Raw genomic sequence first — 57,537 nt, 5'->3', positions numbered from 1 at the left:
TGACCAGGAGCATAGGGTCTACGGTCAAAGCTGCATTTGTCCGAAAAGCAGCGATCACCCTTAAGAAATAATTTCATGTTTTCACGTCTGCACATACGACAGACGGAACCGCGGTATCTGGACAAGGTATCCTCCTTCAAACACTCAGCACTACGCTACTATGGATTACCGATGCCCGCCTGTGGACGGACCGGGGCTTCAATTACACCCGGCGACGCTTGGGGGGCCGGCAGCCGTTGTGGGGTACCGGAGTGACATCTTTAATCATGGTCACTGTAAAACCCGTTCCCTGTATGGCACGCAGAGCGGATTCGCGGCCCGATCCGGGGCCTTTTACATAAACTTCCACATTCCGCATGCCGTGTTCCTGGGCTTTTTTGGCAGCATCTTCTGCAGCCATCTGGGCAGCAAAGGGCGTACTTTTTCTTGACCCCTTAAACCCCATAGCTCCGGAAGAAGACCAGGAAACAACGCCACCTGCGGTGTCGGAGATGGTTACAATGGTGTTGTTGAAAGTGGACTGAATATGCACAACACCCGTCGAAATATTCTTTTTAACCTTCTTAGTCTTTTTAGCAGAACGTGCTTTGGCCATAATCTAATCCTGTCTCCTGCTTACTTTTTCTTCTTGATGGCCGCTCTTCTCGGTCCCTTACGCGTCCGCGCATTGGTCCGGGTACGCTGACCATTAACAGGCAGTCCCCTGCGATGCCGCAGGCCCCTGTAACACCCCAGATCCATCAGCCGCTTGACGTTCATGGAAACCTCAGAACGAAGTTCTCCTTCCACCTTGAATTCCCCGTCAATTGCCTTACGGATGCCATTGATTTCATCATCCGTGAGGGCATCAACCCTGGTGGCGCCATCAAGACCCAGACCACCAACAATTCTGGATGCACTGGTTCTGCCGATACCATAAATATACGTTAAAGCGATATCCACACGCTTTTTTCTGGGAAGATCCACACCTGCAATTCGAGCCAAAGTATCCCCCTTTACCCTTGCCGCTGTTTATGCCGCTTGTTTTCACAAATCACACGTACTACGCCCTTGCGCTTCACGACTTTGCATTTTGTGCAAATTTTTTTAACTGAAGCCCTGACTTTCATGGGAAGCTCCTCATTTCTTAAACCGATTCCTACTTGGATCGGTAGGTGATCCGTCCCCGGGTCAAATCATATGGGGACAACTCAACCGTCACCTTATCTCCGGGCAGTATTTTGATAAAATGCATACGCATTTTCCCGGAGATATGCGCCAAAATTTCATGCCCGTTTTCGAGGCGCACGCGAAACATCGCATTCGGCAAGGTTTCAACTACTTCGCCCTGCACCTTGATTGCATCTTCCTTGGCCATTGATCCTCCTGGATACCCAAAAGGGTATCCGTATCATGCAAAGACCCGGAAATATAACACCGCAGGATGCCCGAGTCCATACTTATTTTCCGGCCGCAAAAGGACCGGGAAAAACTGATCATCCGCGTCGTCCCCGAATCCTTCCAGTTTTCTTATTCAAAAACCCTTCGTAGTTCCTCGTCAGCATATGGGATTCCATCTGGGATACCGTATCCAGAGAAACCGCCACAACGATGAGCAAGGCCGTGCCTCCGAAATAAAAAGGCACATTGAACTGGGTAATGAGTATGGAAGGCAGGACGCATACCGCTGACACATAGGTGGCCCCGCTGAGGGTCAGGCGTGTCAGCACCTTATCAATAAAATCCGAAGTCCGTTTGCCGGGTCGTATTCCGGGGATATAACCCCCGTTTTTTCTCATATTCTCTGCAACATCCACGGGATTGAACACAATGGCTGTATAAAAAAAGCAGAAGAAAAAGATAAAAAGAACAAAAATAGCCTCATAAAGGACACCGCCCGGATGCAGGGCATCCATGACTCCCCGCATCATGGGAAGATCAATGAAGCTGGCTATGGTTGCTGGGAACATGATGATGGAAGAAGCAAAAATCGGTGGAATAACCCCTGAAGTATTAACTTTCAAAGGGAGGTGGGATGTCTGACCACCATACATTTTATTACCAACTACACGTTTGGCATAATGTACGGGGATACGGCGTTGCCCCTGTTCCACAAAAACGATAAATGCGACAACTGAAATCATCATGACCACAAGGAACACCACCAGAAAAATACCCATCTCACCGGTTTTAAGAAGGCGGAAGGTATTTCCCATGGCAGAGGGCAGCCCTGCAACAATACCTGCAAAAATTACCAAAGAAATTCCGTTTCCAACACCCCTTTCGGTGACCTGCTCACCCAGCCACATGATAAATGCGGTCCCGGATGTCAGGGTAATCACCGTCATGATACGGAAGCCCCAGCCTGGATCCATGACAACGGCTCCACCACCCGGAGCCATCATGCTTTCAAGGCCGATACTGATACCAAGCCCTTGGATAACACTGAGGACGATCGTACCGTAGCGGGTATACTGGGTAATCTTGCGACGCCCCTGCTCACCTTCTTTCTTAAGACGCTCCAGGTGGGGAACGGCTACAGTAAGAAGCTGAATGATGATGGAAGCACTGATGTAGGGCATGATTCCGAGGGCAAAGACCGACAGTTGTTCCAAGGCCCCACCGGAAAACATGTCAAACATGGCAAAAAGGGTTCCCTGGGTCCGGGCAAAAATAGCCCCCAGAGCCTCCCTGTCAATGCCAGGGGTAGGCACATGAACCCCGATACGGTAAACCACCAGCATCATCAGGGTAAACAATACCCGCCGTTTTAACTCTGGTACCCTGAAAATATTCTGAAAGCCACTACCCACCATAAGTCATTTACCCTTCGACTTTGCCACCGGCTGCTTCAATTTTTGCTTTGGCAGCCTGGCTGATCCGGGATACCTGTACGGTCAGAGGTACGGAGACGTCTCCCTTTGCAAGGAGCTTGACACCATCTTTTACCTGCCTGACCACACCTGCCTGAAGAAGTGTTGCCTCGTCCACAAGGGCGTTGGCTTCAAATCTGGACAGGTCCGAAAGATTGACAACGGCAAACTGCGTTTTAAAAATACTCGTAAAGCCGCGCTTGGGAAGGCGACGGTGCAAGGGCATCTGCCCGCCTTCAAAGCCGGCACGGACTTTACCGCCAGAGCGGGAATTCTGTCCGTTGTAACCACGGCCAGCAGTCGTACCATTCCCGGAAGCAACACCGCGCCCTTTGCGCTTGCGTTTACGGGTCGAGCCCTCTGCCGGAGAAAGTTCATAGAGTTTAACCATCTTACACCTCCTCCACTTTCACCATATGGGCAACTTTGGTAATCATACCCTGTATGGCAGGATTGGCGTCAAGGGTTACCATTTTATGCATCCTGGTCAGCCCCAGCGCCCGCAGCACTTTCCGCTGCTTTTCCGGTTTACCCACCATACTCCTTACCAACTGAATATTGAGCTTGGTTCCCATTACGATTTTCCCCTTTACAGATCTTCGATCCGCAGACCGCGCCGTCTGGCAATCTGGGCCGGGCTTTCCAGTCTGCTCAGCCCCTCAATGGTTGCTTTGACCATGTTGTGGGGGTTGTTGGACCCAAGGCATTTCGTCAGAATATCCTTGACACCGACAGCCTCAAGTACGGCACGCACAGCACCGCCGGCAATCAGCCCGGTACCCTGGGAAGCTGGCTTGAGCAATACCTTGCCAGCACCAAATCTGCCAGTAACTTCAAATGGAAGCGAACCTTCCGCCGTCAGGGGAATTTTTACCATATTCTTCTTGGCCTGCTCCACGCCCTTACGGATGGCTTCAGGAACTTCCCCAGCCTTACCAAGGCCCCAACCCACCTTACCTTCACCGTCACCAACAACGACAATGGCACTGAAACTGAACCGACGACCGCCCTTGACCACCTTGGCAACGCGGTTGATGTACACAACCTTGTCGATGTACTGTTTTTCACCCGTGTCTTTTTTAAACAAGGCACAGCCTCCTTACCTTAAAATTCCAGGCCCGCTTCTCTGGCACCGTCGGCCACGGCTTTAACCCGGCCATGATAAATAAACCCATTGCGGTCAAAAACCACCTGGGTCACGCCACCGGCCACGGCACGCTCTGCCAGCTTCTTACCGATTACCTTGGCCCGGTCCAGCTTGGCCTTGGCTTCGTCGGTATCCAGAATGTCTTTTTCAACACTGGATGCAGAAAACAGAGTACGCCCTTCAATATCATCAATGACCTGAGCATAAATATGCCTGGCACTTCTGAAAACACACAGTCTCGGGCGCGCGGCAGTTCCCCGTATTTTTTTACGGATACGGATCTTTCTTTTCAGCCGCGTCACTTTTTTGGAATTGCAGCTCATTCCCTTAAATCCTCTTTGGTTTCGAAACGTCCCACTATGGCCCCTTTGGGCCTGGGCCCGATCCTTTTTTACTTGGCGGCCTTACCAGCCTTACGAATAATATGTTCATCCGCATACTTGATGCCCTTACCCTTATAGGGTTCAGGAGGACGAACGGACCGGATCTCCGCAGCGACCTGTCCAACTTTCTGCTTGTCAACACCGGATATCGTAATATCATTGTTCTTTGCCACATCCAGGCTGATTCCTTCGGGAACAGGATAGTCCACGGGATTGGAGTAGCCCACATGCAGGGTAAGAACATCCGTTTTAAGCTCGGCTCTGTAACCAATACCATTGATTTGAAGAACCTTTTTAAAGCCTTCACTAACACCGGTAACCATATTGGCCACAAGTGCCCGGGTCATGCCCTGGAAGGCAACGGCCTGCCTGTCTTCCGTCAGCGGTTTTACATGCATGACATTTTCAAGTACCTCAAGATCCACAGACGGATGAATTTCACGCTGCAGCTTACCCAGAGGACCATCAACGCTCAGCACACGATCTGCATAACGAACAGTCACCTTGGCCGGAACCTGGATCGGTTTTTTTCCAATTCTTGACATGATCTCTCCTCGACTCCTACCAGACGTTGCAGAGCACTTCTCCACCGACATTCTCAGTCTTGGCCTGCTTGTCGGTGAGAATTCCCTTGGAGGTGGAAAGAATCGCTATGCCAAGTCCATTAAGAACGGGCTTTATCTCACCAGTCTTTGCATAGGTCCGACAACTGGGCTTGCTCACGCGGTCAATGCCATAAATCACATGCTTCTGGCCATCTGTATATTTCAGATAGACCCGAAGAATGCCCTGTTTGCCATCATCAACTTTTTTAAAATTTTTGACGTAACCCTGCTCCTTGAGAACCCTTGCGAGTTCCAGCTTGATTTTAGAGCTGGGCATATCCACACTGGCGAATTTTGCTTTCCCGCCATTTCTTATACGGGTCAGCATATCCGCGATGGGATCTATGATTGCTGCCATTTATTTCTCTCCATTATCGTCCCTTGATTCCATTCCAGATCCCGCTTTTACCAGCTGGACTTGGTTACCCCGGGCAACAGACCTTCGGATGCCATCTTTCTGAAACAGATACGGCACAGACCAAACTTCCGAAGAAAGGCTCTGGGGCGGCCACAAACAGGACAGCGGTTATACGCGCGCACCTGGAATTTGGGCTTACGATTTGCTTTTGCGATCAAAGATTTCTTGGCCACTTTTTTCCTCCTAAATTCCCTTCCGAAAATTATTTTATCAGTTCCGGAAAGGCATCCCCATGAGCCGGAGCAACTCCTTGGCTTCCGCATTGGTTTTAGCGGATGTCACAATGCAGACATTAAGCCCCTTGACCTTATCAATCTTATCATAGTCAATCTCAGGGAAAATGATCTGCTCCCGAATACCAAGGGTATAGTTGCCGTTACCATCAAAGGCTTTACCCGAAACCCCTTTAAAATCCCGAACACGGGGCAAAGCAGCATTGAGCAGACGTGTCAGAAAATCATACATCCGCTGCTGGCGAAGGGTTACCGTGCAGCCAATGGGCATTCCCTCACGAAGCTTAAAAGCGGCTATGGACTTCTTTGCCCGCGTTATCACAGGCTTCTGACCGGCAATCTTACCCAGTTCATCGGCAGCAGCATCCAGGATTTTGCTGTTATGGATAGCCTCACCAAGACCCATGTTCAGGACGACTTTTTCAATGCGGGGAACCTGCATGGGATTCCTGTACTGAAAAGTTTCCATGAGCTGGGGAACAACTTCCCCCTCATACTTACTCTTTAAATACGACATTCGATCCTCCGGCACGATCCTGAACCACCCGCCCGGTCATTAAGCGTCAATGTTTTCATTGCATTTTCTGCACACACGCACTTTTTTTCCGTTTTCCAGTTCCTGCATCCGGATGCGTGACGCCTTCATGCAGTGATTGCACATCAGCATGACATTGGACAGATGAATCGGGGCCTCCTGTTCGATGATCCCGCCCTGCCGGTTTTTCATATCCGGCTTCACATGGCGTTTCACCTTATTGATGTTCTCAACAATCACCCGGTTATCTTTGCGGATCACCTTGAGAACCTTGCCGATCTTTCCTTCATCCTTACCGGCAATAACCTTGACCTTGTCTTCTTTTTTTATATTCGTTTTTACCGTCATCACGTACTCGATTCTCCTTGTGGCCTGCCGGTTAGAGGACCTCGGGCGCCAGGGAGACAATCTTCATAAAACGCTTTGCACGCAACTCCCGTGCAACAGGTCCGAAGATACGGGTGCCGATGGGTTCTCTGTTGTTGTTAATCAAGACAGCGGAATTGTCATCAAAGCGGATTTTGGAACCATCCGGACGTGCAATCTCCTTGGATGTTCTTACAATCACAGCTTTCTGCACATCCCCTTTTTTCACTTTGGAATTGGGGATCGCTTCTTTGACAGACACCACAATAACGTCACCGATGCCGGCGTAACGCCGCTTAGAGCCTCCCAGAACCTTGATGCAATAAACTTCCTTGGCTCCGGAATTATCTGCCACCGTAAGTCTGCTTTCAGCCTGAATCATGGCGATCTTTCCTTATATCAAGCCGTTTTTTCAACGATTTTACTGACACGCCAGTGTTTGCTTTTGCTTAAGGGACGGCTTTCCGTGATAATTACACGATCCCCTATCTTACAGGCGTTTTCCTCGTCATGGGCCGCATACTTCTTATGCGTTTTCACATACTTTTTGTACAGCTTGTGCTTGATCACCCGCTCTACCCGGACAACAACGGTTTTATCCATTTTATCCGAAACAACGGTTGCAAGCTGCTGTCGTCTCATTCCACGCTCATTCATTACGCATCCTGCCCCTTGGATTTCCGTTGCTGGATCACTGTCATGACACGGGCCACCTTCTTTTTAATCAGTTTAAGGGAGGCTGTGTTATCGAGCTGTGCCGTCGCATGACGGAAACGCAGGTTCATATGCTCCTGCCTGAAATCCTTCAATCTGGCTTCAAGCTCGTTCGTGTCAAGCGATCTCAATTCATTTGCTTTCATTGCCAATCGCCTCTTTCTACGAACCGGGTTTTTACCGGAAGTTTGTAGGAAGCCAGGCGCAAGGCCTCCATGGCCTTCTCCCGGGGTACACCTTCCATCTCATAAAGAATTCGTCCGGGTTTGATCACGGCCACCCAACTGTCATGGGGGCCTTTCCCCTTACCCATACGAACCTCTGCAGGTTTTTTGGTAATGGGTTTGTCCGGAAAAATCCGAATCCACATTTTACCGCCACGCCGGACATGGCGAGTCATGGCAATACGCGCAGACTCAATCTGACGGGAGTTGATATAGCCACACTCAAGGGCCTGAAGACCAAACTCACCAAAACTCAAAGTAGCCCCGCGCTGGGCTGAACCCTTCATTCTGCCACGCTGCTGTTTCCGGAACTTAAATCTCTTGGGACTCAGCATCTCTCATAAACTCCTGAAGCGACCTACCGGGCGGCAGCCGCCTGAACTTTGTCCTTGCTCAGAACTTCGCCTTTAAAGATAAAAACCTTCACACCAATCTGTCCGTAGGTCGTCTTGGCTTCGGCGAAACCGTAGTCAATGTCCGCCCGGAGGGTATGCAGAGGAATACGTCCCTCTTTGTACCACTCTGTCCGGGCCATTTCCGCACCACCAAGACGGCCGGAGCAGATAACCTTCACGCCTTCTGCACCAAAACGCATGGCTGAAGAAACTCCCCTTTTCATGGCACGGCGGAAAGCCACACGACGCTCCAGCTGCTGCGCCACGTTTTCAGCCACCAGCTGAGCATCCAGCTCGGGCTTGCGCACTTCCTGAATATCAATCATTACTTCCTGGGAAACAACCTTGGTCAGCTCCTGTTTCAGCTGGGCAATTTCTGCTCCCTTTTTCCCGATAACAATACCGGGGCGTGCCGTAAAAATCCGAAGACGCACACGCTTATTGGATCGTTCAATTTCAACTTTTGCTACGCCCGCATGACCCAGACGTTTTTTCAGAAACCTGCGGATTTTGAAATCCTCATAGATGAAGTCCGCATAGTTCTTCTTGGCATACCAACGGGAATCCCAGGTTCTAATGATTCCCAATCTCAGTCCTGTCGGATTAACTTTCTGACCCAACCTCTCCTCCTTCCTAGGCCGTCTTCTCGGCAACGATGACCGTGATATGGCTGGTCCGTTTCAGAATCCGGGAACCCCTTCCGCGGGCACGGGGGCGGAATCTTTTGAGGGATGGTCCCTGGTCTACAAAAATATTTTTTATAAAAAGGGAGTCGACGTCGATTTCCTGCTGATCCGCATTGGCAACAGCAGACTTGAGCGTTTTCCCCAAGATCCCAGCAGCTTTCTGGGGCATAAACTGCAGCACATTGATCCCCGCATCCACCGGCTTGCCCTTCACGGCATCGATGATCATGCGTACTTTCTGGGGAGAGATGCGTACATATCGGGTAACTGCCTTAACCTCCATCTCCGTCATCCTTTACTTCTTCATTTTGGATTTTTTATCCGCAGCATGACCATAGTATGTCCGCGTTGGAGAGAATTCACCCAACTTGTGCCCTACCATGTTCTCGGAAACAAAAACCGGGATGAATTTCTTGCCGTTATGGACAGCCAGTGTCAGGCCGACCATTTCGGGAAGAATAGTAGAGCGCCTGGACCAGGTTTTAATTACCTTATTATTTCTGGTTTCCTGCGCAGCAACAATTTTCTTAAAAAGACTCTGGTCCACATATGGACCCTTTTTCAGCGACCGAGGCATGAAAAAAATCTCCCTGTGCACCGGTTCATACCGGTGTTAGACGGTTATTTGGAGCGCCGTCGTACAATGTACTTGTCGGTGGCTTTATTTTTCCTGGTTCTGTAGCCCTTGGTGGGTTTGCCCCAGGGAGTACAGGGATGACGTCCACCGGAAGAACGGCCTTCACCACCACCCATGGGATGATCCACAGGGTTCATGGCCACACCACGCACACTGGGACGAACACCCATCCAGCGCTTACGACCGGCTTTACCCAAAGAAAGGTTGGCATGTTCCTTGTTGCCCAGCTCACCGATGGTGGCTTTGCAGCGGAGGAGAATCATGCGGACCTCACCCGAGGGAAGCTTAACCAGCGCATATCCGTCTTCCTTGGCCATAAGCTGGGCAGAAGCACCGGCAGAGCGGACAATCTGTCCACCTTTACCGATTTTCAGCTCAATATTATGGATCTGGGTACCCAGAGGGATATTGGCCAGAGGCAGGGTGTTGCCGGGACGGATATCTGCCGTTTCTCCGGACTGTACCGTATCTCCGACTTTCAGGTTAAACGGAGCCAGTATATAACGTTTTTCACCATCTGCATAGTGCAGGAGTGCAATACGTGCCGTACGGTTGGGATCATACTCGATGGCCGCTACCTTGGCCGGAATATTTTCCTTGTCCCGCTTGAAATCCACAATACGATAATGACGTCTGTGTCCACCACCCCGGTGCCGGCAGGTTATACGTCCATTGACGTTCCGGCCACCGCTCTTTTTAAGGGGGCGCAGCAGACTTTTTTCAGGCGTGGTTTTTGTAATCTCGTCAAACGCAGAATACTCCTGTGCTCTGCGACCCGCCGATGTAGGCTTTACTTTCTTGATTGCCATTGGATGCCCTCTGCTTATACGCCGTCAAAAAATTCGATTTTCTCCCCAGGCATTAACGTGGCAACCGCTTTTTTCCAATCTTTCCGCTTGCCGATAATTCTGCCCCGCTGCTTCACCTTTCCTTTTACATTCTGGGTGTGTACGGACAGAATTTTAACGTTAAAAACCGCTTCGATAGCTTTTTTCACTTCGATCCGGTTTGCCTTTGGAGCCACCTCGAAGGTAACCTTATTGCCTTCTTCGAGAAGGATATTGGTTTTTTCCGTGTTCAGGGGACGAATAAGAATATCATGGTAGTTCATGATGCAAACCTCCCTTCAATACTCTGAACCGAAGACGGCACAAGCAGGAGATCATCGTAGCGGAGAATATCATAAACATTGAGCCCTTCTGCTTTCAGCACCTTGACACCGGGAATATTCCGGGCGGAAAGCTCAAGATTCCGATTTTCCTCACCGATGACAATGAGCGTTTTCCGGGTATTCAGAACCTGCATGATACCAACGAAATTTTTTGTCTTGATTCCGTCGAGATTCAGGTCTTCAAGCACCTTGATATTCTCATTTTTCAGCTTGCTGCTCAGCGCCATTTTCAACGCCAGCTGCCGAACCTTCTTGGGAAGACTGTACGCATAGGAACGGGGGTGGGGTCCGAACACAACCCCGCCGCCCCTCAAGAGTGGAGACTTGATATCTCCGCGCCGCGCACGGCCGGTTCCTTTCTGACGGAACAGTTTCCGGGTAGAACCCTTGATATCGGACCGGTTTTTTACACACGCAGTCCCTGCCCGCCTTTTAGCCAGCTGCATCTTGACAACCTCATGCAGCACAGCAGGCTTCACTTCCACATTAAAGACGCTGTCTGAAAGCTCCATCTGGGAAACTTTCTCGCCTTCTTTATTCAAAACATCAACGACAGCCATGGTGTTTCCTCATCATATCCAAACGCCGCAGTCCCGGCGCACCGGACGGAAGCTATTTCTGGTATTTCCGCTTCTTGATCTCGAGGATTCCGGTTTTATGACCGGGGACTGCGCCCTTGATCAGGAGGAGATTTTCCTCGGGGCGGATATCTACTATCTGAAGGTTTCTGACCGTTTTGCGATCCACACCCATATGGCCGGGCATTTTCTTGCCCTTTACAATACGGGAAGGCCATGCAGAACACCCCACAGAGCCGGGAGCACGAACGTTGTGGGAACCGTGGGTGACTGGCCCGCGGTGATAACCATGACGTTTGATGGTACCGGCAAATCCCTTACCCTGGGTGGTTCCGACCACGTCCACAAGATCTCCGACCTTGAAGAGATCCACGGTCACTTCCTGCCCCAGCGTGAACTGGGAAGGATCTTCCACCGCAAACTCCTTTACCACGGAAAAACACGGCACTCCGGCCTTGGCAAAGTGGCCCTTCATGGGCTTGTTTACACGCTGTTCTTTTTTCGGACCAAAGGCTACCTGCAACGCATTGTAGCCATCGGTTTCAACTGTCTTAATCTGGGTAACAACACAGGGACCGGCCTGGACGACGGTAACGGGAATACTGTTCCCATCCTGGTTAAAGATCCTTGTCATCCCCAGCTTTTTTGCGATCAGTCCTTTGCACATGATCAAAGCTTCCTCTTACAGTTTGATCTCCACGTCTACACCGGGAGACAGGTCCAACTTCATCAAGGCATCGACCGTCTGCTGGGTCGGCTCCAGAATGTCAAGCATACGCTTGTGCGTCCGGATTTCAAACTGCTCCCGGGACTTTTTATTGACATGGGGAGACCGGAGAACACAAAACTTGTTTATGCTCGTCGGAAGCGGAATCGGACCGACTATCTTGGCACCGGTCTTTTTGGCGGTATCCACGATATCCAGCGCAGACTGATCCAGCAGCTTGTGATCGTAGGCCCGCAGCCTGATTCTGATTTTCGCGTTCATCATAGTATCAAATTTTCCATTCGTTTCTCTGTTAGCCTCATACCGACACCTTCACGACAGCTCCACCTGCTTCTTTTCCTGATACAATCTCCGGAGCCTGCCAGGGCGGCTATGCCTGCGGATTGAATTCTTATCTTTCTCGCCGGTCTGTTATGTCCTGATTCTTTCCAGAATCCCGGCTTTTCCGCTTAAGACCGTCGGCTACCAACGATAATGGGCAAATGCCTTGTTGGCTTCAGCCATACGATGGGTATCTTCACGCTTCTTAACGGAAGCCCCCCGCTTGTTGGCAGCATCGAGAAACTCCGCCGCCAGCCTGCTGGCCATGGTCTTTTCACCCCGGGCACGGGCATAAGTGATCAGCCATCGAATGGCAAGGGCCGTGCGTCTTTTGGGCCTTACATCCGTAGGCACCTGATAGGAGGCACCACCCACGCGCCGGGACTTTACCTCCAGCAGGGGCTTGACATTCTCCAGAGCCTTTTCAAAGGTTTCAAGCGGAGCTTCTCCGGTTTTTTCGGCCAGAATATCAAAGGCATCATAGAGGATGGATTCAGCCGTACTTTTCTTTCCATCCCGCATCAGCTTGTTAATGAACTGACTCATAAGGACGCTTCCATACTTTGCGTCCGGGATCATTTTCCGCTCCGGAACTTCTCTTCTTCTGGGCATTCCCTATACTCTCTCTTTTCTCATCACTTGGGTTTCTTAGCACCGTAAAGGGACCGGCTCTTCTTCCGATCCGCAACACCCAGGGTGTCCAGTGCCCCACGAACGATGGAATAGCGCACACCCGGAAGGTCCTTTACACGGCCACCTGCCACAAGCACAACGGAGTGTTCCTGAAGGTTGTGACCAATACCCGGGATATAGGCTGTTACCTCAACCCCTGTGGTCAACCGGACCCTGGCCACCTTACGAAGGGCCGAGTTCGGCTTCTTCGGTGTTGTGGTGTAGACGCGGGTACATACCCCCCGCTTCTGCGGCCCCCCCTTCAGCGCCGGCGTACTGATCTTGCTGACCATACGCTTGCGCCCTTTCCGGACGAGCTGGTTAATGGTTGGCATCTTTTTCTTATCTCCTTTCCAATGGACCCTAATACCATTACGACAAAATGTTTATTTTTATACATACATATCCGACTTGTCAATAACCTATTCTTCTTCTGCCGGGGCAATAATGTCTTCAAGGACCTTGATCTCCAGCCCCCGGTACTCTTCAACCCCCGTACCTGCAGGAATAAGACGACCCATGATCACATTTTCCTTTAAGCCCCGAAGGTCATCAATTTTGGCCCGGATGGCAGCCTCCGTAAGGACTTTCGTGGTTTCCTGGAAGGAAGCGGCAGAAATAAAACTCTCTGTGGCAAGGGAGGCCTTGGTAATCCCCAGAATCAGAGGCTCACCCTGGGCAGGACTCCCACCCTTGGCAACAACGTCCCGGTTTACCCGTTCAAAAATCTTCCGGTCAACACTTTCCTCAAGTATAAAGTCCGTATCTCCGACCTCCACAATCTTGACCATACGCATCATCTGGCGCACGATAACCTCAATGTGCTTGTCATGGATACGCACCCCCTGAAGGCGGTAAACCTCCTGGACCTCATCCACCACATAGGCAGCCAGCGCAATCTCACCCTTAATATTCAGGATGTCCTGGGGGTTGACCGATCCGCCACAAAGCTGCTCACCGGCCCGCACATAATCTCCGTCATATACGTTAAGGTGCTTGCCTCTGGGAATCAGGTATTCACACTTTTCCCCCACATCCACAGGCTTGATGCTTACCTTCTGCTTGCCCTTGGTTCCCTTGGAAATGGACACATATCCGTCGATTTCACTGAGGACGGCGGTTTCCTTGGGCTTTCTTACCTCAAAGAGCTCTGCTACGCGGGGAAGACCCCCTGTGATATCCTTGGTTTTTGTGGTGGCACGGGGGAGCTTGGCCAGAATATCACCGGCGCGGACCTCATCCCCTTCCTCAACCATAAGAACCGCACCAATGGGCAGAAAATAACGTGCCATGCCGGAGCCTGTGGACAGAACTGCCGTTTTCCCGCTCTCATCCCGGATGGAAATGCGGGGACGGATATCCGCAAGCTTGGATTCGATGATCGTCCGGCTGGCCTTACCCGTTACGGGGTCTACCTGCTCCTGCATGGTCTTGCCGGAGTAAATATCCGAATACTTGACCACCCCGTCCACTTCCGTGATGATGGGTGTTGTGAAGGGGTCCCATACGGCCAGCATGTCACCGGATTTTACCCGCTGACCGTCCTCAACCCTTACCGTTGCGCCATAAATCACCCGATGCCGCTCCAGCTCACGGCCCGTATCCCCCATGATGGCAAATTCACCACCACGACGGTTCATGACCACCGTATTGCCCTCGGCATTGGTAACCACCTGAATGCCGTCAAAACGGACAGTCCCTTCCATACGGGCCTTAAGGTCCGCCTGCTCCACGCGCCTGGAGGCGGTGCCACCAATGTGAAAAGTACGCATGGTGAGCTGGGTACCCGGCTCACCGATACTCTGGGCGGCAATAATTCCCACGGCCTGCCCCACTTCCACGGGAAGCCCGTAGGCCAGATCCCGGCCATAGCAGCGGGCGCAGACCCCCCTTTCCGCCCGGCAGGTAAGGACGGAACGGATTTTCACAGCATTAATACCTGCATTCTCAATAATTTCAAGAACCTTCTCATCGATTTCAACGTTGGAAGGAACAAGGGTCTCATCGGTAAAGGGGTCCAGAATATCCTCAAGGGTTACACGACCCAGCACCCTTTCCCCAAGGCGCTGAATAATCTCCCCGCCTTCTGTCAGGGCATGCACTTCAATGCCGCTTACGGAGCCGCAGTCCGTCTCCGTAACGGCACAGTCCTGCGCCACATCGGCAAGGCGGCGGGTAAGGTATCCGGAGTTTGCCGTCTTCAGGGCCGTATCCGCAAGGCCTTTACGGGCGCCATGGGTGGAGATGAAGTACTGGAGCACCGTAAGCCCTTCACGGAAATTGGCCGTAATGGGTGTCTCAATAATTTCACCCGAGGGCTTGGCCATCAGCCCGCGCATCCCTGCCAGCTGCCTCATCTGATCCTTGGAGCCACGGGCACCGGAATCCGCCATCATGAAAATGGCGTTCATGCGGTCTACGGTTCCCTCTTCCGCATGTTCATGACGCTTGGTTTTTTTCATGACTTCCATCATGGAGTTGGCAATATCATCGGTTCCCCTTGCCCAGATATCCACAACCTTGTTGTATTTTTCACCCTGGGTAATCAGACCTTCGGTGTACTGGCGGTTAATCTCGGCAACCTTGTCCTCGGCATCCCTGAGGATATCCCATTTATTCTCGGGAATAATCATGTCATCAATGCCAACGGAAAGTCCACCTTTAGTGGAGATGCTGTAACCCAGATCCTTCAGCCGGTCCGCAAGAATAACCGTTCCCTTGGGCCCAAGGTTTCTGTAGGCATAATCCACAAGTTTCCGGATCGTTCCCTTATCCATGACCTTGTTCACAACGGAAAAGGGAATCTCCATCTGCCTCTCGACCACTTCAAAAAAGTGATACTGCCCCCCCTCTTCCATGACAGAAGACAGGGTGCCGGGTTCCATGGCAAAAAGCTGCTGTACCTCAGGCCCCTTCATACCGAAAATGCGGGTAAACTCCTTGGGATCCAGAAAGCCGATATAAGCATTGTGGTAAACATCGGCACTCTTGGAGTACTGCTGGGCAACCTCCGTAAACCGTGTGCCTGCCGTCAGAGCCTTCTGTACCATATCCCGGTCTTCTTCGCTGGTCACCATGATATGGTTGAAACTGGAAACCATGGCATCGGGAATCAATTCCCAGAGCAGTACCCGCCCCGTGGTCGTCTCCACCCGGCTGCCGTCTTTCATGCGCACCAGAATGGAGGCATGCATGGAAATCTCGCCGGCATCATAAGCCTGCCGAACCTCCGTCACGCTGGCAAAACGGGAGCCTTCCCCCTTCACCCCCTCAATCTTCTGGGTCAGGTAATAAAGGCCAAGAACAATGTCCTGGGTAGGTACAATAATGGGCTCACCATTGGCTGGGCTCAGGATATTGTTACTGGCCAGCATCAGCACCCTGGCCTCAATATGGGCCTCCACAGAAAGGGGCAGATGCACAGCCATCTGGTCACCGTCAAAGTCGGCGTTAAAAGCCGTACACACCAGAGGATGCAGACGGATGGCCTTGCCCTCAATCAGTACGGGCTCAAAGGCCTGCAGGCCCAGCCGATGCAGCGTCGGAGCACGGTTCAGCATCACCGGATACTCCTTGACCACCTCGTCCAGGGTATCCCAGACCTCAGGCGTTTCCCTTTCCACCATCTTTTTGGCGCTCTTGACCGTGGAAACCAGCCCCTTCTGCTCCAGATGGTGATAAATAAAAGGTTTGAAAAGCTCCAGAGCCATTTTTTTAGGTATGCCGCACTGGTGCAGGCGAAGACTGGGACCGACCACAATAACGGAGCGGCCGGAATAGTCCACACGCTTACCCAGAAGGTTCTGACGGAAACGGCCCTGCTTACCCTTGAGGGTATCCGAGAGGGATTTTAATGCCCTCTTGTTGGTACCCGTGACCACCCGGCCATGGCGCCCATTATCAAAGAGAACGTCCACAGACTCCTGAAGCATGCGCTTTTCATTACGGACAATGATATCCGGTGCTTTCAGATCCATAAGACGCTTAAGGCGATTGTTCCGGTTGATAACCCTCCGGTACAGATCGTTCAGATCCGAGGTGGCAAAACGGCCGCCTTCCAAGGGCACAAGGGGACGCAGATCCGGAGGCAGCACAGGCACGGTTTCCATAATCATCCAGACAGGGCTTACGCCTGAATTCCGGAAAGCATCCACAATGCGCAGCCGCTTGGACAGTTTCTGCCGCTTGGCCACGGATGTCGTTGCTGAAATGTCCTCCCTGAGCTGGTGATAAATGGTTTCCATATCCATGGTTTCCAGCAGACGCTGGATGGCCTCAGCACCGATTCCCGCCTCAAAAGCCCCTTCTCCATAAAGATCCAGGGACTCATAATATTTTTCATCGGAAAGAAGCTGAAGCCTTGAAAGCCCAGTATTTTTGGGATCAATCACCACATAGGAATCAAAATAAAGAACCTTTTCCAGGTTCTTCAGGGTGATATCCAGAAGGTTACCGATCTTGCTGGGCAGGCTCTTGAGAAACCAGATATGGGCCACGGGACAGGCCAGCTCAATGTGCGCCATACGGTCCCTGCGCACCTTGGACTGAATGACCTCTACGCCGCATTTTTCACAGACAACACCCCTGTGCTTCATGCGTTTGTACTTACCGCAGTTACACTCGTAGTCTTTGGTAGGTCCAAAGATTTTGGCGCAGAACAGACCATCCCTCTCCGGCTTGAAAGTCCGGTAATTGATGGTTTCCGGCTTGGTTATCTCACCAAAGGACCAGTCACGGATCGTCTGGGAAGAAGCGAGGGAAATCTGAACTCCCGAATATTTCCTCGGGTCCGTCGGCTTGGCAAAAAAATCATACAGAGTTTCCAAGTATCCCTCCTCCTTATTCACCTTCGATCAGGTTGACATCAAGCCCCAGTGCCTGCAATTCCTTAATCAGTACCCGGAAAGATTCCGGCAGGCCGGGTTCCAGAACGTTCTGACCCTTGACAATTTTTTCATACATGCGGGTTCGTCCTGCCATATCGTCGGACTTGACCGTTATAAATTCCTGCAGCGCGTGGGCGGCACCATAAGCTTCCATGGCCCAGACCTCCATCTCCCCAAGACGCTGCCCGCCGAACTGGGCCTTACCGCCCAGGGGCTGCTGGGTCACAAGGGAGTAGGGCCCGATGGAACGGGCATGGAGCTTGTCGTCAACCAGATGATGCAATTTAAGCATGTACATGGTTCCTACGGTAATGGGACCGTCAAAGGCCTCTCCCGTACGACCGTCATAGAGGGTTGCCTGACCTGAGACGCTTACCCCGGCCTCTTCCAGCAGGGCCTTGATCTCCACCTCCTGGGCACCATCAAAAACCGGCGTTGCCATGTGCACACCCCTTCTGTAGCGGCCTGCAAGGCTGATCAGATTTTTGTCATCGGACTCTTTAATGCCTTCTTCCATCTCCGGCTGGGACTTAAAAATACGGCCCAGCTTCTCACGCAGGGCATCGCTGTCCTTTTTGCGAATCATTTCATCCAGCTGCTGGCCCAGACAGCGGGCCGCCCTGCCCAGATGAATCTCCAGAATCTGCCCGACGTTCATACGGGAAGGCACACCCAGTGGATTGAGAACCATATCCACACAGCTCCCGTCTTCAAAATAAGGCAGGTCTTCCACCGGCAGAATACGGGAAACAACCCCTTTATTTCCATGCCGTCCGGCCATCTTGTCCCCCACAGACAGGATGCGCTTGATGGCCACATAGATTTTAATCATCTTAATCACACCGGGGGGCAGATCATCACCCTTTTCATAGCGGCTCACCTGCTCTTCAAAAACCTGACGGGAATTATCTATTTCACTGCGCCAGAGGTCTATCACCCCATGTACACGCTCCGTAACAGCAGCATCTTCCAGAATAAGTCCTTCCAACTGAGAAACGGAAAATCCTTCAAGACTGGCTGAATCCAGAACAGAACCAGCTGACAGCAGGGTCTTTTTCGCCTTGCGCAGATCACTCTGCACGGTCTGCCCCATGAGAAGGGCATGGATTCTCTGCAATGCCGCCTCCTCTATAACGGCAATGCGCTCGTCCCTGTCCTTTTCATACTGATGGATTTCTGCGTCCTCAATGCTTCGGGTTCGCTCGTCCTTGTCCACACCGCGCCGGGAAAAGACCTTGGCATCAATGACAATCCCCTCAACACCCGGAGGAACCCGCAGGGAAGTATCTTTTACATCTCCGGCTTTTTCACCAAAAATGGCCCTGAGAAGCTTCTCCTCGGGAGAAAGCTGGGTTTCCCCCTTGGGGGTAATTTTACCCACAAGGATATCTCCCGGCACCACCTCCGCACCAAGGCGGATAATTCCCGAGTCATCCAGATCCTTCAAGGCCTCTTCACCCACATTGGGAATATCCCGGGTAATTTCTTCCTTGCCAAGCTTGGTATCCCGGGCCACCACCTCAAATTCCTCAATATGAACAGAGGTGAAAACACCATCCTGCACCAGACGCTCACTGAGCAGAATGGAGTCCTCAAAGTTATATCCACCCCATGGCATGAAGGCCACCGTCACATTTTTACCCAGAGCCAGCTCCCCCTGCTCCGTGGACGGGCCATCGGCAAGAACCTGACCCTTCACAACCCTTTCCCCCAATCCGACGATGGGCCGGTGATTGAAACAGGTATTCTGATTGGAACGGGTAAACTTGGACAGGGTATAAATGCTTACCTGATTATCGAGGGATTCCCCTTCTTCCAGCTCATGGCGGATAACAATGCGGGAGGCATCCACATTCACAACCACACCATCCCGCCTGCAGACAATGGCAACACCGGAATCCCTGGCCACAACCCCCTCAATGCCGGTTCCCACAAGGGGGGCTTCCGTCCGGGTCAGGGGAACGGCCTGCCGCTGCATGTTGGACCCCATGAGAGCCCTGTTGGCGTCGTCATTTTCAAGGAAGGGAATCAAAGAGGCAGACACACTCACCAGCTGATTGGGAGAAATATCCATCATTTCCACTTCACCTGCGGGGACCATCTGGAATTCACCGGCAATACGGGCCGTCACAAGGGGATTCACATAGCGGCCATCCTCACCCACAATGGCATTGGCCTGGGCAATGGGGTGATCTTTTTCCTCAAAGGCGGACAGCATGCGCACATCCGTTGAGACCAGTCCTTCACGAACCGTACGATAAGGTGTTTCAATAAATCCGAAATCATTGACCCTCGCATAGGTACACAGAGAAACGATCAGGCCGATGTTGGGACCTTCCGGCGTTTCAATGGGACAAATTCGGCCATAATGTGAAGGATGGACGTCACGGACCTCAAAGCCCGCACGTTCACGGGTCAGACCGCCGGGTCCAAGGGCGGAAAGGCGGCGCTTATGTGTGGTTTCGGAAAGGGGATTGGTCTGGTCCATGAACTGGGAAAGCTGACTGGTTCCGAAAAACTCCTTCACCACCGCAGATACGGGCTTGGGATTCACCAGATCATGGGGCATGAGGGTATCCACCTCCTGCATGCTCATGCGCTCCTTAATGGCCCGCTCCATGCGCACAAGACCAATACGGTACTGATTTTCCAGAAGCTCACCAACGGCCCGCACGCGGCGGTTGCCAAGGTGATCGATGTCATCCACCACCCCCTGGGTATCCCGCAGCTCCACCAGGGTTCTAGCAGTCAGCAGAATATCTTCCTTACGCAGAGTACGCACATCAATGTGGGTATTGATACCCAGACGATGATTCATCTTAAGGCGGCCCACGCCGGAGAAATCATAATAGGCGGCTTTAAAAAAGAGATGGTCAATGAACTCCAAAGCCACTTCGGGCGTGGCCGGATTTCCTGGCCTCAGCCTCCGGTAAATTTCTACAAGGGCTTCTTCCCTGGATGTGGTTTTATCTGCCATGAGGGTTTTGCGGATACAATCGGCACTGTAGTTGGCGTCCACAAAAAGAAGTTCGAATTCCCGGACACCACTCTCCTGCATGCGGCCAAGGATTTCTTCTTCAAGGATGTCACCGGCTTTAACAATCAGCTCACCCGTTTCAGGGTCCAGAATATCTGCGGCCACACCCCGGTCAATCAGCTCTTCCGCGTTGACCTTCAGTTCCGTAACTCCCAGGGTGCGGAGCTGACGTATGGCTCTTTTGGTAAAGAAGCGGCCTTTGCGCACAATCACTTCGCCGGTTTCAGGATCCAGAACATCTTCACTGGCCCGCTGTCCCTTAAGGCTCTGTTCATTAAAGGCCTTAAAATATTCCTCACCACGGACTTCGATGCGCTCTTTCAGGTAGAAATAGGCCAGAAGATCTTCGTTGGTATACCCAAAGGCCTTGAAAAGGATGGTCACAGGGAATTTACGGCGGCGGTCGATGCGGATATACACAATATCCTTTGGATCGATTTCCATATCAATCCAGGAGCCGCGCACGGGTATTACCCTTGCCGTGTAGATAATTTTTCCGCTGGAATGGGTCTTTCCCTTGTCATGGTCAAAGAAAACACCACTGGAACGATGCAGCTGACTGACCACAACACGCTCGGTACCATTCACAATGAAGGTTCCCCGAGGCGTCATCAGGGGCACGGTCCCAAAATAGATTTCCTGCTCTTTGATATCCCTTATGGTTACGGTACCCGCATCTTTATCCACGTCATAGACGACAAGACGAACCCGGATACGTACAGAAATTTCATAGGTCATTCCACGGTGGATGCACTCGCTTACGGAATGCTTCACCTCACCGAAATCATAGGACACAAACTCCAGTGATGCGGTTCCCGTGAAATCCTTGATTGGGAAAACAGATTTAAAGACCGCCTGCAGACCGATGTCCCGACGTTGATCCGGCGTCACATCCATTTGAAGGAATCTCTCATAAGATTCCCGCTGCATCCCGATCAGATCCGGGATATCAATAATGGTGTGCTTTCCGCCGAAACGCTTTCTCACACGCTTGTTGGCCAGAGGGCTTCCGGACATGGCTTCTCCCCGATTGCTTACGCAACAGCGGAACAAGTCCGCGAGCCAAGGCCCACGGACTTAATTCCGCAACAGCGTTTATGTGAACGGATGGTGAAAACGACAGGACAAGACAGGAATCGACTACTTAAGTTCAACCTTTGCACCGGCTTCTTCAAGCTGTGCCTTGAACTTTTCTGCTTCTTCCTTGGCAATACCTTCTTTGACGGGAGCAGGTGTACCTTCAACAAGATCCTTGGCTTCTTTGAGTCCAAGACCTGTAATGGCACGTACCTCCTTGATAACGTTGATCTTCTTGTCTCCTGCAGCCACAAGAACAACGTCAAATTCGGTTTTTTCCTCGACGGGAGCCGCAGCAGCACCGGCAGGCATGGCAGCCATGGCAACGGGGGCAGCAGCAGATACGCCAAATTTCTCTTCAAGTTCCTTAACGAGCTCGGAAAGCTCAAGAACTGTCATGTTTGCAATAAAATCGATTACATCCTGTTTGGTAATTTCAGCCATGGATCAAGCCTCCAAAAAACAAGCGTTTTTATAGTAAATAATGATAATAATAAACGATCTGCCTGCATGCCAAAATATCAGGCAGCTTCTTTCTGATCTTTGATGGCCGTCAGGACATTCACAAGACCATTGGGAACAGCATTGATAACGCGGACAAAGCCGGTAGGCACTGCAATCATCGCTGAGAGTACCTGTGCCAGCAGCTCTTCCCGGCTGGGAAGTTCAGACAGGGCCTTAAGGTCGGCAGCTCCCAAGGGCTTACCTTCCAGAACTCCCGCACGGATTTCCAGCTTGTCATTGGCTTCAGCAAACTTGGTAAGAACCTTTGCAGGAAGAACCGGATCCGTTGCACTGAAACATATGGCACTGGGCCCTTTAAAGTGATCCCGTATGATATCTGCGCTGGTTCCTTCCGAGGCTCGCCTCAGAAGAGTATTTTTCACGACCTGGATATCTGCACCAGCTTCCCGGAGATCCCGTCTGAGACGAGAAAACTGCTCTACGTTCAGCCCTTTATAATCCGCAATAATGGCAATCTGTGCACTGGCGAGACCTTCGTGCAGTTTCTGCACAAGCGCTTCTTTTTCGGACAGCTTCATTTCCTAACACCCCCTTTCTTTTAAATTTGCATGGAGGTGCCGGCCAAACCCAAACATCATCTGTCTCGGTAGGTCGGCAGCGCCGTTTACACACTCCATGTGTACCTACTGTCTCTGACAGCACCGGAAAATTTCCGGTTTATGTGAAAAAGCAGGGAGGACACAGAGCCTCCCCCCCATTTGATTCACCTGAATTCAGACAGTTTTTTTACTTCAAAGTAAGGGTATCCACCTTCACACCCCTGCCCATGGTTGTTGAAACAGCCATGCCCCGAATATAGGCTCCCTTGGCTGCGGAAGGCTTGAGTTTTATGATGCTGTCCAGAAATGCACGGATATTTTCTTCCAGCTTTTCAGGACCAAAGGACTTTTTACCCATGGGAGCATGAACAATGCCCGCCTTTTCTACCCTGAAGTCAATTTTACCCGCTTTCAGTTCATCAACCGCCCGGGCAACATCAAAGGTCACTGTACCGGTTTTGGCGTTGGGCATCAGGCCTCTGGGGCCAAGGAGCTTACCAATTCTGCCCACAACACCCATGGTATCCGGCGTAGCTACGGCTTTATCAAAATCAAACCAGCCGCCCTGAATTTTTTCCACAAGATCTTCAAGACCTACATAATCCGCGCCTGCTTCTTCAGCCTCTTTGGCTTTTTCGCCTCTGGCAAAAACCAGTACCCGGACTTCCTTACCAAGACCATTGGGCAGAATGCAGGTACCACGGACCATCTGATCCGCATGCCGGGGGTCAACCCCAAGGCGCACGGCAACATCCACACTCTCATCAAATTTCACATACGTGGCTTCAAGGGCAAGCTCAATGCCTTCCCGCAAACCTAATTTTGCCGTGAAATCATGTCCTTTGCCCGTTTCCAGATATTTCTTACCGCGCTTCGGCATTTTTTCCGACTCCTTATTTTACTGAACAATCTCGATACCGATGCTTCTGGCAGTACCGGAAATGATCTTCACAGCGGTATCCAGGTCATAGGCGTTGAGATCCGGCATCTTGAGCCTGGCGATTTCTTCAACCTCATTCCGGCTGATTTTTGCCACTTTGTTCAGCTTCGGATTGCTGGAACCCGAAGCAATTTTTGCGGCCTTTTTCAGGAGTACGGACGCAGGAGGCGTCTTGGTGATAAAGGTAAACGTACGATCCTGATATACTGTAATCACAACAGGAATAATCATGCCCGCATCATTCTGCGTACGCGCATTAAAGGCCTTACAGAAATCCATTATATTTACGCCATGCTGCCCCAGAGCCGGACCGATGGGGGGAGAAGGGTTCGCTTTCCCCGCAGAAACCTGGAGCTTGATTTGCGCCATCACTTTTTTTGCCATCTTGGTCTGTACTCCTTACACCTTAAAGCTTGGTAACCTGTACGAACTCCAGCTCAACGGGAGTCGATCGGCCAAAAATACTTACAAAGACCTTGATCTTCCCTTTTTCCGGATTGACTTCTTCAACGGTACCGTTAAAGTTTGTGAAGGGTCCGTCAATCACCCGAATTTCATCGCCGGGTTCAAAATGATATTTTGGCTGAGGCTTCTGTTTGCCTGCTTCCATCCGCCGAAGAATCTGATCCACTTCAGCATCGGTAATGGGTGCCGGCTTATCTCTGCCACCAAGAAACCCCGTTACCTTACCCGTATCCTTCACAAGATGCCAGGTGTGATCGGTCAGGGCCATCTGCACCAAAATATAACCGGGGTAAAACTTCCGGGAAGATTCTTTTCGCTCCCCCTTTACCAACTCCACCACTGTTTCCGTAGGAACGATGATCTCACCAAAGTAATCCTTCAGGGGGGAGCTTGCGATCCGTTCTTCCAGAGAGCGTTTTACCTTACCCTCGAATCCCGAATACACATGTACAACATACCATCTTTTAACCATATCCCCCCCATAATCACCAATTCAAAGCCAGCCGAACCAGACGGGTGAGGACAGCATCGGCAACCCCTAGAAAAAAAGACAATATAAGCACAAGAACAATCACAACTCCGGTAGAAGCCAGAGCCTGCTGCCTGGATGGCCACACAACCTTAGAAAGTTCCGCACGGGCCTCCTGAAAAAATTCAAGCCCCTTGGTTACAGCCGTTTTCTTATCAGGCCTTGCAACCGAGCGGCTTCCGTGAGGTGTTTTGGATGCTTTGTCTGCCTGGGATATGCTGATCTCACCAGATTTGTGGGGTTTTACGCTTTCAGATGGGGACTCAGCATTTTCATCCTGACTAGCCTTTAACTTCAGCTTTTTTTTCTGAACCTGCTTATCTGTTTTCTTTTTTAATAAGCGTCCCATAACACCTTGCCCCGTTTTCAGCTATGATCAAACCAAGCTTCATGTTTTTGATTTGGCAGGCCAGGAGGGACTCGAACCCCCAGCCTACGGATTTGGAGTCCGCCGCTCTACCAATTGGAGCTACTGGCCTGCATAAAAGACCTGCCGACCGACAATGCTGCCGACAGGTCTTTACTATCATCAAAAAAGAGCTACTTGGTTTCTCTGTGCTTGGTGTGATGCTTGCAGAATCTGCAATATTTACTGAACTCCAGCTTATCCGGAGTGGTCCGCTTATTCTTGGTCGTAGTATAGTTGCGCTGTTTGCAATCGGTGCAGCTCAGCGTTACAATGACTCTCACCGGACTCTCCTTGAATTAGGCAACGATTTCAGAAACAACACCCGCACCAACGGTACGGCCACCTTCACGAATAGCAAAACGAAGTTCTTTTTCCATGGCGATGGGAGCAATCAGCTCGGCTGTAATGGTCACATTATCGCCAGGCATAATCATCTCAACACCTTCCGGCAGATTCATAATACCGGTAACGTCTGTGGTACGGAAGAAGAACTGGGGACGATATCCGCTGAAAAACGGCGTATGGCGCCCACCTTCCTCCTTGGAAAGGATGTAAACCTCGGCCTGGAACTTGGTGTGGGGAGTAATGCTGCCGGGCTTGGCAACAACCTGACCACGCTCTACCTCATCACGCTTGGTACCACGAAGAAGGAGACCCACGTTATCACCGGCACGACCCTCATCCAGAAGCTTGCGGAACATCTCAACACCGGTACATACGGTCTTGATGGTCTCACGAAGACCAACAATCTCAACGTTATCACCGGGCTTGATAATGCCACGCTCAATACGACCGGTAACAACGGTACCGCGGCCGGAAATGGAAAACACGTCTTCCACGGGCATCAGGAAAGTCTTGTCCACATCCCGCTCAGGCTCAGGAATATAACTGTCTACTGCATCCAGAAGATTCCAGATAGGCTTGCAGTCCTCAGAATCCGGATCATCGGATTCCAGTGCCTTCAGGGCAGAGCCACGGATAATCGGAGTATCACTTCCGGGGAAATCATACTTGTCCAGAAGCTCCTGAAGCTCCATCTCCACCAGCTCGATCAGCTCTTCGTCATCCACCATGTCGCACTTGTTCAGAAAGACAACGATACGGGGAACACCTACCTGACGTGCAAGAAGGATATGCTCACGGGTCTGAGGCATGGGACCATCGCTGGCGGAAACCACAAGAATGGCACCATCCATCTGGGCTGCACCCGTAATCATGTTTTTGATATAATCCGCATGACCCGGGCAGTCCACATGGGCATAGTGACGGTTAACGGACTCATACTCCACATGGGAGGTTGAAATGGTAATACCGCGCTCGCGCTCTTCGGGAGCCTTGTCGATATTATCATAATCCACTTTCTGACCCAGACCTTTTGCTGCACAGGTCTTGGTGATCGCTGCCGTCAGGGTAGTCTTGCCGTGGTCGATATGCCCAATGGTCCCGACGTTCACATGCGGCTTCGTGCGCTCAAATTTTGCCTTAGCCATTGATTCGCCTCCTAAAAAAACCTGCTTGATCGTTTTCTCCGAAGGATTGCGTCCGCCTCTTCACACGACGTCGGACCCACTCGAAAAACCTCAAATAGAAAATAAGCAATAAATGGAGCCCATGACCAGAATCGAACTGGTGAACCTCATCCTTACCAAGGATGCGCTCTACCGGCTGAGCTACATGGGCACACTTTATTGCCTTCAAAACATCAGACAAAAAAATCTGACGAATTTAACTGGAGCGGGAGACGAGGTTCGAACTCGCGACGTTCAGCTTGGAAGGCTGATGCTCTACCAACTGAGCTACTCCCGCCAGAAGGTTCAAAAAAGAACCACTCTTTTGTTTTGCAGGCAGCCATGTAGTACAATTGCGATTTCATTGCAAGCATTATTTGCAAAAAATCTTCTACAAGACCGTTAAGATGGTGGTGGGGGGAGGATTTGAACCTCCGAAGGCTTGGCCGGCAGATTTACAGTCTGCTCCCTTTGACCACTCGGGAACCCCACCGTCTTTTTTTTTGGAGCCAACGAAGGGATTCGAACCCCCGACCCGCTGATTACAAGTCAGCCGCTCTGGCCAGCTGAGCTACGTTGGCCCTTAAAGACAACTTCTCCTTCTAAACGAATCCCCCTGCATTTGACAAGCTTTTTTTTAAAAAAAGATAAAAAAAGCATCTGCCCGGACTCCCCACCACCATTAATATACACCCTTTTTTTCAAACCCTTTCCCGGACAAAAATACTCCGGCGCACACTGCAGAAATGCGTCATCACATGAGGCACAAAACATTATTTTTCCAAAACCAGAAAGACACCTGTTACAGAAAACATAATTCTTCATTGACACAGACAAGCAGCTTGCGTTAGTTTTTTTATGCTTGCTGAATACTACAGGCAGATGCAAAACAAGCCAGATATTGTGGACACCTTTTTATATTGTGTACATTACTGCCTTATTTCAAAGAATTAACCTCAAACCACATGATTTCCAAAACTATAAACCAACCTGAAATTACTGTGGGACATCAAAAATGAATTTCTGCAGTGAATCAGGACAACCTTTTTCTAGAACTTTAAAAAAGCATAAACATATCAGATATTGAAAACTAACAAACTGATTACTATACACTTTTGTCTTGCATTTTTATAACACCGGCCCTTTTCTGCAAAATCATCCGGTCGGCACTGCCGCAAAAATTCTTATACGAGGTTCTCCCAGCATGAAACGTCTCATCCTTTGCCTATTCTGTTCCAGCCTTTTTTTTTCCGGTTGTGCATCTTTGCATCATGCACAGGACAACAGCAAGGATCCCCTTCAGCAGAACCAGCACAACCATGAAGCCGCCCGGAAACTTGTTGCGCAGGAGAAAAAAGTCACCCTGCCCCCCACCGATCCCACCCGCTCTGCTTCTCCTGAGCTGAAGGGGACAACAACGTCCTTTGATCAGGCTCTGGATTTTTATGACGCTGCCAATGAATTCTGGAAAGCCGGGGAATATGATGCAGCCCTCGAATCCCTGGACCAGGCCTACGCCATCATCATTCGGACAGAAAGCCTGACCGCTGAAGACCTCCAGCAAAGAGATGACATCCGACTGACCATTGCACGCCGCATCCAGGAAATTTATTCTTCCCAGACAATCGGAGTACAAGGCAAACAGAGCGCTATACAGATCCCCGACAATGACTATGTTCAAAAGGAAATCGACCGCTTTACAGGCAGGGAACGGGCTTTTTTTGAACGCTCCTACCGACGTTCCGGGATGTATATGGACATGATCCTTGAAAAAATCCATGCCGCAGGTCTTCCCGAAGAGCTGGCCTGGCTTCCGCTTATTGAATCAGGGTTTCAGGTAAAAGCCCTTTCCAGCGCCCGGGCACTGGGACTATGGCAGTTCATCCCTTCCACAGGTGTTCGCTTTGGACTCAAAAGGGATCTCCTCATTGATGAACGCATGGACCCTGAAAAGGCTACCGACGCCGCCATTGCCTATCTTACGGAACTTCACCGCCTCTTTGGGGACTGGCCAACGGTACTGGCCGCCTACAATTGCGGTGAAGGCCGCGTCCTCCGAACCATCCGAAGCCAGAACGTCAATTACCTTGACAATTTTTGGGATCTTTATACTAGACTTCCCAGAGAAACAGCCCAGTACGTTCCCCGTTTCCTCGCCACAGTACATATTATTCAAAACATGGAAAAATACGGTTTCGATCCCAGCGATCTCTACAGCCCTCCCTCCTTTGAAACCGTCTCCGTTGAACGCCAGGTATCCCTGCAGGCCATTGCATCTGCAACGGGTATATCTCTGGAGAATCTGAGAAACCTGAACCCGGAACTCCGCTATGACCTGCTGCCCAACGCAACCTATGCACTGAAAATACCCCAGGGCTATACAGACCACTTCCTGGCCTCCATAGAATCCATTGATGAAGCAAGCCCCCCCCAGAGAGCCCATCTTTATCACAGAGTCATGCCTGGAGAGGCTCTGTCAACCATTGCTGCGCGTTACAGGGTATCCGTACGGCATCTGATGCAGGAAAATAATATCAGGAGAGCCGACCTCATCCGTGCAGGGGAAGTCATCAAGGTGCCGGCCAGCGCTTCAATGGCGCAGACAGTCTCCCCCAGCAGGAATATCACGCCATCTTCCCAGCAGCGCCAGACCCTGACCTACACGGTACAACGGGGAGACACACTCTGGCACCTGTCCAGAAGATTCAACCTTTCAGAAAATGACATTATAACCGCAAACCAGCTTCCAAACGCCAATCTCCAGATCGGCCAGCGCCTGCGGATCCCCGGAGCGGCGCAACAGGTAAAAACCATCGACTCCCAGCGCCAGGCATACAGGGTGAAGGCCGGAGACACCCCCTCCACCATAGCACTAAGACACAATATGCCCCTGCAACGCTTTCTTCAGATAAACAACCTGAACAGACAAAGCACCATCTACCCGGGACAGCAGCTTTTTATTGAGTAAGACACAAAGAACAGGGCAAGGACTCTCCATTTTCCTTGCAGAATAAAAAAAAATTAGCTATATGCTCCAGGGTTTTAACGTGCCCCCGTAGCTCAGTGGATAGAGCATAGGATTCCTAATCCTTGAGCGCAGGTTCGATTCCTGCCGGGGGCACCACCTTTCCACACAACCCAGCGACACCTCTGAAATCTTCTGGAAACAGGGAGCCATACAGCCCCGGACAATCCATTTTGGCAAAGCCCCTACAGGAAAAACCTGCACCCATGAGCAAGCACACCCATCGATCAAAGCTTCCCGTTGAACTGCTTGCGCCTGCCGGAAACATGGAAAAACTGGAAATTGCACTGGCCTACGGGGCGGATGCCGTTTATCTTGGAGGACAAAATTTCTCCTTAAGAAATTTTTCCGACAATTTTTCCATACCTGAAATCAAAGAAGCGGTTCGTCTGGCCCACCATCTGAATGCAAAGGTTTATGTTACATGCAACATCTTTCCCAGAAGCCATGAACTATCGGAACTGAAAGCCTACCTCAGGGACCTCTCTTCCTGTGGCCCCGATGCCCTGATCGTGGCAGACCCCGGTGTCCTTCTGCTTGCACGGGAAACCGTCCCACACATTCCGCTCCACCTGAGCACCCAGGCCAACACCACCAATGTGGCAGCCCTGAAATTCTGGGCAAAGCAGGGTATCCGCCGAATCAATGGGGCCAGAGAGCTTTCCATGGAAGAAATCAAGGCCCTCTGTCAGGAAAATATTGAGGTGGAATGTTTTATCCATGGTGCCATGTGCATTGCCTATTCAGGCCGCTGTCTTCTGAGTAGTTGCATGGCAGACAGAGACAGCAACCGTGGCCACTGCGCCCACCCCTGCCGCTGGAGTTATTCCGTGGTTGAAGCCAAAAGACCCGGCCATTACTTCCCTCTGCTGGAAGACCAGAGGGGCAGCTATATTTTTAATTCCAAAGACCTGTGCATGATTGCCCACCTGCCGGAAATGATTGCCGCAGGCGTCTCCTCCTTCAAAATAGAAGGACGGATGAAGAGTATCCATTATCTGGCTGTGACCACAGGCGTCTACAGGGAAGCACTGGATCTTTTTTTTAAAAATCCTGCGGCATACAAAGAAGACCCTTCATGGTTCAGGCGCCTGAACAGTCTCCACCACCGGGGATATGGCACGGGCTTCTACCTGAATAAACCCCAGGACATCCAGCCCGATGTCCACAATACGGAAGGGAAAAGTCCCAAAGCCCTTTTTGTGGGCAAAATCCTCTCCGACGGGCAGTCCGGCAGCCATGCCCTTGTCTGCCGTAACCGTTTTGTCACAGGAGATGTTGTTGAGGTTCTCCACCCCGGAGCCCCCCCCTCCACGGACCGCATTGTCTGCATCAAAGAAGCAGACACCCCGGTCTCCGTAGCACGCCCCAATACAAGGCTTCAGGTCACCCTTGAAAATGATCACAGGGCCCTGAGTCTGATCCGAATTCCCGAAGAACCCTTGCCAAATGCCTCTGCATACTGATATACTTTCCTGCAATGAATCAAACAGATGTTCTCCTTGCCTTAAAAATCTGATCCTTATTAGATTTTCTGATTGACTTTAAGAATGGGAAACCGGAATATTTTTAAAGGAATGTAAGGACCGTATCCAAAAGCCTTTACAGATATTTTCTCATCCCTCCCCAGCCCCGTACCCCGAATCCCCGTGCCCACAGGCAGGGGATCAGAAACCTGGATCCGTTATACCCGGAGGCGCACCATGATCTTTGAAGATGACGAAACCTTGCGCATGTATGTGGAAGAATCCCTGGAACACCTTTCAGATATCGAAAATGATCTCCTGGCCATTGAATCCCAGGGGGCCGACATTGATGAAGATCTGGTCAACAACGTCTTCCGGGCGGCACACTCCATCAAAGGAGGTGCTGGATTCATGGGCCTTGGAACCATCAAAGATCTTTCCCACAACCTTGAGAGCATTCTGGGACTGGTTCGCAGCCATGAGATGGTGCCCACACCAGAGATTATTTCCGTTCTTTTGCAGGCCTTTGACCGGCTCAGGGAACTGATACAGGACGTGGAAACCAGCAACAGTGTCAATATTGATACCCTTCTTCAGGCCCTGATAGCCATCACCGAAGGCTCTCTTCCTGAAGCGGAGAAAAAAACCGTGAGTGAAAAAGTATTCATACAGCATCCCGTGGGACAGGCGCGCATGGAAGCCTCCCGTTTTGATCTGGATCAGGCCTTCAAACACGGCAAGTTCCTCTATCTTCTGGAATTTGATATGCTTCAGGATATCCAGAAAAAAAACAAAACCCCTCTGGATGTGATTACTTCCCTCCTGAACAGCGGTATCATCCTGGATTCTAAAATTGACTTTGACGCCGTAGGCACACTGGAGGATGATTTTCCAAGAAGAATTCCCTTCCTCATCCTTTTCGCCTCCATCATAGAGCCGGATATGGCCTCCATTCTGGTGGATCTCGACCCGGAATACGTTCACCATATCCCGCCGGAAGCCACCACGGAAAGTGGCGGAACTGAATCACCGGTTGCCGCAGACCGCCCCGCAGCTCCCACGGCGCCTCCGGAAAAACCCGCAGTCAAGACAGTCGAAAAACCGGCACCCGCCATGCCTGCTCCGGCCCCCCCCCTGCCCGAACCGAAGCCGGAACCAGCAGTCAGCCCCCCTGCTGCTGCCGCGCTGCCGCCACAGGAACCGGCCTACGCTTCCACGGCTGCTTCCTGGTCTTCGGGAAACACAGATGATCCGGATGATGAGATCTCTGACAGCGCCAGTAAAAATGACAAGCAGAAAAGTCAGGCCTCCCTGAGGGTGAATGTCAATCTTCTGGATACCCTCATGACCCTTGCGGGGGAACTGGTGCTCAGCCGCAACCAGCTGACCCAGGGCATTGCCACCAGCAGCTCCCAGGCCATTGAGGCCGCAGGCCAGCGCATCGACATGATCACCTCCGAACTTCAGGAGGCCATCATGCGGACCCGCATGCAGCCCATTGCCAATGTTTTCAATAAATTCACCCGCATTGTAAGGGATCTCTCCAAGTCCCTGCACAAGGAAATCAACCTGAAGATTGAAGGCAAGGAAGTTGAGCTGGATAAAACCATTATCGAGGCCATCAATGATCCTTTGACCCATCTGGTGAGAAATTCCGTTGACCATGGCATAGAAACTCCGGATATCCGCCAGCGCAGTGGCAAGCCCAGAGTCGGCACCATCCGGCTCAAGGCCTTCCATGAAGCCGGTCAGGTCAATATAGAAATTGAAGATGACGGCAAGGGCCTTGACCCTGAAGCCATATCAAAATCCGCCTTTTCCAAGGGCCTGATTTCTGAACAGGACATCCAGACCCTGTCTGCCAAGGAAAAAATCAATCTGATTTTTCTTCCCGGTTTTTCCACGGCCCAGCAGGTTACCGATGTATCGGGCCGCGGGGTGGGCATGGATGTGGTGAAAACCAACCTGGACCGCCTTGGCGGTATTGTGGATATTGATTCCAAAGTAGGTTCGGGCACCATCATCCGCATCAAGCTTCCCCTGACCCTTGCCATCATTCCCAGCCAGATTATTTCCGTGGGCAAAGAGCGCTACGCCATTCCCCAGGTCAACCTCAATGAACTGCTGCGCATACCCGCAGCCCAAGTAAAGGAGCGCATAGAAAAGGTCGGCAAAGCCGCTGTGGTCCGCCTCCGCGGAACCCTGCTGCCCCTTCTGGATCTGTCCGATGTCCTTGGCATTAAAAAAACATACATTGACCCCGAAACCGGGGAAGAAAAAGAAGACAGAAGGGTCAACATTGCCGACCGCAGATCCGCCCAACTGGATGGCGGCAGGGAAAAGGTATTAAAAAAAGAAGATAAAGCCCCCAGAAAACAGGAAGACCGTCGGTTCAGGGCCGACAGTGCCATCAATATCGCCGTGGTTTCCACGGGCACCTTCCGTTACGGTCTTGTGGTGGACCAGCTGAGGGATTCCGAAGAGATTGTTGTAAAACCCCTTGGCCGCCATCTGAAGGACTGCAAAGGGTATGCAGGTGCCACCATCATGGGAGATGGCCGCGTTGCCCTGATCCTCGATGTGGCATCCCTTGCGGAAATGGCAGACCTTTCCTCCAGCGGCGCCTCCAAAACCCTTGCCCATGCAGAAAAAGAACTCATCGAAAGTACCCAGAGACAGGAAGACAAGGCATCCCTGCTTCTTTTCCGCAATGCGGAAACGGAACAGTTCGGCGTTCCCCTCAATCTTGTGGAACGCATTGAACGCATTAAGTCCACGGACATCGAATATGTCGGTGGCAAGCGGGTTGTGCAGTACAGGGGAGGTTCCCTGCCCCTGCACGAGCTGGGCGAAGTGGCCAATATCCAGCCCCTTCCCGAAAGGGAACAGGTGGAAGTCATTGTATTTAAATTTACAGGCAGGGAAATCGGCCTGATGGTCAGCCCGCCCGTGGATGCCGTAGAAGCCACCCTGAATGTGGATGCCAGCACACTGAAACAGCCGGGTATCATGGGTTCCATGATCATCGGCGGACGGACCACCCTGATGGTGGACATCTTTGGCGTTGTAAAAACCCTCAATCCGGAATGGTTTACGGGACTTTCTGCCACGGCACCCGTTCTGGACAGCAATGGTCAGATGCAGGGTGGCGTCAAAATTCTCTTTGCCGAAGATTCCGCATTTTTCAGAAATCAGGTCACAAGCTTCCTGACGGAAGACGGATATGAGGTTCTTGTTGCAGAAGACGGAGTGGAGGCTTTCTCCCTTCTGGAGACCCATGTCGATGAAATTGGACTTGTGCTCACGGACCTTGAAATGCCCAATATGGATGGATTTGAGCTGACCCGTAAAATAAAGGGAGATTCCCGTTTCTCCCATCTTACGGTCATTGCCCTCACCTCCCTTGCCGGTGAAGAGGATATCATCAAAGGACAGGCTGCGGGCATAGACGACTACCAGATCAAACTGGACCGGGAAAAACTGCTCATATCCATACGGGATACCATGGCAAGTATTGTATGAGCCCATTTTCGGGGGGCAGGGAAAATCCTTTGCCCCCGAAAATTCCTGTCCGGTCCCATTGTAAGGAAAACACCCATGCAAAAACAGGCTGAAAAAAACACCCAGGAAAACCGTTTACTTGAGCTGGCAACCTTTTATATCGGAGATGCCCTCTGCGGCATTGACATTCTGAGGATTCAGGAAATCAATAAGCTCACGGAAGTCACCACCGTGCCCCAGGCTGCGGACTATGTGCAGGGTGTGCTGAATCTCAGGGGCCGCATTGTCACCATCATTGATCTGGGCATCAAGCTGGGACTTTCCTCCGTTGAACCCGGAAAAGATAACCGCAATATCATTGTGGATTTCAAGGATGAGCAGGTAGGCCTCCTTGTGGACAGCATCAGTGATGTTCTGCTGGCCGAGTCTTCCCGCATCGAACCTCCACCCTCCAACATCGGCGGCGTGCAGGGACGTTTTTTCCATGGGGTCTTTAAAACAGAAAAAAAACTCATCGGACTTCTGGATATCAATGCCGTACTGGAAGACTAAGCATCTGGCCTTTCTTCAGGAAAGACGGACCAGACAATCCGCCGTACTCCTTCTCACCTCTTATCAGGAAACGTGTATCCGTGAGCCAGCTCCGTGTTCTTGTTGTTGATGATACCATTGTATACCGGAAAATCGTCAGTGATATCCTCTCCACCATCCCCGGCGTACAGGTGGTGGGCAGTGCCAATAATGGAAAGGTTGCCCTTTCCCGTATCGCTGCACTCAAACCGGATCTCATTACTCTGGATGTTGAAATGCCCGAAATGAACGGGCTTGAAGTATTGGAAGAAATGCACAGAATTGCCCCTGAGGTCGGTGTGGTCATGCTCAGTACCCTCACCACCCGGGGAAGTGAAATCACCATCCGTGCCCTGGAACTGGGAGCCTTTGATTTTGTTCCTAAACCCCAGAGCGGTTCCATGACAGAAAATCTGGCAGCGGTGCGCAGCATCCTTGTACCCATCATCCAGACCTTCCAGCGAAGAAAAGACATACGGGAACGCCTCCGGGGAATGCCTTCTCCTCCCGCCCGGAAAACCGTCCCATCGGGACCAGCGCCAGCAGCCCCTGTCCGCAGCAGCACCGTAAGTGATATCGGTCAGCGCATGCAGAAACTGACCGCACGCAGATCCAGATCAGAAATTGTCGCCATCGGTATCTCCACGGGTGGTCCCAATGCACTGGCCCGTATGATGCCCATGCTTCCCGGTGATATGGGGGTACCCATTCTCATTGTTCAGCATATGCCTCCCATTTTTACCGCATCCCTTGCCAAAAGCCTCAACGCCAAATGCACCATACAGGTGAAAGAAGCGGAACAGGGAGAAATCATACAGAACAATACTGCCTATATTGCTCCGGGAGGAAAACAGATGAAGGTGGTGGCTGCCGGAGATGGTAAAAATCGCTTGATCAAAATCACCGATGATCCTCCGGAAAACAGTTGCCGTCCCTCTGCGGATTACCTCTTCCGCTCCGTTGCCAGCCATTATGTGGGGCGGGCAACCGGTGTCATCATGACAGGTATGGGATCCGACGGCTCCGCAGGCTTAAGGGAAATGAAAAACTCCGGAGCCCATATCATTGCCCAGGATGAGGCCAGCTGTACCGTTTTTGGGATGCCCAAAGAGCCCATTGAATCCGGCATCACGGATATTGTGGTTTCCCTGAACGATATTGCTTCAGCCATTCTGAAAACCGTTCGCCCTTAAAATCCGGTGGCCCATGATAAAAATTACCCCCCAGGAATTCGCTCTCTTTTCCAAATATATCCTAGATATTTCAGGTATTGCCCTGGCTGCCGGGAAAGAGTATCTGGTGGAAACCCGACTGCATCCTCTGCTGGAAGAACTCGGAGCGACCTCCTATACGGATCTTTACCAGAAAATTCAAAAGGATTTTAAAAAAGATCTTGAAAAACGGGTCATTGATGCCATTTCCACCAATGAAACCTATTTTTTCCGGGATAAACACCCCTTTGAGCTGCTCCAGCACAAAATTATTCCGGATCTTGTGGACAAGCGGAGTCAGAAAGCGAAAAAAACTGGCGGAAGAATTCCCATACGCATCTGGAGTGCGGCCAGCTCCACGGGTCAGGAAATCTATTCCATTGCCATGACCCTGAAGGAACTCGGCCTCAACCTGAAGGATTATGACATCCGTCTGGTGGGAACGGACATCTCCGATGCTGCCGTTGCCCAGGCCAGCTACGGTCGTTATAACAAGTTTGAAGCCGCCCGTGGCCTCACCCCCCAGAGGCTGCAGCGTTACTTCAACAGGGACGGAGACAACTGGCGTATTAAAGATGAAATCCGGGCCATGGCTTCTTTTAAAAAGATGAACCTCATGAAGCCTTTCACCGGAGTCGGCAAATTCGATATTATCTTTTGCAGAAATGTGGCCATCTATTTCACCCCCCAGGACCGCAAACAGCTTTACCAGAAAATTGCCAGTGTACTGGAACCGGATGGCTACCTGCTCATCGGCTCCACGGAATCCTTAAGCAATGAAACGGCTCTTTTTGAACCAAAAAAATACCTGAACTCCATCTTTTACCAGTTCAGGGGCCAGTCATGAAGAACCCGTCATAAGGAAATGATCCATGACAAAAATTAGTATTTCCGAATTTATCGATGAACTGAAGTTCTGCATATCACAAAAGGACATGGTAAAGGCCAAAGCCCTGCTTCAGTTTCTTCCCAAAATAGATCCAAAAAACCAGATCCGTACCCTTTATGAAATCAGCAAGGCCGAAGACCGGGTGGTCCACCCAGCCCTCTGCTATATGCTGGAGCTGCCCATTTCCGACTCCGGAGTCAAAAACAGGCTCCACGATCTGCTGCTGGACAAATCCTGTGCATGTCAGGATCTGCTTCTGGAAGAACTGAAGGCCGACACTCTGGATAAACGTCTTCCCCTGATCCGCATTGCAGGAGAACTTCAGGTCAAAGAAGCCATACCCCTTCTCTCGGATTACCTTTCCCGTAAATCCGATGCGGACTTTCTCCGTGAAACCATAAAAGCCTTAAGCCTGATGGCCTCCCAGACCTGTATCCGGGCCATTGCGGATTTTATTTTTTACGGAGATGAAGAACTCAAACAGGAAGCCATCTTTGCCCTTGCGGAAATCGGCGGCCCCACAGCCATCCACCTTCTGGCAGAAGCCATACGGGGAGACAACCGCACAGACCAGCTCATTATCGAAGCCCTTGGAGAAATTCAGGATCAGGCGGCTCTCCAGCGTCTCACCCAGCTTTTGAACTCCCATTACGTGGATGTCCGCAACTGGACCATAGACAAACTGATTTCCATTGGAGACAAGGCCGTACCCGTTGTGGTGGAAAATCTCAAGGAAACCGATGATGACGCCCTTGTGCATACCCTCAATGTCCTTGGCAATATCGGTGACAAAAGCGCCATTCCCGCCATTCAGAAAATTCTGTTCAGAAGACCGGACAACGCAAACGTCCGCTTTGCCGCCTATGAAGCCATGGAAAGGTTGCCCGCTGCCAAAGCCGCCATCAGTCTGGCCACGGGCCTTGAAGATCCCGAAGAGCAGGTCCGCCTTGCTGCGGCAAGGGCCGTGGATAAAAATCTTTCTCCCATACTTGCAGCAGGCCTCAAGAACATGATTGCCCCCGGTGATGACAATGCCAGCCAGATTGTGGCCACCCTCATTGATGCGGGAGCGGATAAAACCTTTGAGAATCTCATACAGGAAGAATCTTTCAGCAATATTGCCATTTCCCACCTTGCGGGCAAAGCCCATCCGGATATCAGAAAGCACTATCTGGCCCTTATGCAGAGCCAGGGCCACCATGAACTGGCAGAGAAAATTCTTGCAGCCGTGGCACCGGAAAAGGAAACCAGGGGACTTACGATATTTGTTGTGGACGACTCCAAGATGATGCTGCGTATTTACAAGAGCAAACTCCACGCCATGGGGCATTCGCCTGTTCTTTTCGATTTCCCCTCAAGGGCCATCGAAGCAGCCCTTGAAGAAAAGCCGGACCTTGTTATCACGGATCTCAATATGCCGGACATCAACGGTATCCAGCTCACAAAGGAGCTGCGCCGCAAATACACCCCGGCCAGCCTGCCCATCATCATGATCACCACCCAGAGCGACTTTGTGGGACAGCACTCCGGTCATCCCAACGCCCGCATAGACACGGAAAGCATGAAAGGTATCGGTATTTCCATGGTCATGCATAAGCCCTTTGATGATGCAGACCTTGCAGCCAACATAAAGCAGCTGACCTGATGCTCTTGCTTTTAATAAAACACGGGACCCGACGACCTTCTGTCCGGGTCCCTTTTCATTTTCCGGAACCTGCGACATGAAACGTTTCCTGCTGATCTGGTGTTTTCCGGGACTTATTGGGGGTCTTCTTCTTGGCCTTATCATTGGAACCATGCGGGATCTCCCCCAGATCACTGCCCTTGAAGAATACCGGCCTTCATCCCTGACCCAGGTTTTTTCCAGTGACGGTGTGCTGCTGGCCCGGTTTTATGCGGAAAACCGCATGCCCGTTGTCTCAGACCAGATACCCGATATTTTAAAACAGGCACTCATTGCAACGGAAGACAGAAATTTTTATTCCCACCATGGTATGGACCCAAAGGGCATTTTACGGGCTGTTGTCAGAAACCTGCAATCCGGCGGCTACTCCGAAGGTGCCAGTACCCTGACCCAGCAGCTTGCGAAAACCCTTTTTCTCAGTCCGGATAAAACCCTGATGAGGAAGGTTCGGGAGGCCTTTCTTGCCCTGCAGATAGAACGAAGATATACCAAAGAAGAAATTCTCACCCTTTATCTCAATCAGATTTATCTGGGAAGTGGCAGCTACGGCGTGGAAGCCGCATCCATAAGGTACTTTGGAAAATCCGTGGAGGAAATCTCCCTTGCCGAAGCTGCCCTGATTGCAGGCCTTCCCAAAGCCCCCTCCCGCTTTTCTCCAAGGGCCAGCATGGAAAGGGCCCTTGCCCGCCGCAATACGGTCCTTCGCCAGATGCATGCAACGGGAATTATTTCACAGGATCAACTGGAAGCGGCTTTGGAAGAACCGGTTACCCTTGCTGCTGGCCACTCCCCCTCCTCCAGAAAGGCGCCCTGGTTCATCGAACAGGTGAGAATGGAGCTGGAAGAAGCTTTAGGTCCGGACATCCTGTATCAATCCGGCCTGCGTGTGCACACAAGCCTTGACAGCCGGGTACAGGAAGCTGCTGAAGAGGCCGTGCACACCCATATGGCTGCCCTTGAAACCCGGATGCGGGCTCAGCAAATCACAGCCCTTCCCCAGTCTGCGGTACTGGCACTGGATATCCATACGGGAGCGGTTCTGGCCCAGATCGGGGGCAGAAACTACGCCCAGAGTCCCTTTGACCGGTCAACCCAGGCCAGAAGACAGCCCGGCTCCGCCTTTAAACCCCTGATTTTTGCCATGGCCATTGAAGGGGGAGCAGAGCAGGATCAGATGATCAGCGATACACCCGTCATTTTTCCCCAGAGCCGGGGCCAGAACTGGATGCCCCGGAATTTTTCAAGGAATTTTATGGGCAATATTTCCCTGAGAACCTCCCTGGCCCTGTCAAGGAACATCCCTCCCATCCGCCTTACGGATCAGATGACGCCCGAAAAGGTGGTGGCCTTTGCCGGAAATCTTGGGATCAAAAGCCCCCTTCAAGCCAATCTTTCTCTGGCCCTGGGAACATCGGAAGTCACTCTGGAAGAGCTGACGGCCGCCTATGCGATTTTTCCGGCAGGCGGCATGTATCATCAGCCCTGGCGTATCAGAAAAGTGGAAGATGCCAGCGGCAGGATTCTTTATGCCTCGCCCAGAAAAAGCCGATCCGCCATGCATCCCGAAAGTGCGGCCATCATGACGGACATGCTTCAGGCCGTAGTCACTGAGGGGACTGGCCGCAGGGCAAAGGCCTCAAACCGTGCCCTTGGTGGGAAAACAGGCACCACAGACAATTTCAGGGACGGTCTTTTCATCGGATTTTCACCTGCCATGGCCCTTGGGGTCTGGACAGGCTGTGACAGGAATGAAAGCCTTGGACCTATGGAAACCGGTGCACGCACGGCCCTTCCCATCTGGAAAGACATCATGGTGGAAACCGGTCCTGCTGCAAGACCCGAATACTTTTCCATTCCTGCCGGAACGGAACGCAGGCCAATGGCATCGGGCAATATGGGGCTTTTCCGTAAAGAATACAGGTAAGACAAAAAGACACTTGCTGCAGCCGGGAAAAAGGCGTAAAGGAAATTCTTTTATCTTCAATCTTAAAGCGGAGAAACGCCCATGGTACGGCACGCAACCATTAAAGATATCCAGACCATTTACAGGCTGCTGCAGTTTTTTGGAAACAGGGGAGAAATGATCCCCAGACCCTTAAGCGCCCTTTACGACCATGTCCGTGATTTTGTGGTCTATATTTCCCCTGAAACAGGTATGGTTGCAGGTTGCTGTGCCCTGCAGTTCTGCTGGGAGGATCTTGCGGAAATCCGGTCCCTTGCCGTGGATGTGGCCCATCAGGGCAAGGGGGTAGGAAAAATGATGGTGGAAACACTGGTGGAAGAAGCCAGATCCTTTGGTATCACCCAGCTTTTCACCCTCACCTACCAGCCTGTCTTTTTCGGGAAGCTGAACTTTAACCGCATCGACAGGGCCGATCTCCCCCTGAAAATATGGTCGGACTGTGTCCATTGCGTAAAATTTCCGGACTGCGATGAAATCGCCATGATGCGGGAACTTTCCTACGCATAAATCAGATTCACCGGCATGGGAGGGTACATCCAGGCATCCACCATGGGAAGAATCCTCTGGGAGCCTACGGTCACCCAGTATGGGTCCGGGTTGATTTCCCGAAGCTTGCCATCTTCCGGGGGCTTTGCGTGCTGGGTGCGGGAATAGAGAACCTGCAAAACAAATACCGCATTTTTCCCCTCCCTTGCCACGGCATAGTGCTTGCGGAAAGTGGATACGGACATGTGATTCTCATCGGCAAGGGTCCGGGTTTCCTCATCGGAAAAACGGACCAGCGTTACCTTGCTCACTCCCCGCTCCGAAAGCCGGATCAGGGAACGGGACTCACTGCTGCCCGCATATACGGTGGATATACAGGAAAGACGGCGCAGATACTGGGCCGCAACAATGGCCGCCGTACGCCTTCCCCCTGCCATGACCGGCTGGGCATAGTATTCAAAAAACTTCTTCTGCACGTCTTCGGCATACTTATCCCCCTTTTCATAAAGATCCTTGGAAATATACCTCAGACGCCGGGCCATGTCCTCTGCTGCATCGGATATGGGCCAGTCAATGCGCACATGAAAATGGGAGAGATTGTAGCGGTCTCTGCCACGGCTCATGGGATCCCGCTGAATAAGAAGGGCATAATCCACGGGCAGAAGCTCCCGCAGCACATCATTGAACTGGGCAGACTCCAGATACTTCTGGCTCCGGTCAAATTCATTGGCAAGGGAGAGGGTTCTTGTCCTGAGCAGGTTGGACTTGGTGGTTTTATTGTCATCAAAAAAACGGATATATTTTTTATGGACGGCAGGAATGGTATCTTCCACAAAGATCACGAGAAAAGCATTCTGGGCTTCGTATTCAAGGCTGGGGATTCTTGCTTTGGGTTTCAGCTCCCGACGCTCCACAAAGGGGTAGGGAACCTTCCTTGCCTTGAAGTTGTTATAGGAATCCACCAGAGCATACCGCACCATCTGATAATCCAGATGATCCCGCAGCAGCTCGTAATATGATCTCCGAAGCCGGTTGGCCATACTCAAATGATCCCGATACGTCCAGAAGCTCAAGCCATTCTCCTCCCTGATACACGCCAGAAAAATTATTTATCAAACATATCAGCACTACCTGTTTTCAGGATGCCAGCGCATCCACAGCAGGGAGGGACTCACCCTCCAGCAGCTTCAGAAAAGCACCACCACCCGTGGAAATATATCCCATGGCCGATGCCACCCCGGCCTTATGGATTGCCGTATCCGTATCCCCGCCCCCCACAATGGTCAGGCCGTGGCAGGCGGCCACGTGCCGGGCCAGCCCCATGGTCCCACCACTGAAGGGCTCCATTTCAAAAACCCCCATGGGACCATTCCATACCACAGTTTTAGCATTGGCAAGGGCGGCCGCATAAAGTCTCACCGTCGCAGGACCGCAGTCCGCCACTTTCCAGCCCTCGGGAATTTCCTGTACGGGCACCACCATGCCAACGGCATCCTCTGCAATTTCTTTTGTTACTACGGCATCCACGGGCAGATAGAAGCGGACACCCCTTTTTCTGGCTTCTGCCATGACGGCCTCAGCCGTCTGAAGCATCTCATCTTCAACCAGAGAATCCCCCACAAAAAGACCGGAAGCCTTTAAAAATGTATTGGCCATGGCTCCGCCAATCAGCACCTTGTCCACCCTGTGGAGCAGATTTTCCAGCGCCTTGAGCTTGCTGGAGATTTTTGCTCCCCCAACAATGGCCACAAGGGGGCGGGCAGGCGCGCCCATGGCAGAATCAAAATACCTCAGCTCATCCATCAGGAGATGACCCGCAGCCTTTTCCTTTACAAAGGTGCATATGGCATGGACCGAGGCATGTTTTCTGTGGGATACGGCAAATGCATTGTTAATGTAAACATCACAGAGATCCGCAAGCTGTCTGGCAAAATCTTCATCATTGGCCTGCTCTTCGGGGTAAAAACGCAGATTCTCCAACATGAGAATGTCACCGGCAGCAAGCCCCTCTACCGCTTTTTTGACATCAGGGCCTATGGAATCCCCGATCATTCTCACCGGCCTGTCAAGGAGGGCTGCAAGGTGATCCGCCGCAGGTTTGAGACTCAGGCCCGGCACAATCTGTCCCCTGGGCCTTCCAAGGTGGGATGCCACAATCACCCTTGCTCCGGAATCCGCTGCAAAACGGATACTTTCCATACCCCGCCGGATACGGGTATCTTCAGCAATATTCCCGTTTCTGTCCATGGGCACATTAAAGTCCACGCGTATCAGCACCCGTTTTCCCGCCAGCGGCAGATCCACAATCCCCTTCACAAGCCTTCCCCCTGTTTATAAAATTTGTAATTATTCAGCACAGTTTATTCCGAGCTGCCAATGCTGAAATTGCAGCAGCTTCGTACTTTATGCAAGGCTCCGTGGCTATTTGCAAGTGACATTGCAATCGTTTCGGATCAGAGCTTCGCAGGCCTGTGCGAAAGAAGCGGCAAACTGTCTGAGCCGCCACAAAGGCAGCGTGCTGAAGCCTACCATGGTAATCAAAAAGTTTATCCTGCCTGTGGCGGGGGGTTTTTTCCGCTTCCGCACAGGGCAAGAAGCTCCCGAATAAGATTGCGTCACGGGCAAATAGCCTGGGGCCTGTGCATCTGTCTGGCAGGAATAGTTTTGGAAAACTGTGCTGAACAGTTACTAAATTTTTATAAATGCTCAGTCCGCTTTTCTGCCTTTATTCTGATGCAGTGCCTTGCGTCTGGACCATCTGCCCAAAAAACCCAGATGCCCTGATGCATAGGCCCTGTCAAGTTTTTCTTCTTCGGCCTTCCAGCCCTTTTCCCCCTGCAGGGCCGCCCGAAGACAGGCTGTTTTATTTTCACAGGCCAGACACATCTCAGGACTCTCCCTTAAGCCCTCTTCGCCCATGGGAAAAACCCTGTCCAGCTCTCCAAAACAATGGGGTTTTTGATCTTCACAGCTCATCCTGGTGCCCACTCCTGCATGAATCTGGATTCCGCCTGACGCACCTCTTCATACATGGCCCGTATCACTCCCTGTTCGGCAAAGCTGTAGTGCCTGTTGCTCCCGATGATCAGGTGCTCATGCACCGTTACATTCACAGGGGCAAGGGTATGCACCAGACGCCTTGTGATGGCGTAGTCCTCCCTTGAAGGCTCCGTATCGCCGGAGGGGTGATTATGGACCAGAATCACGGAAGCCGCCTGATGGGCCAGCACCGAACGCAGCACTTCTCTGGGATAGACCGGACTGGCCGAGAGGCTGCCCTGAAAAAGTTTTTCCGTTTCCAGCAGGCGGTTTTTCACATCCAGAAACATCACCATGAAAACTTCTCTGCTGCTTTCCCTCAGCTCAAGGTAAAGATAATCCAGCACCGCCTGAGGTGTCCCAAGAACTTCCCTGCCCTTGATACGCTGCTTCAGAAAACGGTCCGCAGCCGCCTTCACCAGCTTGATGGGAATGGCATTGGTCTCCCCTATCCCTTTAACGGCACAGAGATCTGCAAAGCCCGCCTCAAAAACAGCAGGAAGGGTTTTAAACTGGTTGAGAAGTTCCCAGGCCATCCCCTTACAGTCTTTTCGGGGGGTTGACAGGGTCAGCAGCAGCTCCAGCACTTCATGATCCTGAAAACCGGCCAGACCGGATTCACGGAAACGCTGACGAAGCCGCCTTCGATGCCCCTCCTGGGTGGATTTTTCATCCATACCCCGCCTTTCAAGTCCAGACGTAATTTTTCAGCACAGTTTTCCAGATACCATACCTGCAAGACTAATGCACAGGCCCTAGGCTATTTGCCCGTGACGCAATCTTATTCGGGAGCTTCTTGCCCTGTGCGGAAGCGGCAAAAACTCCCCGCCACAGGCAGGATAAGCTTTTTGATTACCATGGCAGGCTTAAGCACGCTGCCTTTGTGGCGGCTCAGACAGTTTGCCGCTTCTTTCGCACAGGCCTGCAAAGCTCTGATCCGAAACGATTGCAATGTCACTTGCAAATAGCCAAGGTGCCTTGCATGCAACAGTACGAAGCTGCTGCAACTACAGCATTGGCAGTTCGGAATAAACTGTGCTGAACAGCAGCTCACGCCCTGCTAGGGCGTCTTGTCATAGAGTAACTTGTGCAGGATTCAAACTAATTTCGATCAGTGATGGATAATTGGTCATTTTTTAAGCTTTTGTATTAAAAGAACTAAATTCAAGTTACTCAGAAGTTACTCTCAGACAAGATCATGGAATTCCTGTTTCAGGGTCCGGTTCATCAGGCGCTCTCCGGCCTCACGGGGTGTGCTGCCCTCGTAAAGCACCCGGTACACCTCATTGCATATGGGCAGCTCCACACCAAGCTTTGCCGAAAGGTTATACACGGAACGGGCAGATTTCACCCCTTCCGCCACCATGCGCATTTCCTTGAGGATCTCATCCAGGGACTTTCCCTGTCCAAGGAGCTGACCTACGGTGTGGTTCCGGCTCAAGGCACCGGTACAGGTCAGCATGAGATCTCCCACACCGGAAAGACCGGAAAAGGTATGGGGATTGGCTCCCATGGCCACACCCAGCCGCCGGATTTCCGCCAGCCCCCGGGTAATCAGAGCTGCCCTTGTATTCAGGCCCAGTCCCATGCCATCGGCAACACCTGCGGCAATGGCAATGACATTTTTCATGGCCCCGCCCACCTCAACGCCCATGACATCATCGCTCGTATAAACCCGAAAAACCGGACTGGCAAATATTTCCTGAACCTTACGGGCATTGCTGGCCGCTTTGGAAGCCACCGTCACCACCGTGGGCCTTTTTTCCCCCACCTCACGGGCAAAACTGGGACCGGAAAGCACTGCCATCTTTTCTTCGGGAATTTGCAGGATCTCTTCCTTAAGAATCCCCGTCATGGTTTTGTGGGTGACATTTTCAATACCCTTGGATGCCGTCACAAGGATGGATTTTTCTGAAATCATGGCTGCGGCCCTGCGTGCTGTCTCCCGCATCACATGGGAGGGCACCACAAAAAGCACCAGATCCTTACCCTTCAGGGCCTCTTCCATATCCTGTGTGGCCACAAGGTTTTCCGGCAGCATAATCCCCGGAAGATAGGTTCTGTTTTCCCTGTATTCCCTAATTTCCATGGCCACTTCCGGCTCATGGACCCAAAGCCTGACAGGATACCCCTTATCCGCAAGAAGCATGGCCAGAGCCGTTCCCCAGCTACCGCCCCCCAGCACCCCTATCTGAAAATCTGCTTTTTTCCCTTGTGGCATACGTCCACCCTTAGATATTTTTTCTGTAAGTATTCAGAACAGTTTTTTCCGAACTGCCAATACTGTAATTGCAACAGCTTCGTACTATTGCAAGGCACCTTGGCTATTTGCAAGTGACATTGCAATCGTTTCGGATTCCGGCACTCAAGCCAAAAACCTAAAGGCTGCTATAAAAATAATCTGATTACCACTATCTTTCAGCCATACAAACCTTAATCATGGAAATTATATGACCAGATTTTAAGCATGTTCGCGGGCACCCGTAAAGGGTGCCCCTACACAAAACAGGGCCTTAAAAACCTTTCGTAGGGGCAGGCCTTGCGCCTGCCCGTATTAAAAGCCCGCACCATAGGCCTGGCAACAACCTGACCAGCAAGCTGTGTCTGAGTCAGGGTAGTAATCAGAAAAAATAATAAGCTTTTTCACAGCTTGAGTGCCGGATTGCGTCACGGGCAAATAGCCTGGGGCCTGTGCATCTGCCTTGCAGGTATGGTACCTGGAAAACTATGCTGAGCAGTTACTTTTTTCTCAGGTTTAAGGCATTAACAAACATGAGCAGGATATACTCCAACAGACCTTATTCATCCTGATCCAGATCCACAGGCACACATTCACCGCCATCCCCTTCTCCGTTAAGGGTATCCCCATCATCCTGCGCCTCCTCATCCAGCCTTGCGGCATCGATGAGCCGTTCTGCTTCTTCCAGCTGAATCAGCCGGACTCCCTGGGTGGCACGGCCAATGACGGAAATACTGCATGCGGACATGCGGATCAGACGCCCCTTGTCGGAAACCAGCATCACGTCATCGGACTCATCCGTAAGTACCATGGCCACCACCTTGCCATTGCGGCCATCGGTACGGATACCAATCACCCCCTTACCACCCCGGCGCTGCATGGGGAAGGCTTCCACCTCTGTTCTTTTGCCATAACCATTTTCCGTGGCCGTGAACAGGGTGCTTCCATGGCCTGTAACTTCCATGCCAACAATGTAATCATCTTCTGCCATACGCAGGCCCCGGACCCCCCGGGAAACCCTGCCCATGGGACGCACGTCCGACTCGGCAAAACGGATGGTCTGCCCCACGGCGGAAGTCAGCAGAACCTCCTTGCTGCCATCGGTGATCCTTGCGGCAATGAGGGCATCCCCTTCCACAAGATCAATGGCAATGATTCCTCCGGCCCGGGGTCTGGAATAGGCCATGAGATCCGTTTTCTTCACAAGCCCCTGCCGTGTTGCCATGAGGATGTAGCGGCCCTCCTCAAAATCCGGCACAGCCAGAACCGTACTCAGTTTTTCATCCGGAGCCAGATCCAGAAAATTCACAATGGCTTTGCCCCGGCTGGTCCTGCCGCCCTGGGGAAGTTCCCAGACCTTGGACCAGTAAACCTTGCCGAGGTTGGTAAAGAAAAGGAAGGTATGGTGGGTGGAAGCCACAAAGAGCTTTGTGACAAAATCCTCATCCCGGGTGGTCATGGCCGTCTTGCCTCTGCCGCCACGGCGCTGGCTCTGGTACAGGGTAATGGGATTGCGCTTGATGTATCCGGTGCGGGTGAGGGTTACCACCATGTCTTCTTCGGCAATGAGGTCCTCCATGCCGATTTCCCGGGTGGATTCCACAATTTCCGTACGTCGGCTGTCTCCGAACTCCTCTTTAAGGGTGACAAGCTCTTCTTTGATCAGATCCATGACAATGGCTTCGCTGCCTAAAATTTCCTTGAACCAGGCAATGTCTTTCATAATCGCATCATATTCTTCAAGAATACGGTCCCGTTCAAGCCCCGTCAGTCTCTGCAACCGCATGTCAAGAATGGCCTGAGCCTGCAGTGCGGAAAGACCAAAGCGGGCCATCAGGCCGTCCTTGGCCTCCACAGGAGAAGAGGACTTGCGGATCAGGGCCACCACCTCATCAATATTGTCCAGAGCAATTTTGAGGCCTTCAAGAATGTGTGCCCTTGCCTGCGCCCTTTTCAGATCATAGCGGGTACGCCGGATAATCACTTCTTTTCTGTGACGGATAAAGTGGGTGAGAATCTCTTTAAGGGTAAGAACTTCCGGCCGGTTGTTCACCACGGCAAGGAAAATAATGCCAAAACTGTTCTGAAGCTGGGTATGCTTGAAAAGCTGGTTGGAAACCACCTCGTGCATGGCATCTTTTTTAAGGCCTATGGCAATGCGCAGGCCATCCCTGTCCGACTCATCCCGGACATAGCTGATACCCTCCAGCTGTTTGTCCCGGACCATGTCTGAAATGGCTTTCACCAGACGGGCCTTATTTACCTGATAGGGCAGCTCCTTGACCACAAGGATCTCATTGTTTTTTGCATCGGTCTCCAGATCCAGAAGCGCCCGTAGCCGTATGATTCCCCGACCGGTCCGGTAGGCTTCCACGATACCGGATTTTCCGTAAATGATCCCGCCCGTGGGAAAATCCGGCCCCGGCAGTATGGAGATAAGCTCAGTGACATCAATATCCGGATTGTCGATGACCGCAATGATGGCATCCGCCACCTCCCTGAGATTGTGGGGAGGAATATTGGTGGCCATGCCCACGGCAATACCGGAAGAACCATTCACCAGAAGTGCCGGAAGACGGGTGGGCAGCACCAGGGGCTCTTCCAGGGACTCATCATAGTTTGTGATGAACTCGACGGTTTCCTTATCAAGATCCGCCAGCATCTCCTGGGCCAGACGCTGCATGCGGATTTCCGTATAACGCATGGCAGCCGGTGAATCTCCATCAATGGAGCCGAAGTTTCCCTGCCCGTCCACCAAAGGATAACGCATGGAAAAATCCTGGGCCATGCGGACAATGGTGTCATAAACTGCCGTATCACCATGGGGATGGTATTTACCAATCACATCCCCCACGATACGCGCAGACTTTTTGTAGGGGCGGTTCCAGTCGTTTTTAAGTTCCCGCATGGCAAAAAGAACACGACGATGCACAGGTTTCAGACCGTCCCGCACATCCGGCAGGGCCCGGCCAATGATCACGCTCATGGCGTACTCAAGGTAGGACTGCCGCATCTCTGTCTCGATGCTGATCTCCGCACCCAAATCTGTATCGGTCATGGACACATCCTGCTTTCCGTGGAAAAGCACCTGTACAGGGAACAAACCCAAGATGCTTCCATTTTATGTTTTTTTATTTCCCTTACGCCATTACGGCTCTTTTAAACCTCCGCCAGAATAAAGGATCGGCGCAAACATGCTATCATAACACTCTTCAGGAAAGCCTGCGACCCTTTTTCGGGTATTTTATTCAAAAGAAACAAAAAATAAAAGGCCGCACCCGCCCGAAAGCAGATGCGACCCCCACAAACAAAATACCAGAAAACCAAAAAAGTTTTTCACACTCTTTCAGTATGGCAACAATTCAAATTCCTATGCTTTTTCAACAATCATGGCCATACCCATGCCGCCGCCGATGCACATGGAAACAATCCCCGTGCCATACCCTTTGCGCTGCATCTGGTACATCCCCGTCACCATCTGCCGTGCGCCAGTGGCGCCTATGGGATGGCCTACGGAAATTCCGGAACCCAGCTCATTGGGTTTTTCAAAATCAATGCCCAGCTCCATCATGCAGCCGATGGCCTGACCGGCAAAGGCTTCATTGAGTTCAATCATATCGATGTCCCCCATCTGCATCCCGGTACGGGCAAGGAGCTTGCGGATGGCAGGAACAGGGCCTAAGCCCATGAATGCCGGATCCATACCGCCGGAAGCAAAACCCTTGATTTTGATAATGGGCGTAAGACCCAGCTCTTTGGCCTTCTCCGCCGTCATCATCAAGACGGCAGCAGCACCATCATTGATGCCGGAGGCATTACCGGCGGTGACGGAGCCATCTTTTTTGAAGGCGGGTTTCATCTTGCCCATTTTTTCCATGCTGGTTTCCATGGGACGCTCATCGGTATCCACAATGGTATCGCCCTTGCGGCCCTTAATCACCACAGGAGCAATTTCCGACTTGAAGGTACCGTTTTTGATGGCTTCCATGGCTCTGGCGTGGCTGAGGACAGCAATCTTATCCTGATCCTCACGGGAGATTCCATACTTGCCCACAATATTTTCAGCGGTAATCCCCATATGGTAACCATAGAAGATTTCATAGAGTCCATCATAAACCATCAGGTCATGTACCGGCCCCACGCCGGTGAGTTCCATGCGGTGTCCCCAGCGGGCCTTGAGCAGGGCCATGGGGGTGTTGCTCATACTCTCCTGCCCACCGGCCAGAACCACTTCCGCATCCCCTGTCATAATGGCCTGGGCTCCCAGGGCAATGGCCTTGAGACCGGAACCACAGACCTTGTTCACCGTAAAAGCCGGGGTCTCCTTGGAAAGCCCTGCACGGATCATGGACTGACGGGCCGGGTTCTGCCCCTGCCCTGCCTGCAACACGTTCCCCATGATCACTTCATCGATGGCAACGGGCTTCAGGGCCTCATCATAGTCATAACCGCCTGCTTCCAGATCAATGCGGCCCAGACCTTTGAGCTTATCCGGACAAAAAGACTCCATCTCAGCACTGGACTGGGGACGCAGACCGGCTTTTTTCAGGACGTCCTTCATGACCGTGGCACCAAGATCCACACAGGAAACGTCTTTAAGTACGCCACCAAAAGCACCGACGGCTGTCCGCGATCCGCTGACAATAACAACCTCTTTCATTCTTTTATCCTCCTTAGCGATGACGAGTGCCCCCGCACTGTGATATAGGCATCTTTCCCCGAGTTTTCAGAAACGCTAACCGGATACAGCGGGAAAGTCAACAATCAGGTAAACAAAGTACCCCTTTTAAAAACGGCGTTGCAGCTAAGAGCCAAAAAAACCTGACAATCAAAGCTTCAGAGGCTTTTGAAAGGAAAACACAGCCCATGTGCCTCATCCTCTTTGCAGTGCAGCAGCACCCGGACTGGCCCCTGATCGTGGCGGCCAACAGGGACGAATTCCACAGACGCCCCACAGAACCCGCCCGCCTGAGGAATGCATCCCCCCCTGTCATTGCAGGAAAGGATCTCCAGGAAGGGGGAACCTGGATGGGCATTGCTCCCGAAACCCTCCTGTTTGCAGCCCTCACCAACTATAGAGATCCCTTTTCCAGAAAAGACCCTGCCCCCTCAAGGGGCCATATCGTGGAACAGGCCCTTGGGTCCGGTGAAGATATGGAGTCTTTTCTGAAAAAACTGAAAAATGAAGCCAGCGCCTTCAACGGATTCAACCTGATCTGCGGCACCCCTGAAAAACTTTTTTATTACAGCAACCAGACAGAAAAGAGCCTTGTGATTCCTTCCGGCGTACACGGCCTTTCCAATCATCTGCTGGACACCCCATGGCCCAAGGTGACAAGGGGATGCAGCATGCTGGATCAGGCCCTTGGCAAGGGGGCCGGAGAAGAAGATTTTTTTCTTCTGCTGCAGGACCGCTCCATGCCGGAAGACAGGGATCTGCCGGATACGGGCATGGGACTTGAGTGGGAAAGAATTCTTGCACCCCTTTTCATTGTCAATGAGCTTTACGGCACAAGGAGCAGCACGGTGCTGAGGGTACACCGCAGCGGAGAATTTTTTTTCACGGAAATCAGCTGGGATGAAAGGGGAAGGGAAACGGGGAGGGTCCGTTTTACGGGGCAGTCCGATGCCAAACCATAATCTGCTTACTACCCTGACCCAGCCACAGCTTGCTGGTCAGGCTGTGACCAGACCTATGGTGCGGGCTTTGATACGGGCAGGCGCAAGGCCTGCCCCTACGAATGGTTTTTACAGCCCTGTTTTGTGTAGGGGCACCCTTTACGGGTGCCCGTGTAATTATTTGAGTAATTATTCAGCACAATTTATTTCGAACTGCCAATGCTGTCATTGCAGCAGCTTCGTACTGTTGCAAGGCTCCAAGGCTATTTGAAAGTGACATTGCAATCGTTTCGGATCAGAGCTTTGCAGGCCTGTGCGAAAGAAGCGGCAAACTGTCTGAGCCGCCACAAAGGCAGCGTACTTAGGCCTGCTATGGTAATCAAAAAGCTTATCCTGCCTGTGGCGGGGAGTTTTTGCCGCTTCCGCACAGGGCAAGAAGCTCCCGAATAAGATTGCGTCACGGGCAAATAGCCTGGAGCCTGTGCATCTGTCTTGCAGGTATGGTACTTGAAAAACTGTTACTTATTTGACAGATATGGCAATCAAAAAACTGCAACAGGCACAGAGCCGTCAACCATTAAACAACATACAAATTCCTAAGGCTTCTTCCGGTCAGCTTCCCGGATTCTGCGCCAGCCATCCATGCGCTGGGCCACCAGCTTTTCATAGCCCCGGTCCGTGGGGGTATAGTATCTGTCCTGCAAAAGATCTTCGGGAAGATAATCCTGAGGAACATAGGCATCTTTAAAGTCATGGGCATAACGGTACTCCCTGCCGTACCCCAGATCCGCCATCAGGCCTGTGGGTGCGTTGCGGATATGAAGAGGAACCGGCGGCGCACCGGTTTCCCGGATGCGGGCCACCACAGCCTTCTGGGCCATATATACGGCATTGCTTTTGGGTGCCGTGGCCAGATAAACGGCCGCCTGGGCCAAAGCCCCCTCCCCTTCGGGAGAGCCCAGAAAACGGTAGGATTCCATGGCTGAAAGGGCAAGGGCCAGTGCGCCGGGATCAGCCATGCCCACATCCTCGGAAGCAAAACGCACCATGCGCCGTGCCAGATACAAAGGATCGTCTCCGGCTTCCAGCATACGGAAAAGCCAGTACAGGGCGCCATCCGGATCACTGCCCCGCATGCTTTTATGGAAGGCTGAAATCAGATTGAAGTGGGAGTCTCCGGCCTTGTCATGGCGCAGTACCCGGTCCCCGAATACCGCAGCCACGTCTTCCTTTATAATTACCCTCTCCCTGCGGCTTCCGTCTCCAAGGCAGTGAAACACCGCCATTTCCAGCCCGGACAGGGCTGCCCGCATATCTCCGTCCGCCATTTCCGCAAGGAGGGCAAGGACATCATCACCCGCCGCAACACCCAGCCTGCCAAGCCCTTTTTCCGCATCCAGAAGGGCCCGTTTCAAAACCCCGGTACATGCCTCCTTCGATACGGGCTGCAGCACCAGCACCTTGCAGCGGGAAAGCAGGGCAGCAATCACCTCAAAGGATGGATTTTCCGTGGTAGCACCAATGAGGGTGATAAGGCCTTCTTCCACATGCTGCAGAAAGGCATCCTGCTGGGCCTTGTTGAAACGGTGAATTTCATCCACAAAAAGAAGGGTTCCCCTGCCCTGCATACGCCGCCGGCTACGGGCTTCCTCAATAATTTTGCGCACCTCCTGCACACCGGAAAACACGGCAGAAATCTGAACAAACCCTTTTTTTGTCTCCTTTGCAAGCACCCGTGCAAGGCTGGTTTTTCCGCAACCCGGTGGCCCCCAGAGAATCATGGAAAAAAGGCGGTCCCCATCCACAGCACGGCGCAGCACCGATCCTTTGGCCAGAAGATGCTCCTGCCCGACAATATCCTCCAGAGAGTCCGGACGCATTCTTTCCGCAAGGGGGTTTTCCGGATAAACGGGACCATCCTGTGCAAAGAGATCTTCCATAAAAGAACCTTTCAGCCTAACGATTTCTACGCTTACGGCTCCGCCTTGTTGCCTGCAGCTTCTTCAGAAGAGCAGGAGAGGGCTTGCTTTTTTTGCCACTGTAGTCGGTCCGGCCGCTTCTTGCCCTGAATTCAATGCGAATGGGCGCAAGATCCAGCCCGAGGGCTTCCCGGATCTGATTGACCAGATACCTTTTATAAGAGAAATGAATGGCATCCGGATAATTGGTGACAAGGGCAAAGGTGGGGGGCGCATTTTTTACCTGAGAAGCAAAATAAAACTTGATGCGCTTGCCATTGTGAAGGGAAGGTTCTGTCCGGGCTGTGGCGTCTTCAATAATCCGGTTGAGGTGACTGGTGCTGACCTGGGTGATGTACTGCTCATACACCTTATCGATCATGGGAAAGAGCCTGGTCACCCGTTGGCCCGTCAGAGCGGAAATGGTCAGCACAGGGGCATAACCTAAGAACTTGGCCTCCATGGCAATATCTTCTTTGATGCGTTTGACGTCTTTTTTTTCCGGCGGCACCAGATCCCACTTGTTGCACACAAAAATACAGCCGCACCCCCGGTCACTGGCATAGCCTGCCACCCGGACATCCTGATCCGTCACCCCTTCAGCGGCATCCAGCAGAACCAGTGCCACCTCACAGCGCTCCAGGCTTTTTAAGGCCTTGATCACAGAATATTTTTCAATGCGATGGGTGACCTTGCCCTTCCGCCGTATTCCTGCGGTATCAATGAAAAGATAGGATTTACCGCCAAAACGCACAAGGGAATCCACGGAATCACGGGTGGTGCCCGCCACCTCACTGACCACCATGCGCTCTTCCCCGAGAAGGCGGTTGATCAAAGAAGACTTGCCCGCATTGGGCCTTCCCACCACAGCCACACGGATCGGACCTTCGGGCTGAATGCCTTCATCCTCCCCATCCAGGGGCATATCTGCCGTAAGGGCATCCATGAAATCGGAAAAACCATAGCCATGCTCTGCGGAAATAGGAAAGGGCTCCTCAACTCCCAGAGCATAAAAATCATTGAGTGCCACCTCATGCTTTTCTCCGTCAATCTTGTTCACAAGACAGAAAAAAGATTTTCCCTTTGCCCGCAAAAGCGTCACCAGATCCCTGTCATAGTAGGAGATGCCGCTTTTACCGTCCACCACAAGCACCACATGATCCGCATCCTCCAGAGCCAGTTCCACCTGGGCCCGGATGTGGGAAGCAAAGGAATCCGCATCATTGGAAAGAAATCCGCCGGTGTCCACCAGAATAAAGGACTTATCCTCCCAGCGGGCATCACCAAAATGACGGTCCCTTGTCACCCCCGGCATGTCATCGACAATGGCATCCCGACTCCGGGTCATACGATTGAACAGGGTGGATTTGCCCACATTGGGGCGCCCCACAAGGGCAACCACTGGCTTCATGTCATTCATTCCTTATTATTGTTGTGGCTTTTTGTCCGGGAAAAAGCAAAACAGGCCTTTAAGATATGCTGCACCGATGCCTGTCGAAAATCAAACAAAAAAACAGACACGCCATCCTAACAGGCCAGAAACAAAACAGGCACTCACATTTCTGTAAGTGCCTGTTTAAATTTGGCGTCCCCAAGGGGATTCGAACCCCTGTCGCCGGCGTGAAAGGCCGGTGTCCTGGACCGGGCTAGACGATGGGGACTTATAGGTGGTGGGTCGTGTTGGATTCGAACCAACGACTCTCTGCTTAAAAGGCAGATACTCTACCGGCTGAGTTAACGACCCTTGCAACCGTCAAAAACGAGTGCTTATCTACCCGTGATGCCTCCATGTGTCAACATAAAAAAAATACAAACCGCATTTTTTTTTAGCCACCCAATTCAAAGGACTGAAAAAACGCTACATCCCAATCCAAAAAACAAGATTTCCTTTTCTACCACCATCTCAGTTCCGCCAGAATTTTGGTGAGACCACCCTCTGCCCGGATAAAAATCTTGTCCAGACTGAACTTTTCATGCAAGGGTAAGTGAGGAATTTAACAGACAGCCAAAGGTGAATTTTTCCATGAACCCATCAATGCCGCCCACCATACCCTATGGCAGACAGAACATCTCCGAAGAAGATATCCGTGCCGTACTTGAGGTGCTCCATTCAGACTATCTGACCCAGGGACCAAAGGTTCCGGAGTTCGAAAATAAAATGGCTGCCTTCTGCGGCGCTTCCCATGCCCTTGCCGTCAACAGTGCCACCTCGGCCCTGCATCTGGCCTGCCTTGCCCTTGGCCTCGGGCCCGGCGACACCCTCTGGACCAGCCCCATCACCTTTGTGGCTTCGGCCAACTGCGCCCTTTACTGCGGTGCTTCGGTGGATTTTGTGGACATCGACCCAAAAACATGGAACCTCTGCCCCAATGCCCTTGAAAAAAAACTCAAAGAAGCCGAAAAGAAAAAGAGTCTGCCAAAAATTGTGGTGCCCGTACACCTCTGCGGCCAGCCCTGCGACATGGAAGGTATTCACCGGCTTTCTTTAAAATATGGCTTCTCCATCATAGAAGATGCCGCCCATGCCACGGGGGCTTCCTATAAAAATGAAAAAACAGGCAACTGCCGCTACAGTGACATCACCATTTTCAGTTTCCATCCCGTTAAAATCATCACAACGGCGGAAGGCGGCATGGCCATGACCAACCGGAGGGCGCTTGCTGAAAAAATGGCCCTTCTCCGCAGCCATGGCATTACAAGGGACGAAGACCTGATGACACAGGCACCGGACGGGCCATGGTATTACCAGCAGATTGACCTTGGCTTCAATTATCGCATGACGGAAATGCAGGCGGCTCTGGGGCTGTGCCAGATGGACAGGCTTGGGGATTTCATTAAAAAACGGCGACAGCTAAGCCAGCGTTACACCCACCTGCTGCAAGGCCTTCCCCTGACCCTGCCCTTCTGCCATCCGGATGCCAACCCGGCATGGCACCTTTATATTATAAGGCTGCAGAGGGATCAGATCTCCAAAAGCCACAGAGAGGTCTTCGGGGAATTGAGGGCAAAAGGCATAGGGGTTAATCTCCACTATATACCTGTACACACCCAGCCCTACTATAAAAACATGGGCTTTCGTGAAGGCCGGTTCCCCGAATCGGAACGCTATTATAAGGAAGCCATCAGCCTGCCGCTTTTCCCGGATCTTCAGGAGGCGGACCAGAACAGGGTGGTGGATGCCCTTACCAAGGCACTGGGACAGCCTTCATGAATACGGAAGCTGGAAGGGGGGCTTCGAGAGCCTCAGCCACCAGACTTCGAGAGCCTCAGCCACCAGACTTCGAGAGCCTCAGCCACCAGACTTCGAG

59 protein-coding genes and 8 tRNA genes (1 of these 67 running past the window's edge) are annotated in these 57,537 nt (G+C 51.8%); 12 read left to right on the top strand and 55 right to left on the bottom strand.

Annotated elements, in window-relative coordinates:
- The 44 genes from rpsD to LZ24_RS09245 all read right to left on the bottom strand — a co-directional run.
- Positions 1–125: the 5' portion of a 30S ribosomal protein S4 gene (gene rpsD / locus LZ24_RS09460; protein ID WP_144684872.1), read on the bottom strand. It extends 502 nt beyond the left edge of the window; only the first 125 of its 627 coding nucleotides appear in the window; its start codon is at positions 123–125; its stop codon lies beyond the left edge, outside the window.
- A 77-nt stretch (positions 126–202) separates the two neighbouring features.
- Positions 203–595 (bottom strand): 30S ribosomal protein S11, encoded by a 393-nt coding sequence (rpsK, locus tag LZ24_RS09455; RefSeq protein ID WP_144684870.1) that lies wholly within the window; start codon positions 593–595, stop codon positions 203–205.
- Positions 596–615: 20 nt separating this feature from the next.
- Positions 616–984 carry a 30S ribosomal protein S13 gene (gene rpsM, locus LZ24_RS09450; protein ID WP_144684868.1) on the bottom strand — a complete coding sequence of 123 codons (369 nt, stop codon included), beginning with the start codon at positions 982–984 and terminating at the stop codon, positions 616–618.
- Positions 985–995: 11 nt separating this feature from the next.
- Positions 996–1,109 carry a 50S ribosomal protein L36 gene (gene rpmJ, locus LZ24_RS09445; protein WP_144684866.1) on the bottom strand — a complete coding sequence of 38 codons (114 nt, stop codon included), beginning with the start codon at positions 1,107–1,109 and terminating at the stop codon, positions 996–998.
- Positions 1,110–1,138: 29 nt separating this feature from the next.
- Complete coding sequence (gene infA / locus LZ24_RS09440) at positions 1,139–1,357, bottom strand: translation initiation factor IF-1 (RefSeq protein ID WP_139448003.1); 219 nt, start codon at positions 1,355–1,357, stop codon at positions 1,139–1,141.
- A 118-nt stretch (positions 1,358–1,475) separates the two neighbouring features.
- Positions 1,476–2,795, bottom strand: a complete 1,320-nt coding sequence (gene secY, locus LZ24_RS09435) for a preprotein translocase subunit SecY (protein WP_144684864.1) — start codon at positions 2,793–2,795, stop codon at positions 1,476–1,478.
- A 7-nt stretch (positions 2,796–2,802) separates the two neighbouring features.
- Positions 2,803–3,243 (bottom strand): 50S ribosomal protein L15, encoded by a 441-nt coding sequence (rplO, locus tag LZ24_RS09430; protein ID WP_144684862.1) that lies wholly within the window; start codon positions 3,241–3,243, stop codon positions 2,803–2,805.
- Position 3,244: 1 nt separating this feature from the next.
- Positions 3,245–3,427: a 50S ribosomal protein L30 gene (gene rpmD / locus LZ24_RS09425; protein ID WP_144684860.1), complete on the bottom strand. Its 183-nt coding sequence runs from the start codon at positions 3,425–3,427 to the stop codon at positions 3,245–3,247.
- 14 nt (positions 3,428–3,441) lie between these two features.
- Entirely contained in the window at positions 3,442–3,939 is a 498-nt protein-coding gene (gene rpsE / locus LZ24_RS09420; protein ID WP_144684858.1) for a 30S ribosomal protein S5, read from the bottom strand.
- 17 nt (positions 3,940–3,956) lie between these two features.
- A complete protein-coding gene (rplR, locus tag LZ24_RS09415) occupies positions 3,957–4,322 on the bottom strand; it encodes a 50S ribosomal protein L18 (RefSeq protein ID WP_144684856.1) in 366 nt (121 codons plus the stop codon).
- A gap of 68 nt (positions 4,323–4,390) precedes the next feature.
- Entirely contained in the window at positions 4,391–4,927 is a 537-nt protein-coding gene (rplF, locus tag LZ24_RS09410) for a 50S ribosomal protein L6 (protein ID WP_144684854.1), read from the bottom strand.
- A gap of 16 nt (positions 4,928–4,943) precedes the next feature.
- On the bottom strand, positions 4,944–5,345 hold the full coding sequence (rpsH, locus tag LZ24_RS09405) for a 30S ribosomal protein S8 (RefSeq protein WP_144684852.1): 402 nt from the start codon (positions 5,343–5,345) through the stop codon (positions 4,944–4,946).
- A gap of 47 nt (positions 5,346–5,392) precedes the next feature.
- Positions 5,393–5,668 (bottom strand): type Z 30S ribosomal protein S14, encoded by a 276-nt coding sequence (locus tag LZ24_RS09400; RefSeq protein ID WP_456236629.1) that lies wholly within the window; start codon positions 5,666–5,668, stop codon positions 5,393–5,395.
- Positions 5,616–6,155 carry a 50S ribosomal protein L5 gene (rplE, locus tag LZ24_RS09395; RefSeq protein WP_144684850.1) on the bottom strand — a complete coding sequence of 180 codons (540 nt, stop codon included), beginning with the start codon at positions 6,153–6,155 and terminating at the stop codon, positions 5,616–5,618. The genes LZ24_RS09400 and rplE overlap by 53 nt, the downstream gene beginning before the upstream one ends.
- A 39-nt stretch (positions 6,156–6,194) precedes the next feature.
- Entirely contained in the window at positions 6,195–6,521 is a 327-nt protein-coding gene (rplX, locus tag LZ24_RS09390) for a 50S ribosomal protein L24 (protein WP_144684848.1), read from the bottom strand.
- A gap of 31 nt (positions 6,522–6,552) precedes the next feature.
- Positions 6,553–6,921, bottom strand: coding sequence for a 50S ribosomal protein L14 (gene rplN, locus LZ24_RS09385; RefSeq protein ID WP_144684846.1), 369 nt, complete (start codon positions 6,919–6,921; stop codon positions 6,553–6,555).
- Positions 6,922–6,938: 17 nt separating this feature from the next.
- Entirely contained in the window at positions 6,939–7,196 is a 258-nt protein-coding gene (gene rpsQ / locus LZ24_RS09380; protein WP_144684844.1) for a 30S ribosomal protein S17, read from the bottom strand.
- The gene (rpmC, locus tag LZ24_RS09375; RefSeq protein WP_144684842.1) at positions 7,196–7,399 is read right to left on the bottom strand and encodes a 50S ribosomal protein L29; all 204 of its coding nucleotides are present in this window, start codon (positions 7,397–7,399) and stop codon (positions 7,196–7,198) included. The genes rpsQ and rpmC overlap by 1 nt, the downstream gene beginning before the upstream one ends.
- The gene (gene rplP / locus LZ24_RS09370; RefSeq protein WP_144684841.1) at positions 7,396–7,812 is read right to left on the bottom strand and encodes a 50S ribosomal protein L16; all 417 of its coding nucleotides are present in this window, start codon (positions 7,810–7,812) and stop codon (positions 7,396–7,398) included. The genes rpmC and rplP overlap by 4 nt, the downstream gene beginning before the upstream one ends.
- 23 nt (positions 7,813–7,835) lie before the next feature.
- A complete protein-coding gene (gene rpsC, locus LZ24_RS09365; RefSeq protein ID WP_144684839.1) occupies positions 7,836–8,492 on the bottom strand; it encodes a 30S ribosomal protein S3 in 657 nt (218 codons plus the stop codon).
- A gap of 13 nt (positions 8,493–8,505) precedes the next feature.
- Positions 8,506–8,841 (bottom strand): 50S ribosomal protein L22, encoded by a 336-nt coding sequence (gene rplV, locus LZ24_RS09360; RefSeq protein WP_139448224.1) that lies wholly within the window; start codon positions 8,839–8,841, stop codon positions 8,506–8,508.
- A 12-nt stretch (positions 8,842–8,853) separates the two neighbouring features.
- On the bottom strand, positions 8,854–9,135 hold the full coding sequence (gene rpsS / locus LZ24_RS09355; protein ID WP_144684837.1) for a 30S ribosomal protein S19: 282 nt from the start codon (positions 9,133–9,135) through the stop codon (positions 8,854–8,856).
- Between the two features lie 44 nt (positions 9,136–9,179).
- Positions 9,180–10,004 carry a 50S ribosomal protein L2 gene (gene rplB / locus LZ24_RS09350; protein WP_144684835.1) on the bottom strand — a complete coding sequence of 275 codons (825 nt, stop codon included), beginning with the start codon at positions 10,002–10,004 and terminating at the stop codon, positions 9,180–9,182.
- Positions 10,005–10,018: 14 nt separating this feature from the next.
- Positions 10,019–10,306, bottom strand: coding sequence for a 50S ribosomal protein L23 (rplW, locus tag LZ24_RS09345; protein WP_144684833.1), 288 nt, complete (start codon positions 10,304–10,306; stop codon positions 10,019–10,021).
- Positions 10,303–10,926 (bottom strand): 50S ribosomal protein L4, encoded by a 624-nt coding sequence (gene rplD / locus LZ24_RS09340; protein ID WP_144684831.1) that lies wholly within the window; start codon positions 10,924–10,926, stop codon positions 10,303–10,305. The genes rplW and rplD overlap by 4 nt, the downstream gene beginning before the upstream one ends.
- Before the next feature lie 52 nt (positions 10,927–10,978).
- Entirely contained in the window at positions 10,979–11,611 is a 633-nt protein-coding gene (gene rplC, locus LZ24_RS09335) for a 50S ribosomal protein L3 (protein WP_144684829.1), read from the bottom strand.
- 15 nt (positions 11,612–11,626) lie between these two features.
- Entirely contained in the window at positions 11,627–11,935 is a 309-nt protein-coding gene (gene rpsJ / locus LZ24_RS09330; RefSeq protein WP_139448042.1) for a 30S ribosomal protein S10, read from the bottom strand.
- Between the two features lie 198 nt (positions 11,936–12,133).
- Positions 12,134–12,604, bottom strand: coding sequence for a 30S ribosomal protein S7 (rpsG, locus tag LZ24_RS09325; protein WP_144684827.1), 471 nt, complete (start codon positions 12,602–12,604; stop codon positions 12,134–12,136).
- A gap of 23 nt (positions 12,605–12,627) precedes the next feature.
- Complete coding sequence (gene rpsL / locus LZ24_RS09320) at positions 12,628–12,999, bottom strand: 30S ribosomal protein S12 (RefSeq protein WP_144684825.1); 372 nt, start codon at positions 12,997–12,999, stop codon at positions 12,628–12,630.
- An 87-nt stretch (positions 13,000–13,086) separates the two neighbouring features.
- Positions 13,087–17,490: a DNA-directed RNA polymerase subunit beta' gene (gene rpoC, locus LZ24_RS09315; protein ID WP_144684823.1), complete on the bottom strand. Its 4,404-nt coding sequence runs from the start codon at positions 17,488–17,490 to the stop codon at positions 13,087–13,089.
- Positions 17,491–17,503: 13 nt separating this feature from the next.
- Complete coding sequence (gene rpoB, locus LZ24_RS09310) at positions 17,504–21,604, bottom strand: DNA-directed RNA polymerase subunit beta (protein ID WP_144684821.1); 4,101 nt, start codon at positions 21,602–21,604, stop codon at positions 17,504–17,506.
- 123 nt (positions 21,605–21,727) lie between these two features.
- Positions 21,728–22,108 (bottom strand): 50S ribosomal protein L7/L12, encoded by a 381-nt coding sequence (gene rplL / locus LZ24_RS09305; RefSeq protein ID WP_144684819.1) that lies wholly within the window; start codon positions 22,106–22,108, stop codon positions 21,728–21,730.
- Between the two features lie 77 nt (positions 22,109–22,185).
- Complete coding sequence (rplJ, locus tag LZ24_RS09300) at positions 22,186–22,707, bottom strand: 50S ribosomal protein L10 (protein ID WP_144684817.1); 522 nt, start codon at positions 22,705–22,707, stop codon at positions 22,186–22,188.
- A 208-nt stretch (positions 22,708–22,915) separates the two neighbouring features.
- Positions 22,916–23,608: a 50S ribosomal protein L1 gene (gene rplA, locus LZ24_RS09295; protein ID WP_144684815.1), complete on the bottom strand. Its 693-nt coding sequence runs from the start codon at positions 23,606–23,608 to the stop codon at positions 22,916–22,918.
- 18 nt (positions 23,609–23,626) lie between these two features.
- Positions 23,627–24,052, bottom strand: a complete 426-nt coding sequence (gene rplK / locus LZ24_RS09290) for a 50S ribosomal protein L11 (RefSeq protein WP_139448057.1) — start codon at positions 24,050–24,052, stop codon at positions 23,627–23,629.
- A 22-nt stretch (positions 24,053–24,074) separates the two neighbouring features.
- Positions 24,075–24,605: a transcription termination/antitermination protein NusG gene (gene nusG, locus LZ24_RS09285; protein ID WP_144684813.1), complete on the bottom strand. Its 531-nt coding sequence runs from the start codon at positions 24,603–24,605 to the stop codon at positions 24,075–24,077.
- Between the two features lie 13 nt (positions 24,606–24,618).
- Positions 24,619–25,011 (bottom strand): preprotein translocase subunit SecE, encoded by a 393-nt coding sequence (secE, locus tag LZ24_RS09280; protein WP_144684811.1) that lies wholly within the window; start codon positions 25,009–25,011, stop codon positions 24,619–24,621.
- Between the two features lie 53 nt (positions 25,012–25,064).
- A tRNA-Trp gene (locus LZ24_RS09275) sits at positions 25,065–25,141 on the bottom strand.
- Between the two features lie 61 nt (positions 25,142–25,202).
- Positions 25,203–25,352 (bottom strand): 50S ribosomal protein L33, encoded by a 150-nt coding sequence (gene rpmG, locus LZ24_RS09270; protein ID WP_144684809.1) that lies wholly within the window; start codon positions 25,350–25,352, stop codon positions 25,203–25,205.
- A gap of 15 nt (positions 25,353–25,367) precedes the next feature.
- Positions 25,368–26,561, bottom strand: coding sequence for an elongation factor Tu (tuf, locus tag LZ24_RS09265; protein WP_144684807.1), 1,194 nt, complete (start codon positions 26,559–26,561; stop codon positions 25,368–25,370).
- Positions 26,562–26,674: 113 nt separating this feature from the next.
- A tRNA-Thr gene (locus tag LZ24_RS09260) sits at positions 26,675–26,751 on the bottom strand.
- 50 nt (positions 26,752–26,801) lie between these two features.
- Positions 26,802–26,877: transfer RNA gene (locus LZ24_RS09255), tRNA-Gly, on the bottom strand.
- A gap of 110 nt (positions 26,878–26,987) precedes the next feature.
- A tRNA-Tyr gene (locus LZ24_RS09250) sits at positions 26,988–27,072 on the bottom strand.
- 11 nt (positions 27,073–27,083) lie between these two features.
- Positions 27,084–27,160 (bottom strand) — tRNA-Thr (locus LZ24_RS09245).
- A 683-nt stretch (positions 27,161–27,843) separates the two neighbouring features.
- Between LZ24_RS09245 and LZ24_RS09240 the strand changes: the two genes are divergently transcribed.
- From LZ24_RS09240 to LZ24_RS09195, 10 genes are all read left to right on the top strand, one after another.
- Positions 27,844–29,547: a lytic transglycosylase gene (locus tag LZ24_RS09240; RefSeq protein ID WP_186443037.1), complete on the top strand. Its 1,704-nt coding sequence runs from the start codon at positions 27,844–27,846 to the stop codon at positions 29,545–29,547.
- Between the two features lie 81 nt (positions 29,548–29,628).
- Positions 29,629–29,703, top strand: a tRNA-Arg gene (locus LZ24_RS09235).
- Between the two features lie 107 nt (positions 29,704–29,810).
- Positions 29,811–31,070, top strand: coding sequence for a peptidase U32 family protein (locus LZ24_RS09230; protein ID WP_144684803.1), 1,260 nt, complete (start codon positions 29,811–29,813; stop codon positions 31,068–31,070).
- Positions 31,071–31,307: 237 nt separating this feature from the next.
- Complete coding sequence (locus LZ24_RS09225; RefSeq protein ID WP_144684801.1) at positions 31,308–34,592, top strand: hybrid sensor histidine kinase/response regulator; 3,285 nt, start codon at positions 31,308–31,310, stop codon at positions 34,590–34,592.
- A 75-nt stretch (positions 34,593–34,667) separates the two neighbouring features.
- Positions 34,668–35,123 carry a chemotaxis protein CheW gene (locus tag LZ24_RS09220; RefSeq protein WP_144684799.1) on the top strand — a complete coding sequence of 152 codons (456 nt, stop codon included), beginning with the start codon at positions 34,668–34,670 and terminating at the stop codon, positions 35,121–35,123.
- An 80-nt stretch (positions 35,124–35,203) separates the two neighbouring features.
- Positions 35,204–36,334 carry a protein-glutamate methylesterase/protein-glutamine glutaminase gene (locus LZ24_RS09215; protein ID WP_144684797.1) on the top strand — a complete coding sequence of 377 codons (1,131 nt, stop codon included), beginning with the start codon at positions 35,204–35,206 and terminating at the stop codon, positions 36,332–36,334.
- Positions 36,335–36,347: 13 nt separating this feature from the next.
- Positions 36,348–37,199 carry a CheR family methyltransferase gene (locus LZ24_RS09210; RefSeq protein ID WP_144684795.1) on the top strand — a complete coding sequence of 284 codons (852 nt, stop codon included), beginning with the start codon at positions 36,348–36,350 and terminating at the stop codon, positions 37,197–37,199.
- Positions 37,200–37,224: 25 nt separating this feature from the next.
- Positions 37,225–38,886: a response regulator gene (locus tag LZ24_RS09205; protein WP_144684793.1), complete on the top strand. Its 1,662-nt coding sequence runs from the start codon at positions 37,225–37,227 to the stop codon at positions 38,884–38,886.
- 76 nt (positions 38,887–38,962) lie between these two features.
- The gene (locus LZ24_RS09200; protein WP_144684791.1) at positions 38,963–40,849 is read left to right on the top strand and encodes a penicillin-binding protein 1A; all 1,887 of its coding nucleotides are present in this window, start codon (positions 38,963–38,965) and stop codon (positions 40,847–40,849) included.
- Between the two features lie 81 nt (positions 40,850–40,930).
- The gene (locus tag LZ24_RS09195) at positions 40,931–41,395 is read left to right on the top strand and encodes an N-acetyltransferase (RefSeq protein WP_144684789.1); all 465 of its coding nucleotides are present in this window, start codon (positions 40,931–40,933) and stop codon (positions 41,393–41,395) included.
- On the opposite strand, the gene LZ24_RS09190 is transcribed toward LZ24_RS09195, so the two are convergent.
- From LZ24_RS09190 to LZ24_RS09160, 7 genes are all read right to left on the bottom strand, one after another.
- On the bottom strand, positions 41,386–42,447 hold the full coding sequence (locus LZ24_RS09190) for a hypothetical protein (protein ID WP_246118569.1): 1,062 nt from the start codon (positions 42,445–42,447) through the stop codon (positions 41,386–41,388). The genes LZ24_RS09195 and LZ24_RS09190 overlap by 10 nt on opposite strands.
- Positions 42,448–42,511: 64 nt before the next feature.
- Positions 42,512–43,690 carry a phosphoglycerate kinase gene (locus LZ24_RS09185; protein ID WP_144684787.1) on the bottom strand — a complete coding sequence of 393 codons (1,179 nt, stop codon included), beginning with the start codon at positions 43,688–43,690 and terminating at the stop codon, positions 42,512–42,514.
- 390 nt (positions 43,691–44,080) lie between these two features.
- The gene (locus LZ24_RS09180) at positions 44,081–44,350 is read right to left on the bottom strand and encodes a hypothetical protein (protein ID WP_144684785.1); all 270 of its coding nucleotides are present in this window, start codon (positions 44,348–44,350) and stop codon (positions 44,081–44,083) included.
- Complete coding sequence (gene radC, locus LZ24_RS09175; RefSeq protein ID WP_144684783.1) at positions 44,347–45,090, bottom strand: RadC family protein; 744 nt, start codon at positions 45,088–45,090, stop codon at positions 44,347–44,349. The genes LZ24_RS09180 and radC overlap by 4 nt, the downstream gene beginning before the upstream one ends.
- 509 nt (positions 45,091–45,599) lie before the next feature.
- Positions 45,600–46,634: an NAD(P)H-dependent glycerol-3-phosphate dehydrogenase gene (locus LZ24_RS09170; protein ID WP_144684781.1), complete on the bottom strand. Its 1,035-nt coding sequence runs from the start codon at positions 46,632–46,634 to the stop codon at positions 45,600–45,602.
- A 577-nt stretch (positions 46,635–47,211) separates the two neighbouring features.
- Positions 47,212–49,710, bottom strand: coding sequence for a DNA gyrase subunit A (gene gyrA, locus LZ24_RS09165; RefSeq protein ID WP_144684780.1), 2,499 nt, complete (start codon positions 49,708–49,710; stop codon positions 47,212–47,214).
- A 312-nt stretch (positions 49,711–50,022) separates the two neighbouring features.
- Complete coding sequence (locus LZ24_RS09160; protein ID WP_144684779.1) at positions 50,023–51,312, bottom strand: thiolase family protein; 1,290 nt, start codon at positions 51,310–51,312, stop codon at positions 50,023–50,025.
- Positions 51,313–51,518: 206 nt separating this feature from the next.
- Between LZ24_RS09160 and LZ24_RS09155 the strand changes: the two genes are divergently transcribed.
- Positions 51,519–52,292 carry an NRDE family protein gene (locus tag LZ24_RS09155; RefSeq protein ID WP_144684777.1) on the top strand — a complete coding sequence of 258 codons (774 nt, stop codon included), beginning with the start codon at positions 51,519–51,521 and terminating at the stop codon, positions 52,290–52,292.
- Between the two features lie 575 nt (positions 52,293–52,867).
- On the opposite strand, the gene LZ24_RS09150 is transcribed toward LZ24_RS09155, so the two are convergent.
- The 4 genes from LZ24_RS09150 to LZ24_RS09135 form a co-directional block, all read right to left on the bottom strand.
- The gene (locus LZ24_RS09150) at positions 52,868–54,211 is read right to left on the bottom strand and encodes a replication-associated recombination protein A (protein WP_144684775.1); all 1,344 of its coding nucleotides are present in this window, start codon (positions 54,209–54,211) and stop codon (positions 52,868–52,870) included.
- A 16-nt stretch (positions 54,212–54,227) separates the two neighbouring features.
- Complete coding sequence (gene der, locus LZ24_RS09145; protein WP_144684773.1) at positions 54,228–55,640, bottom strand: ribosome biogenesis GTPase Der; 1,413 nt, start codon at positions 55,638–55,640, stop codon at positions 54,228–54,230.
- Positions 55,641–55,812: 172 nt separating this feature from the next.
- Positions 55,813–55,890: transfer RNA gene (locus LZ24_RS09140), tRNA-Glu, on the bottom strand.
- A 7-nt stretch (positions 55,891–55,897) separates the two neighbouring features.
- A tRNA-Lys gene (locus LZ24_RS09135) sits at positions 55,898–55,973 on the bottom strand.
- Positions 55,974–56,252: 279 nt separating this feature from the next.
- Between LZ24_RS09135 and pseC the strand changes: the two genes are divergently transcribed.
- Complete coding sequence (gene pseC, locus LZ24_RS09130; protein WP_246118568.1) at positions 56,253–57,440, top strand: UDP-4-amino-4,6-dideoxy-N-acetyl-beta-L-altrosamine transaminase; 1,188 nt, start codon at positions 56,253–56,255, stop codon at positions 57,438–57,440.
- Positions 57,441–57,537: the final 97 nt, after the last annotated feature.

Origin of the sequence: Desulfobotulus alkaliphilus (assembly GCF_007830435.1) — a bacterium.
GTDB lineage: Bacteria > Desulfobacterota > Desulfobacteria > Desulfobacterales > ASO4-4 > Desulfobotulus > Desulfobotulus alkaliphilus.
This window is presented reverse-complemented; position numbering and strand designations above follow the sequence as displayed.

Excerpts from the sequence above, each read along its gene's own strand:
- rpsK (WP_144684870.1), bottom strand. The coding sequence starts at position 595 with ATGGCCAAAGCACGTTCTGCTAAAAAGACTAAGAAGGTTAAAAAGAAT.
- rpmJ (WP_144684866.1), bottom strand. The coding sequence starts at position 1,109 with ATGAAAGTCAGGGCTTCAGTTAAAAAAATTTGCACAAAATGCAAAGTC.
- infA (WP_139448003.1), bottom strand. The coding sequence starts at position 1,357 with ATGGCCAAGGAAGATGCAATCAAGGTGCAGGGCGAAGTAGTTGAAACC.
- secY (WP_144684864.1), bottom strand. The coding sequence starts at position 2,795 with ATGGTGGGTAGTGGCTTTCAGAATATTTTCAGGGTACCAGAGTTAAAA.
- rplO (WP_144684862.1), bottom strand. The coding sequence starts at position 3,243 with ATGGTTAAACTCTATGAACTTTCTCCGGCAGAGGGCTCGACCCGTAAA.
- rpmD (WP_144684860.1), bottom strand. The coding sequence starts at position 3,427 with ATGGGAACCAAGCTCAATATTCAGTTGGTAAGGAGTATGGTGGGTAAA.
- rplR (WP_144684856.1), bottom strand. The coding sequence starts at position 4,322 with ATGAGCTGCAATTCCAAAAAAGTGACGCGGCTGAAAAGAAAGATCCGT.
- rplF (WP_144684854.1), bottom strand. The coding sequence starts at position 4,927 with ATGTCAAGAATTGGAAAAAAACCGATCCAGGTTCCGGCCAAGGTGACT.
- rpsH (WP_144684852.1), bottom strand. The coding sequence starts at position 5,345 with ATGGCAGCAATCATAGATCCCATCGCGGATATGCTGACCCGTATAAGA.
- LZ24_RS09400 (WP_456236629.1), bottom strand. The coding sequence starts at position 5,668 with ATGCGGAAGCCAAGGAGTTGCTCCGGCTCATGGGGATGCCTTTCCGGA.
- rplE (WP_144684850.1), bottom strand. The coding sequence starts at position 6,155 with ATGTCGTATTTAAAGAGTAAGTATGAGGGGGAAGTTGTTCCCCAGCTC.
- rplX (WP_144684848.1), bottom strand. The coding sequence starts at position 6,521 with ATGACGGTAAAAACGAATATAAAAAAAGAAGACAAGGTCAAGGTTATT.
- rplN (WP_144684846.1), bottom strand. The coding sequence starts at position 6,921 with ATGATTCAGGCTGAAAGCAGACTTACGGTGGCAGATAATTCCGGAGCC.
- rpsQ (WP_144684844.1), bottom strand. The coding sequence starts at position 7,196 with ATGAATGAGCGTGGAATGAGACGACAGCAGCTTGCAACCGTTGTTTCG.
- rpmC (WP_144684842.1), bottom strand. The coding sequence starts at position 7,399 with ATGAAAGCAAATGAATTGAGATCGCTTGACACGAACGAGCTTGAAGCC.
- rplP (WP_144684841.1), bottom strand. The coding sequence starts at position 7,812 with ATGCTGAGTCCCAAGAGATTTAAGTTCCGGAAACAGCAGCGTGGCAGA.
- rplV (WP_139448224.1), bottom strand. The coding sequence starts at position 8,841 with ATGGAGGTTAAGGCAGTTACCCGATATGTACGCATCTCTCCCCAGAAA.
- rpsS (WP_144684837.1), bottom strand. The coding sequence starts at position 9,135 with ATGCCTCGGTCGCTGAAAAAGGGTCCATATGTGGACCAGAGTCTTTTT.
- rplB (WP_144684835.1), bottom strand. The coding sequence starts at position 10,004 with ATGGCAATCAAGAAAGTAAAGCCTACATCGGCGGGTCGCAGAGCACAG.
- rplW (WP_144684833.1), bottom strand. The coding sequence starts at position 10,306 with ATGAACTACCATGATATTCTTATTCGTCCCCTGAACACGGAAAAAACC.
- rplD (WP_144684831.1), bottom strand. The coding sequence starts at position 10,926 with ATGGCTGTCGTTGATGTTTTGAATAAAGAAGGCGAGAAAGTTTCCCAG.
- rplC (WP_144684829.1), bottom strand. The coding sequence starts at position 11,611 with ATGTGCAAAGGACTGATCGCAAAAAAGCTGGGGATGACAAGGATCTTT.
- rpsJ (WP_139448042.1), bottom strand. The coding sequence starts at position 11,935 with ATGATGAACGCGAAAATCAGAATCAGGCTGCGGGCCTACGATCACAAG.
- rpsG (WP_144684827.1), bottom strand. The coding sequence starts at position 12,604 with ATGCCCAGAAGAAGAGAAGTTCCGGAGCGGAAAATGATCCCGGACGCA.
- rpsL (WP_144684825.1), bottom strand. The coding sequence starts at position 12,999 with ATGCCAACCATTAACCAGCTCGTCCGGAAAGGGCGCAAGCGTATGGTC.
- rpoB (WP_144684821.1), bottom strand. The coding sequence starts at position 21,604 with ATGTCCGGAAGCCCTCTGGCCAACAAGCGTGTGAGAAAGCGTTTCGGC.
- rplL (WP_144684819.1), bottom strand. The coding sequence starts at position 22,108 with ATGGCTGAAATTACCAAACAGGATGTAATCGATTTTATTGCAAACATG.
- rplJ (WP_144684817.1), bottom strand. The coding sequence starts at position 22,707 with ATGAAGCTGTCCGAAAAAGAAGCGCTTGTGCAGAAACTGCACGAAGGT.
- rplA (WP_144684815.1), bottom strand. The coding sequence starts at position 23,608 with ATGCCGAAGCGCGGTAAGAAATATCTGGAAACGGGCAAAGGACATGAT.
- rplK (WP_139448057.1), bottom strand. The coding sequence starts at position 24,052 with ATGGCAAAAAAAGTGATGGCGCAAATCAAGCTCCAGGTTTCTGCGGGG.
- nusG (WP_144684813.1), bottom strand. The coding sequence starts at position 24,605 with ATGGTTAAAAGATGGTATGTTGTACATGTGTATTCGGGATTCGAGGGT.
- secE (WP_144684811.1), bottom strand. The coding sequence starts at position 25,011 with ATGGGACGCTTATTAAAAAAGAAAACAGATAAGCAGGTTCAGAAAAAA.
- tuf (WP_144684807.1), bottom strand. The coding sequence starts at position 26,561 with ATGGCTAAGGCAAAATTTGAGCGCACGAAGCCGCATGTGAACGTCGGG.
- LZ24_RS09230 (WP_144684803.1), top strand. The coding sequence starts at position 29,811 with ATGAGCAAGCACACCCATCGATCAAAGCTTCCCGTTGAACTGCTTGCG.
- LZ24_RS09225 (WP_144684801.1), top strand. The coding sequence starts at position 31,308 with ATGATCTTTGAAGATGACGAAACCTTGCGCATGTATGTGGAAGAATCC.
- LZ24_RS09220 (WP_144684799.1), top strand. The coding sequence starts at position 34,668 with ATGCAAAAACAGGCTGAAAAAAACACCCAGGAAAACCGTTTACTTGAG.
- LZ24_RS09210 (WP_144684795.1), top strand. The coding sequence starts at position 36,348 with ATGATAAAAATTACCCCCCAGGAATTCGCTCTCTTTTCCAAATATATC.
- LZ24_RS09205 (WP_144684793.1), top strand. The coding sequence starts at position 37,225 with ATGACAAAAATTAGTATTTCCGAATTTATCGATGAACTGAAGTTCTGC.
- LZ24_RS09200 (WP_144684791.1), top strand. The coding sequence starts at position 38,963 with ATGAAACGTTTCCTGCTGATCTGGTGTTTTCCGGGACTTATTGGGGGT.
- LZ24_RS09195 (WP_144684789.1), top strand. The coding sequence starts at position 40,931 with ATGGTACGGCACGCAACCATTAAAGATATCCAGACCATTTACAGGCTG.
- LZ24_RS09180 (WP_144684785.1), bottom strand. The coding sequence starts at position 44,350 with ATGAGCTGTGAAGATCAAAAACCCCATTGTTTTGGAGAGCTGGACAGG.
- radC (WP_144684783.1), bottom strand. The coding sequence starts at position 45,090 with ATGGATGAAAAATCCACCCAGGAGGGGCATCGAAGGCGGCTTCGTCAG.
- LZ24_RS09170 (WP_144684781.1), bottom strand. The coding sequence starts at position 46,634 with ATGCCACAAGGGAAAAAAGCAGATTTTCAGATAGGGGTGCTGGGGGGC.
- gyrA (WP_144684780.1), bottom strand. The coding sequence starts at position 49,710 with ATGACCGATACAGATTTGGGTGCGGAGATCAGCATCGAGACAGAGATG.
- LZ24_RS09160 (WP_144684779.1), bottom strand. The coding sequence starts at position 51,312 with ATGAAAGAGGTTGTTATTGTCAGCGGATCGCGGACAGCCGTCGGTGCT.
- LZ24_RS09155 (WP_144684777.1), top strand. The coding sequence starts at position 51,519 with ATGTGCCTCATCCTCTTTGCAGTGCAGCAGCACCCGGACTGGCCCCTG.
- LZ24_RS09150 (WP_144684775.1), bottom strand. The coding sequence starts at position 54,211 with ATGGAAGATCTCTTTGCACAGGATGGTCCCGTTTATCCGGAAAACCCC.
- der (WP_144684773.1), bottom strand. The coding sequence starts at position 55,640 with ATGAAGCCAGTGGTTGCCCTTGTGGGGCGCCCCAATGTGGGCAAATCC.
- pseC (WP_246118568.1), top strand. The coding sequence starts at position 56,253 with ATGAACCCATCAATGCCGCCCACCATACCCTATGGCAGACAGAACATC.